Origin of the sequence: Citrobacter sp. wls757 (assembly GCF_005280935.1) — a bacterium.
Classification (GTDB): Bacteria; Pseudomonadota; Gammaproteobacteria; order Enterobacterales; family Enterobacteriaceae; genus Citrobacter; species Citrobacter portucalensis.
In genome coordinates, this window is record NZ_SZWU01000044.1 from 1 (window position 1) to 44,702 (window position 44,702).

Below are 44,702 nucleotides of genomic sequence, written 5' to 3' on the forward strand. Positions count from 1 at the left end.
GGCGGTTTTTGTTAGCTTATTTTTTGCTGCTGTCTGCAGCTTTATCTGCCGGTGCAGCATCTGGCTGCGCGTCAGCTTTCGGTGCCGGTTTGATGTCTAACAGTTCAACATCAAAGACCAGCGTAGAGTTGGCCGGAATACCCGGGACGCCCGTTTTGCCGTAAGCCAGATCCGGTGGGATAACCAGCTGGATTTTGCCGCCTTTCTTGATGTTTTTCAGGCCTTCAGTCCAGCCAGGGATGACACCGTCAAGACGGAAAGACAGCGGCTCACCACGGGTGTAGGAGTTATCAAACTCTTTACCATCGATCAGCGTACCTTTGTAGTTAACTACCACGGTATCGCTGTCTTTCGGTGCAGCGCCAGTACCTTCTTTCTCTACTTTGTAGACCAGGCCAGTAGAAGAGGTTTTAACGCCTTTCTCTTTAGCAAATTTCTCGCGGTAAACTTTACCTTTGGCTTCGTTGTCAGCCGCGTCTTTTTCCATTTTCGCCTGAGCGGAGCTCTTCACGCGCGCTTCAAACGCCTGCAGAGTTTGTTCGATTTCCTGGTCAGACAGTTTGCTCTTGTCTGCAAATGCATCCTGAACACCAGCGATCAGCTGATCTTTATCCAGTTTGATGCCCAGTTTTTCCTGCTCTTTCAGAGAGTTTTCCATATAACGACCCAGGGACGCGCCCAGCGCGTAAGCGGCTTTTTGGTCGTCATTCTTGAATGCTGCTTTGCTGTCAGCAGTAGCGGCTGGTTTCGCAGCATCAGCAGCGAAGGTGATCGGGGCATGCAGAGCAACAGCCATTGTGGTCGCCAGCAGCGTTACTTTAAACAGTGATTTCATCCATATCTCCAGGGCCGGGGCATCTCACCCCAGGGTTAGCTAACATAAAAATGTACTATAAAGCGTTGCAGAACAAATCAACATACAGGCACGCCCTATTATCACCACTTTTCAGACTCTTTTTGTTTAAATTAGTTTCGTTACCGAAGATTGAGTGCTGTGCAAACAGGCAAAGTTAAGTAGAATTCGCCGCAGTCCGCGATCTGCCGGAGAAAAAAGAAAGAGGTGAATCATGCAGGATACAACAATGGAAACTCGCCTGGCTGAACTGGAAAGTCGCCTGGCATTTCAGGAGATCACCATTGAAGAGCTCAACGTGACGGTGACCGTGCATGAACTGGAAATGGCCAAACTGCGCGACCATCTGCGTCTGCTGACGGAAAAGCTCAAAGCAACGCAGCCGTCCCACATTGCGTCGCAGTCTGAAGAGACCCCGCCGCCACATTATTGAGACGTAAAAAAAGCGGGGATATCCCCGCTTTTTTGTGCCGGATGACGACGTAAACGTCTTATCCGGCCTACGGTAGGCCTGATAAGCGTAGCGCCATCAGGCAATCATACCGATCAGTGGCAACCGCAGCCGCCGCCGTTACCTTTACCGCCACCGCCGCAGCAGCCTTCGCCGCCGTGCTCGTGACCATGGTCGTGACCGTGGCCGTGACCACCGCAGCAACCGTCATGACCGTGGTCATGATCGTGGTCGTGACCGTGCGCACCGTGAACGTGGCCGTGAGCCAGTTCTTCTTCGGTCGCTTCGCGGATAGCAACAACTTCTACGTTGAATTTCAGATTCTGGCCAGCCAGCATGTGGTTACCGTCAACCACAACGTGGTCGTCTTCCACTTCGGTAATTTCTACCGGTACTGGACCCTGGTCAGTTTCAGCCAGGAAACGCATGCCAACCTGCAGTTCGTCAACGCCCATGAAGACGTCTTTAGGAACGCGCTGCACCAGGTTTTCGTCGTACTGACCGTATGCGTCGTTTGCGCCAACAGCAACATCAAATTTGTCGCCAACCTCATGACCGTCCAGCGCTGTTTCCAGGCCAGAAATCAGGGAACCGTGACCATGCAGGTAGTCCAGCGGTGCACTCACCGGAGACTCATCAACCAACACACCGTCTTCTGTACGTACCTGATAGGCCAGGCTGACCACCAGGTCCTTTGCTACTTTCATGATATCTCCTGAGCATGGAAAGAATAGTGGCGCAGATTGTAGCGGAATTCTGCACCCGTGTACCCTCTAGCTTAAAAAAAGCTGCGCCATATCGCTAGTCCGGATGAAAAATCCCGATCACTTGCTCTTCTTTGCGAACGTGCTCGCGCGCCTCTTTATCGGCTTCCCGCATCTGATGACCGCACTTAACACACTCAACAATATCGATATTATTTTCGCGCCACATCGCCAGCGTATCCTGCGACTGGCAGGACGGACATTTTGCACCTGCGATAAAACGTTTACGAATTGCCATGGTTATCCTCTACTCAAATTCATCCCAGCCATCCAGCTGACGTCGCTCTTGCTGCATCTCTCGTTGGAAAATTTCCTCCAGCTCGCGCCGGGCTTCCCTGGCTCGAGAGATTTGTACCGTATCTGTATGCATGGGGATCAGTTCCCGCAGCATGCGCATATCCAGCCGCCGAAAATGCAGCTGAGCACGCTGAGCCTGGTGCGGATGCATTCCCAGTGTAACCAGCGTTTTACGCCCCAACTCCAGCGCACTGGAGAACGTTTCGCGGGAAAACTGCGTCACACCAGCCTGTAATAACTCATGCGCCTCTACACGTCCGCGCGCTCGCGCAAGAATATGCAAATGCGGAAAATACTGTTGGCACAGTTCCACCAGTTTCATAGTGTCTTCAGGCTCATTACAGGTAATAACAATAGACTGAGCCGCCTCTGCCCCTGCGGAGCGCAACAGTTCCACCTGCGTGGCATCACCGTAATAAACCTTATAGCCATATTTACGCATCAGATTCACCGCGCTGATATCCCGCTCCAGAACGGTAATGCGCATTTTATTGGCCATCAACAGGCGACCAATAACCTGACCAAAACGCCCAAACCCCACCACAATCACCTGCGGTTTATCATCTTCCACCCAGGGTTTTTCATCTTCCTCATCCGTGCAGTTAAACTGGCGGGAGAGCCATTTATCAATCAGCTTCATCACCAGCGGCGTGGTCATCATCGACAGTGTGACGGTCACCAGCAGCAACGCCATTTGGTCGCCCTGAAACAGCCGTTGCGAGGATGCCGTTGAAAACAGCACGAAAGCGAATTCACCACCCTGACTTAAAACCCCGGCAAATTGCATCCGTTCAGAGCTTCTCATGCCGTTAAGACGCGCCAGCACATATAGCACCAGCATTTTTACGACCACCAGCACGATCACGCTCGCTGCCACCCACAGAATATGGGTGTAGAGCACGCCGAGGTTGAGCGACATGCCAACGGAGATAAAAAACAGCCCGAGCAACAGGCCTTTAAACGGATCGATTGCCGTTTCCAGCTCATGTCGGTATTCGCTTTCCGCCAGCAGCACGCCCGCGATAAACGTTCCCAGCGCCATTGACAGCCCCAGCGCATCCATAAATAAAGCAGAACCCAGCACCAACAGGAGCGTGGCAGCGGTGAACACTTCCCGCACGCCAGAATCCGCAATAAAGCGGAAAACCGGACGCAGCAAATAGCGACCGCCAATCAGCATGCCGGCAAAGGCCAGCACCTTCATTCCCACTTTGATCCAGTCAAAATGTTCGTCAGCAGAACCCGCCAGCAGCGGAACCAGTGCCAGCGCGGGGATCACCGCCAGATCCTGAAACAGCAGTACCGAAAAACCCAGTTGTCCGGATTCACTGCGGTTCATGCCTTTTTCGCGCATCAACTGTAGCGCCATAGCGGTCGATGACATCGCCAGACCAATGCCGCCAACCACTGCCGCCTGCCAGGAGAACGCAGTGAGCATCAATAATCCGGCCAGCACCACCGCGCTCAGCATCACCTGCGCGGCACCGACGCCAAAAATTGAACGCCGCAGTTGCCACAGTTTGGCGGGATTAAGTTCCAGCCCAATGATGAACATCAGAAAGACTACGCCCAGCTCGGAAAAATGCAGGATTTCATCCACATCGCTGATAAATCCTAATCCCCACGGGCCGATAGCAATACCCGCCAGCAAGTAACCCAGCACCGGACCGATACCCAGCTTTGAGGCCAGGGGAACTGCGGCCACCGCCGCGAAGAGGAACAACACTCCCGCAGTCAATAAATCAGAACCTTCCATCAGCGGCCTCCCACAGGGATCGGATTCGCCAGCCAGTCACCATACGCTTTCGCATGGCTGTCCAGCTCCTTCTTCGTTTGCCGTCTGGCCCAGTAAACAATAATTGGGCTCATCCAGTGCATGCGGCACATACCGGCCGTTAGCTCGAAAGGGCGCAGCACATCGCTCATTGGATAACGGTTTAGCGCGTCATAGCGGTAGGCACTTTCCGGTTCTCCGGTAGTGATAACGCTACGCCAGTACTTTCCCGCCAGTTGATTCCCTCCGGGACCGCTGGCAAATCCGCGGCTCAGTACGCGGTCAAGCCATTCCTTTAACAGCGCCGGACAGCTATAGGTATAGAGTGGGTGCTGAAAAACAATCACATCATGCTCACGCAGCAGCGCCTGTTCATGCGGAATATCGATAAAAAAATCAGGATAGTGCGCATAAAGGTCGTGCACGGTAACATTGCTGAGCTGCATGGCCGGTTTAAGCAGAACACGGTTCGCGACCGAGTCCTGAGATTCCGGATGGGCATACAGCAGCAAGACTTTCGCTGGCTGGAACATCATCCCCCTCCCGGTTTTGTCTTTTGTCTATTTTCGACGTTTTGGGCTACCATTGCGCCTCGGTGCGGCAAACGGCCCGCACATTACATTATCATAATGATAAATTAACATAGTCTGAACATACGGCGCCTTATGATTGTTTTCTCATCGTTACAAATTCGTCGCGGCGTGCGCGTCTTGCTGGACAATGCCACGGCCACCATTAATCCAGGGCAGAAGGTTGGCCTGGTGGGTAAAAATGGCTGCGGTAAATCTACCCTGCTGGCATTGCTGAAAAATGAACTCAGCGCCGACGCTGGAGGATTTACCTATCCGGGAAACTGGCAGCTCGCGTGGGTGAATCAGGAAACGCCTGCGTTGCCACAGCCCGCGCTGGAGTACGTCATTGACGGCGACCGCGAGTATCGTCAACTGGAAGCGCAGTTGAACGACGCCAACGAACGTAACGATGGACATGCCATTGCCACCGTCCATGGCAAGCTGGATGCCATCGACGCCTGGACCGTGCGCTCACGCGCCGCCAGCCTGCTGCATGGCCTCGGCTTCTCCAACGAACAGCTTGAGCGCCCGGTCAGCGACTTCTCCGGTGGCTGGCGTATGCGTCTCAACCTGGCCCAGGCGCTGATTTGCCGTTCAGACCTACTGCTGCTCGATGAACCCACCAACCACCTCGATCTCGACGCGGTGATCTGGCTGGAAAGATGGCTGAAAAGCTATCAGGGCACGCTGATTTTGATCTCCCACGATCGCGACTTTCTCGATCCGGTGGTGGATAAAATTATTCATATCGAACAGCAAACCATGTTCGAGTACACCGGCAACTACAGCGCGTTTGAAATCCAGCGTGCGACCCGCCTCGCACAGCAACAGGCAATGTACGAAAGCCAGCAGGAGCGCGTGGCGCATCTGCAAAGCTATATCGATCGTTTCCGCGCTAAAGCAACGAAAGCGAAGCAGGCACAGAGCCGTATCAAAATGCTGGAACGCATGGAGCTGATTGCCCCAGCGCACGTGGACAACCCGTTCCACTTCAGCTTCCGTGAGCCGGAAAGCCTGCCAAACCCGCTGCTGAAGATGGAAAAGGTTAGCGCTGGCTACGGCGATCGCGTCATTCTCGATTCGATCAAACTGAATCTGGTGCCGGGTTCCCGCATCGGCCTGCTCGGTCGCAACGGCGCGGGTAAATCGACGCTGATTAAGCTGCTGGCCGGCGAACTGGCCCCAATCAGCGGTGAGATTGGCCTGGCGAAAGGCATCAAACTGGGCTACTTCGCGCAGCACCAGCTGGAGTTTTTACGCGCCGATGAATCACCCATTCAGCATCTGGCACGCATGGCGCCGCAGGAACTGGAGCAGAAACTGCGTGACTACCTGGGTGGATTCGGCTTCCAGGGCGATAAAGTCAGCGAAGAGACACGCCGCTTCTCCGGTGGCGAAAAAGCGCGTCTGGTACTGGCGTTGATCGTCTGGCAGCGCCCTAACCTGCTGCTGCTCGATGAACCAACCAACCACCTGGACTTGGATATGCGTCAGGCGCTGACCGAGGCGCTAATCGATTTTGAAGGCGCGCTGGTTGTCGTCTCGCACGACCGTCACCTGATCCGCTCCACCACCGACGACCTCTATCTGGTACACGACAAGAAAGTCGAGCCGTTTGATGGCGATCTGGAGGATTATCAGCAGTGGCTGAGCGATGTCCAGAAACAGGAAAACCAGGGCGACGAACCGGCGAAAGAGAGCGTTAACAGCGCCCAGGCGCGTAAAGACCAGAAGCGCCGCGAAGCGGAACTGCGCTCCCTGACGCAGCCGCTGCGTAAAGAGATTACCCGTCTGGAAAAAGAGATGGAGAAACTGCACGCACAACTGGCGCAGGCGGAAGAAAAACTCGGAGACAGCGAACTGTACGACCAAAGTCGCAAAGCCGAACTTACCGCCTGTTTGCAGCAGCAGGCCAGTGCGAAATCCGGGCTGGAAGAGTGTGAAATGGCCTGGCTGGAGGCTCAGGAACAGCTTGAGCAGATGTTGGCCGAGTAGTCATCATTGCCGGATCCGACGCCAACACGTCTCATCCGGCATTTTTGTTGAATTATCCCTGTGTCGCCAGACGCTGGCGGATTTCTTCGAAATGCTCGCGGTTAAACAGCTTGCCGTTGAGAAAACGAGTTTTCAGCTCCCCTTCCTGCTCTTGCTCCCAGGTCTGTTCGTCATGCAGACGCAGTTCCCCTTGCTCATCACGTGTGACGCGAAGCAGACCACGGGCTGAACGTTTCAGACCATTATCAGTTTTCGGTTCTTTAAAAACCGTCCGGCCTTTGCCGTCGACTTCTCCCCACGTCGCTTTCATCGCAAAACCAAAGGTGTCACGTGTGTTGTATTGATAAGTAAAAGAACCAACGCCAAACACGACGTTTGAACTGGAAAATCCTTTCGCTTCCAGACGACGCAGGATCTCATTCGCTCGCTCAAGGGTGATGGAGTCGCCATAAATCAGTCCGACATGCGGGTCGAGCACCTTGTAACCTTTGGCGTTAATCGTGCCGCCAAAAATCTCCCACAGCACTTCCACGGACCCTTTCTCCTGAGCGGTACGATCGCTGCGGGTATCCTCATCTGCACCAGTACCACACAGGATCTCAACCGGGTTGCCGCTATCCGGACGGAATACCACCCGACCTTCACGCGCCAGAATGATGTTCTTCAGTTCGCGGGTATATTCCGTCAGCACCTGCCAGTAGTCCCAGGTATCAGAGACTATCGATACAAATCCTTGCGGGTAGAGATCGGCAATCAGGCGGCGGAAGGTTTCAATCTCATGCTCGCGCTCGCCCATACACATCACGCTGTGTTCGGTAGCCGGAATGCTGGCGCCGATAAAATAGGGCTCGCCGTCGGTGTAGTAATCGCGGACGTACAGCAGAGATGGAATACTGTCGGTCCCTTTAAAGCTCAACAAATGCCCACTGCCCGCCTGCATGGTGTCCTGTAATCCGGACATACCGCGAAAGGAAAAGTCATGGCACTGGAAGTCAAGGTGCGTCAGGTCGCTACAGGTTTGCTCTGCCCAGCGAGCGCAGATTTTGCGGTAGTGGTGAGCTATCGTGGCATTTGTTGACGCCTTCCACAGCTCCGCCGACAGCACGGTCTCCAGGTAATTCACCAGCCAGAAAAACTCGGGTTGGGTGTTGATGATAGTTAAAACCGGTACCGCCATCGGGACTTTGCTGCCTTCATCCAGCGCCTTGATGTGCAACGGCAGATAGCCCAACTGATGCAGTGCACGAATATGGTCCACCGCCACCGCATCTTTGCCCAGATAGCTGTCCATGACCTGTTTGTATTCGCTGACCACCTCGTCTTCCGGGCGGGCAAAGAACGCCTCATTAAACAGGTCGACTAAAAACCACTGCATAAAACCCTGCAGGCCGAAGAATACCAGTTTGCCATCCGCCAACGGCGAGGAGAAAAAGCGATCGCTGCGCGGGGTAAAGTTGGAATACACGCGATGGGTACCCTGCGGATACTGTACGCGATGAGAAACTTTGTAGCCGTCGATAGCCAGAATCGGGTTCATTTTCATAATCAGTCTCTCCCTCAGGCGCGGTAAATCGCGTCAATATCGATAAGCTCAAGCTGCGGATGTACCAACGCTGGGGCAGCTAAAGAGGTGGTGGTGTAGATAGCGTCAATACCGTTTGCAAACAGGTGATCAACGCCCTTAGAAAAGATACCGTGGGTGACATACAGGCTGACACTGCGGGCGCCAGCATCACGTAATACTTGTGCAGAGCCTATAAACGTACCGCCTGCATCACACAGATCGTCAACAATCAGCAGATCCCTACCCCTGACATCTCCGGCCAATAACGCAAATCCCGTCAGGCTGCCGCTTGCCACATCACGTTTTTTACTCAGGATGGCGTACTGCTCCACACCGGCGGCTCTGGCTACAGCATCAATCTTCTTCAGCGATCCTGCATCGGGAGCAACCAGCATCAGCGCGTGTTGCTGAAACAGCCGCGATAATGACGCGCTTTGCATCAGGCAGACCTCCTGGGGGATCGCCACAAAGTTGTCGATTGCAGCCGCCGCCGCATCGCTGTGCGGGTCGAGCACGTTGACCTTGTCAAATTTCAACGTATTGAGCTGACTAGCGAAGACTTTCAGCGCAAAGCTGTCACCCGATACCATATGTCTGTCCTGACGCGCCCACGGCAGCCAGGGGAGTTCGAGATGGCTGACCAGTACATCGGTCTGATGACGTACCGCCTCAACCAGTTGCGCCAGCAGCATAAAATCGTTCATATCGCGCATAGCCGTGGCACGGATGCGCATCAGGCGAGCAAAGGTTGGCAACGCATCGGTGACTTTTAACCAGACAGCACCATCAGGAAAAACACCGCTGGCAACGGCATAGGTCTGGTCGTCCAAAGTTAGTGTCAATTTTATGTTCATCGCGCTCACCTCTTAATTGTGTCCCTTCGACACAATTAATAATGTCCCTGTGACACATATTAAGCAAGCATAAAATGAATTATTTTTAAGCCGTGAGCTAATCCACTGATAAGCAATGAGAAAAAACGAACCTTGCCCCCCGGTGTCGGGCTGGTACACTTGTCAGCGTTACAAATCATCGTGAGTACCTTATGACCACCGAAGCCGACTACCTGAATCAGTACGACGCCAGCCGCTTCCCTTCACCTCTGGTGACGGTAGATAGCGTGTTATTTACCCTGCATCAGCAGGCGCTGTGCGTATTACTGGTCGAGCGGGCAAACCAGCCGCAAAAAGGGCGTTGGGGATTACCCGGCGGCTTTATTGATATCGAAAACGATGATTCAACCCGCGCCACCGCGCTGCGCAAACTCACCGAAAAAACAGGCGTTTCGCCTTCGTGGCTGGAACAACTGGATACCTTTTCCGGCCCTGATCGTGACCCGCGCGGCTGGAGCCTGACGGTCACCTGGTTTGCACTAATCGCCTGGGTAGACTGCGCGCCCCATATCGCCAGCGTCAGCAATGCCCGTTGGGTGCCGGTTGATGAACTGAAAAACTATTCACTCGCGTTTGATCACGAGAAAATCATTACCGCGGCGCTACACCGCTTACGGCAAAAAACGATGTACTCGCTCCTGCCCGTATACTGCTTGCCGGAAACATTTACCCATGGGCAACTGCTCGAAGCCACTGAGGTGATCCTCGGCCAGTCGATCCAGCGTAAAAGTCTGATTCGTCGCTTTGAAGCGTCAGGAATGTTTGAAGATACCGGAGAAAGCGTGGCGACAGGGACGCGTAAAGCCCGCCTGTGGCGACGTAAACCCAACGTCGATTTTCATCTTTTCTCGCGTAACCTGCTGACTGACTAGCGACAAAATCACATATTGGCTAACCCGCACGCGCTGTGCGCGGTATAGTTATTCTTTCCGATTATTAATTGCTCCGGTGTTATGGTTGAAATCACGTCCACAGAAATGACCCCACCTACCGACGATTCGCGAGAATTCCGCCCGATGCGCGGTATCAGTAACCGCCATCTGCAGACGATGCTGCCGCGTTTAATTCGCCGCAAGGTGAAGTTCGACGCCCACTGGCAGCGTCTGGAATTGCCCGACGGTGATTTCGTCGATCTGGCGTGGAGTGAAGATCCGCAACAGGCGAAACACAAACCGCGCCTGGTGGTTTTTCACGGTCTGGAAGGCAGTCTGAACAGCCCCTACGCACATGGCCTGATTGAAGCAGCACAAAAGCGCGGCTGGCTGGGTGTGGTAATGCATTTTCGCGGTTGCAGCGGCGAACCCAATCGTCTGAACCGTATTTATCACTCCGGTGAAACAGAAGATGGCACCTGGTTTTTACACTGGCTGGAGCGTGAGTTCGGTCGCGTACCGACCGCGGCGGTAGGTTATTCACTCGGTGGAAATATGCTGGCTTGCCTGCTGGCAAAAGAAGGCAACGATATTCCGATAGATGCGGCGGTTATCGTTTCTGCGCCTTTCGTGCTGGAAGCCTGTAGTTACCATATGGACAAGGGCTTCTCCCGGGTCTACCAGCGCTACCTGCTCAATCTGTTGAAAGCCAATGCCTCACGTAAGCTTGAAGCTTATCCAAGTTCGCTGCCGGTGAGTCTGGCCCAGTTGAAATCTTTGCGCCGCATTCGCGATTTTGACGATCTAATCACCGCCAAAATTCACGGTTTCGCCGATGCTATAGACTATTATCGCCAGTGCAGCGCCATGCCGTTGCTCAATCGGATCGCCAAACCAACGCTGATTATCCATGCGAAAGACGATCCGTTTATGGATCATCATGTGATTCCGAAACCGGAAAATCTGCCCTCACAGGTGGAGTACCAGCTTACTGAACACGGCGGCCACGTCGGATTTATAGGTGGCACGGTGCGCCGTCCTGAGATGTGGCTGGAATCAAGAATCCCGGACTGGCTGACAACGTATCTGGAGGCATCATCATGATTATCCCATGGCAAGATATCTCCCCGGACGCGCTGGACAATTTGCTTGAAAGCTTTGTCTTGCGCGAAGGCACCGATTATGGTGAACATGAACGCTCGCTCGAACAAAAAGTCGCCGACGTCAAACGCCAACTACAATCAGGTGAGGCCGTGCTGGTGTGGTCTGAACTGCATGAAACGGTCAACATTATGCCGAGGAAGCAGATTCACGAGTAATCCGTAGCCGCCGGCCGACTTTACTATAATTACAACCATTTCATGGAGTTGTTATGTCTGCCAAACATCCGGTGATTGCGGTAACAGGATCCAGCGGCGCGGGGACCACTACCACCAGCCTCGCGTTTCGTAAAATTTTCGCGCAGTTAAATCTGCGCGCCGCCGAGGTGGAAGGTGACAGTTTTCATCGCTATACCCGTCCGGAAATGGACATGGCGATTCGCAAAGCGCGCGATGCCGGACGGCATATCAGCTATTTTGGCCCCGAAGCTAATGACTTCGGCTTGCTGGAACAAACCTTCATCGAATACGGTCTGACGGGCAAAGGCCAGTCGCGAAAATATCTGCACACTTACGATGAGGCCGTACCATGGAACCAGGTTCCGGGGACATTCACGCCCTGGCAGCCGCTGCCTGAACCGACGGATGTACTGTTCTACGAAGGGCTGCACGGCGGTGTCGTCACCCCACAGCAAAACGTGGCCCGGCATGTCGATCTGCTGGTTGGCGTGGTGCCGATCGTAAACCTGGAATGGATCCAGAAGCTGACCCGCGATACCAGCGAGCGTGGACATTCGCGTGAAGCGGTGATGGACTCGGTGGTACGTTCAATGGACGATTACATCAATTACATCACACCGCAGTTTTCCCGGACGCATATTAACTTCCAGCGCGTACCGACCGTCGATACCTCCAACCCCTTTGCCGCTAAGAGCATTCCATCACTGGATGAAAGCTTTGTCGTGATTCATTTTCGTAACCTGGAAGGGATCGATTATCCCTGGTTACTGGCCATGCTGCAGGGCTCATTCATTTCCCATATCAATACGTTAGTCGTACCTGGCGGCAAGATGGGTCTGGCGATGGAATTGATTATGCTGCCACTGGTACAGCGACTGATGGAAGGTAAGAAGATCGAGTGATGTGGTCTTTTGCCGGATGGCGGTTGATGCCTTATCCGGCCTACGCGTTTATATCCTGTAGGCCTGATAAGTGTAACGCCATCAGGCATGGCATCACGCAGCAGCAACCACTTCATAGGAATGGGTAATGTTCACCGCCTTTTCCAGCATCAACGCCACGGAGCAGTATTTTTCCGCGGAAAGATCGACGGCGCGGGAGACAGACGCATCTTTGAGATCGTTACCCGTTACGATGAAATGCAGGTTGATGTGGGTAAACAGGCGCGGCGCTTCATCACGACGCTCTGAAGTCAGCTTCACTTCGCAGTTGGTCACATCCTGACGACCCTTTTGCAGGATCGATACCACATCAATTGCGCTACAACCGCCAGCAGCCATTAATACCATTTCCATCGGGCTCGGCGCTTTATCACCGGAGTTACCGTCCATCAAAATTTGGTGGCCAGAGGCGGACTCACCGAGGAAGGTTAACCCCTCAACCCACTTTACACGCGCTTGCATATTTCGTAACTCCAATGTTTCAATTTTCCTGACAGATTACGCGCACATAACAATTCTCGCAACGGAAGGCGACCTGCGTCATGCTGAAGCGAGACACCAGGAGACACACGGCGAAAGCTATGCTAAAACAGACGGGATGCTACAGTAATACATTGACGTACTGCATGTATGCAGAGGACATCACATTACAGGCTGCAGTATATTTTTGACAGCCCCTTTCCCAGGTAGCGGGAAGCATATTTTTGCAAACCCAGAGGCAGCGTCGTTTTCTGGCTCTGGAGACAGCTTATAACAGAGGATAACCGCGCATGGTGCTTGGCAAACCGCAAACAGACCCGACTCTCGAATGGTTCTTGTCTCATTGCCATATTCATAAGTACCCATCGAAGAGCACGCTGATTCACCAGGGTGAAAAAGCGGAAACGTTGTATTACATCGTTAAAGGCTCCGTGGCAGTGCTGATCAAAGATGAAGAAGGGAAAGAAATGATCCTTTCTTATCTGAATCAGGGCGATTTTATTGGTGAATTAGGCCTCTTCGAAGAAGGTCAGGAACGTAGCGCCTGGGTACGTGCCAAAACCGCATGTGAAGTCGCTGAAATTTCCTACAAAAAATTTCGCCAATTAATCCAGGTCAACCCGGATATTCTGATGCGCCTGTCTTCTCAGATGGCTCGTCGTCTGCAGGTCACGTCTGAAAAAGTGGGCAACCTTGCCTTCCTCGACGTAACCGGTCGTATCGCGCAGACTCTGCTGAATCTGGCGAAACAGCCTGATGCGATGACCCACCCGGACGGCATGCAGATTAAAATCACCCGTCAGGAAATCGGCCAGATCGTTGGCTGCTCCCGTGAGACCGTCGGTCGTATTCTGAAGATGCTGGAAGATCAGAACCTGATCTCCGCACACGGTAAGACCATCGTCGTCTACGGCACGCGTTAACCCCATCGAAGTGGCGCGTTACCCAGTAATGCGCCACTTTTGTTTACTCCGATGTGGCGAAGACTGATATACCACCCAGAGATCAACTACGCACTACGACAAACGCTGGTGCTATGTTTACCTGTGGCTGTTGGTCTGATCATCGGTCAGCTTCATTTGGGGCTTCTCTTTTCCCTCGTCCCTGCCTGCTGCAACATTGCCGGTCTTGATACCCCGCACAAGCGCTTTTTCAAACGCTTAGTCATTGGTGCATCGCTGTTTGCCGGGTGCAGCTTGATCATGCAGCTACTGCTTGCGCAAACTATACCGCTACCATTGATCCTCACCGGCCTGACGCTCATTCTTGGCGTAACCGCCGAGCTAAGCCCCTTGCATGCGCGATTACTGCCAGCCTCGCTTATCGCGGCGATTTTCACGCTCAGCCTGGCCGGGAATATGCCCGTCTGGGAGCCGCTGCTGATCTACGCGCTGGGCACGTTATGGTACGGCCTGTTCAACTGGTTCTGGTTCTGGATGTGGCGCGAGCAACCGCTCCGCGAATCGCTCAGCTTGCTGTACCGTGAATTAGCCGATTACTGTGAAGCCAAGTACAGCATGCTGACCCAGCATGCCGACCCAGAAAAAGCGCTGCCTCCCCTGCTGGTTCGCCAACAAAAGGCGGTGGATCTGATTACCCAGTGCTATCAGCAAATGCATATGCTGTCGGCACACCACAACAACGAATACAAACGCCTGCTGCGTGCCTTTCAGGAGGCGCTGGATTTACAGGAGCATATTTCCGTTAGCCTCCACCAGCCAGAAGAAGTGCAAAAACTGGTTGAGCGTAGCCACGCGGAGCAGGTAATTCGCTGGAACGCGCGAACCGTCGCCGAACGCCTTCGGGTACTGGCCGATGATATTTTGTATCACCGCTTGCCGACCCGTTTCTCGATGGAAAAGCAGATTGGCACGCTGGAGAAAATCGCCAGGCAGCATCCGGACAATCCGGTGGGGCAATTTTGCTACTGGCACTTCAGCCGTATTGCCCGCGTGCTACGGACCCAGCGTCCGCTGTATGCCCGTGACTTAATGGCTGACAAGCAGCGTCGATTGCCGCTGATCCCTGCCCTGAAAAACTACCTGTCGTTGAAATCCCCAGCGCTGCGCAATGCCGGACGCATCAGCGTTATGTTGAGTATCGCCAGCCTGATGGGCAGCGCCTTACACCTGCCAAAGCCTTACTGGATTTTGATGACAGTCCTGTTTGTTACGCAAAATGGCTACGGGGCGACCCGGGTGCGCATCTTACACCGTTCCGTAGGTACGCTCGTTGGACTGGTTATTGCCGGCGTCACGTTGCACTTTCATATTCCCGAAGGTTTCACGCTGGCGGCCATGCTGCTGATCACCCTGGTGAGCTATCTGATCATCCGTAAAAACTACGGCTGGGCTACCGTCGGTTTTACGGTAACGGCGGTATACACCCTGCAACTGCTGACGCTAAACGGGGAAGAGTTTATCGTGCCGCGGTTTGTCGATACGGTCATTGGCTGCTTAATCGCCTTTGGCGGCACGCTCTGGCTGTGGCCACAGTGGCAGAGCGGTCTGCTGCGTAAAAACGCCCACGATGCGTTAGAAGCCGACCAGGAGGCCATTCGTCTGATCCTCAGCAACGATCCACAGGCCACGCCGCTGGCGTATCAACGCATGCGCGTCAACCAGACGCAAAACACGCTGTTCAACTCGCTGAACCAGGCAATGCAGGAGCCGGGATTTAACTCGCACTACCTTGCAGACATGAAACTGTGGGTTACGCACAGCCAGTTCATCGTTGAACACATCAACGCGATGACGACGCTGGCAAGGGAACATACGATGCTGACGCCGGATTTGGCACAGCGGTATCTGGAGTCCTGTGAAATTGCACTCCAGCGCTGTCAACAGCGGCTGGAATATGATGGGCCGGGAAGCTCGGGAGATGTGAATATACTCGAAGCGCCAGAGATGCTGTCCCATGGTCCGTTAAGCACCCTTGAGCAGCATCTGCAGCGGGTTCTTGGGCATCTGAACACCATGCATACCATTTCGTCGGTAGCATGGCGTCAGCGACCGCACCACGGGATCTGGCTGAGCCGCCGACTACGGGACATGAAAGGTTAAGAGATTTGCCGGATGCGCTACGCTTATCCGGCCAACGAATCACACCTTACCCTGTAAGCCGGATAAGGCGCTCGCGCCGCTATCCGGCAATCAGCCCACCACCTTCGCTACCGCCTGCGCGAAGCGCTGCATCCCTTCATCGATATCCGCCTGCTCTACTACCAGCGACGGCGCGAAACGCATTACGTCCGGCCCGGCGTTCAGCACCATCACCCCTTCGTGCGCGGCGGCATAGAGGAAATCGCGCGCCCGGCCTTTAAACTGCGGCTTCAGCTCAGCGCCAATCAGCAGCCCCATCCCGCGAATATCGCTGAAAATGTCGAACTGTTGATCAATCTTGTGCAAATGCTGGACAAACGCCTGACGCCGGGCCTGAATGCCTCCCAGCACGTCCGGCGTGTTGATGATATCAAACGCTGCCCCCGCTACCGCGCAGGCCAGCGGGTTACCGCCGTAGGTGGAGCCGTGCGAACCCACGTGGAACGCGGAGGCAATCTCCTGAGTGGTCAACACCGCGCTTACCGGGAAGCCGCCACCGAGCGCCTTCGCGCTGGTGAGGATATCCGGCGTCACGCCGTAGTGCATATAGGCAAACAAATCGCCGGTACGCCCCATCCCGCTCTGCACTTCATCAAATACCAACAGCGCCTGGTGCTGGTCACAAAGTTCACGCAAACCTTGCAGGAATTCCGGCGTTGCCGCAGTGACGCCGCCCTCTCCCTGAATAGGCTCAACGACCACCGCGCAGGTGTGATCGTCCATCACCGCTTTGACCGCATGCAGATCGTTAAACGGGACATGGATGATATCCGCCGGTTTTGGCCCAAAGCCGTCGGAGTATTTCGGCTGCCCACCAACGGACACGGTAAACAGCGAACGGCCGTGAAACGCATTATGGAAGGCAATGATTTTGGTTTTGAACGGACTATGACGCACGCAGGCATAATGGCGCGCCAGCTTAAAGGCGGTTTCGTTGGCTTCAGTACCGGAGTTCATGAACAGCACGCGCTCGGCAAAGGTCGCATCAATGATTTTACGGCCTAAGCGCAACGCCGGTTCGTTGGTAAATACGTTGCTGGTATGCCACAGGGTTTCGCCCTGGGTTTTTAACGCCTCAACCAATGCCGGATGGCAATGCCCTAACGCGGTCACTGCAATGCCGCCCGCAAAATCAACATACTCTTTGCCCTGTTGATCCCACACTCGACTCCCTTTTCCTTTTACCGGGATAAACTCAGCCGGTGCATAAATCGGCAGAATCACTTCATCGAATGTCGCGCGCGTAATTGCAGTTTGTTCAGTTGCCATGTCATTACCACCCTGTTAAGCAGAAACGCCAGTGAAATTACAATCACAAAATATGAATAAAAAATCACTGAATAGCAACTACAAATCAGCGATTGAGAAAATTAGCCAGCAGCTGATGCCCCTGTTCGCTGAGAATACTCTCCGGGTGAAACTGTACCCCTTCCATATCCCACTCGCGGTGACGAATGCCCATAATCTCCTGCGTTTCACTCCAGGCCGTCACCTCAAAGCACTCGGGAAGCGTCTCAGGGGCAACCACCAGAGAGTGGTAGCGCGTCACCGTTAATGGGTTAGCGAGTCCCTGAAAAACACCCTGCCCGGTATGGGTAATCGGCGAGGTTTTACCGTGCATCACTTTAGCCGCCCGAACCACGCTCGCGCCAAAGGCCTGCGCCATCGCCTGGTGGCCAAGACAAACACCCAACAAGGGAAGCTTACCGGCGAAATGACGAATAACGTCCAGTGAGATACCGGCGTCATCCGGCGTGCATGGTCCAGGGGAAATCACGATTTTTTGCGGGTTCAGCGCGTCGATTTGCGCCAGCGTCAGCTCGTCGTTGCGCCGGACAAGGACATCAGCGCCCAGTTCGCAGAAGTATTGGTACAGGTTCCAGGTAAAAGAATCATAGTTATCAATAAGCAGGATCATGGCGGCTCCGGTACATAAGAACCGCGCTATTCTACTCAGTTTCCGGGGCTTCGCTTACCACTTTACGAAATATCGCCCGCAGTGCAGACAGGTCACCCATCGCCCCGCTCTGATTAGCCTGATTCCACTCCTCAACCGGAATGCCATCCCAGCTCAGCATATACCCGGCATGAATCGCTAACTGTTCGAAGAAAATACGCTGCGCCAGGCCACTGCCAATGCGAAACGGATGCAGCACATTGATTTCGCAATAATAGTGCGCAAGACGATCGACAAACTTGTCTTCCGGTAATCCCACCAGCCAGGACTCATCTTCCAGGTCCTGCATCAGCGCATTGCCCTCTTTCTCGATATAGGCGAAGTGGCAAAAGCGAGTATCGCCCTGGTAAATATCGACTTCACGCAGGTGTCCCGCCCAGTCAAAAATATCCCGATACAGCTGGCGATGAATGGCGCACAGGTGCGGTAAGCCCCGTTTAAGCGGCCCCAATTCGATAGTCGCCGCACGCAGCGCTGTCAGTTCATAAGCCGCCTGCGCTAAACGCTGCGCCTGATGAATCCCCAGACGGTTACGCATGACATTCAGGCCCGGATATAAATACGGGTCGCGACCATCACCGAATTTATCGCTCATAGTGCCTCCTCAGCTCTTCAAGACGCGCCAGGGCGTCTTCAGCACTCAGAGTAACCCGTGGAATATCTACGCCTTCCAGCCGTCGGCTGGCCTGGAAATTGGCGTTTCGCCGTTGTTCCCACAGCCTGGACTTTTGTTTATCGGTGAGTTTTTTCACGTGACCTCCCTGAATGAGCCGACACTTGCCACAAGTATAAGCAGCAATTTCGGGTTACGCAGAGAGAGGGGTGAACGCGGGCAAGAACTACCCGCGCAAGATACGATTACGGCAGGACTTTAGCAGAAAGGATAACAATCGGTTTTGACGGGACATTCTGGTATGGACCGACATCATGGGTCTGTACCTGAGAGATCTTATCCGCGACATCCATACCTTTCACAACTTTACCGAAAACAGCGTAGCCAAAGTCGCGCTGGCCGTGATCGAGGAAAGCATTATCTGCAATGTTGATAAAGAACTGGCTGGTCGCGCTGTCTTTATCCGCTGTACGCGCCATAGCAATCGTGCCGCGAGTGTTACGCAGTCCGTTATCGGCTTCATTCTTGATTGGCGGGTTAGGTTTCTTCTGCTGCATCTGCTCGGTAAAACCGCCGCCCTGCACCATGAAGCCTGGGATCACACGGTGGAACGTGGTGTTGTTATAGAAACCACTGTTGACATAATCGACAAAGTTTTGCACTGAAACCGGGGCTTTCTGACTGTTCAGCTCCAGCTCAATGTTACCAGCAGAGGTTGTCAGCAGAACATGTGGATCACCTTTTGCTGCCAGTGCTGCGGGGGAGAGAGCAGAAAGAGCGAGAACAGCTGCAACAGCCGCCAGAGTCGATTTGAGCATGAGAATTCCTTAACAAGAGCAGAAATGAAGCAAGTGAATTGATTCTAAAGAGCCTTCAAGGACAAGGCCATCCCTTTACTTAATTTTACGTACCTGAAACAAATGTAACCTCATGGCTGCAAGTATCAATGTGATCAAGATCACATAGAAAAATGTAACGCACCAAGTTATTACCGATAAATATTTAAATGCGTCACTAAAGCACCTAAAATCTGCCCGCTCACGGCGCAGTCAATGCGCCTTACACTTCTATACAGGCCAGTCATGACTAACAGCAATCGCATCAAGCTCACATGGATTAGCTTTCTCTCCTACGCCCTGACAGGTGCGTTGGTAATTGTCACCGGGATGGTGATGGGAAACATAGCAGATTACTTCCATTTGCCCGTTTCCAGCATGAGTAACACCTTCACCTTCCTGAATGCCGGCATTCTGATCTCTATCTTTCTGAATGCATGGTTAATGGAAATCGTGCCACTGAAAACCCAGTTGCGCTTCGGCTTTATCCTGATGGTACTGGCCGTTGCCGGACTGATGTTCAGCCATAGCCTGGCCTTGTTCTCCGCCGCCATGTTTGTTTTGGGCCTGGTGAGCGGTATTACCATGTCGATTGGTACGTTCCTGGTAACTCAAATGTACGAAGGTCGCCAGCGCGGTTCCCGCCTGCTGTTTACTGACTCCTTCTTCAGCATGGCCGGCATGATTTTCCCGATGGTTGCCGCGTTCCTGTTAGCACGCAGCATCGAATGGTATTGGGTCTATGCCTGCATCGGCCTCGTATACGTCGCCATTTTCCTGCTGACCTTCGGTTGTGAATTCCCGGCACTGGGTAAACACGCTCAGCAGTCAGACGCGCCGGTAGTAAAAGAAAAATGGGGGATTGGCGTGCTGTTTCTGGCGATCGCTGCACTGTGCTACATCCTCGGTCAGTTGGGTTTTATCTCCTGGGTCCCGGAGTACGCCAAAAGTCTGGGCATGAGCCTGAACGATGCGGGTAAACTGGTCAGCGACTTCTGGATGTCTTACATGGTTGGCATGTGGGCATTTAGCGTTATTCTGCGTTTCTTCGATTTGCAGCGCATCCTGACCGTACTGGCGGGTCTGGCTACCGTCCTGATGTATCTGTTTATCACCGGTACGCCAGAGCATATGCCGTGGTTTATTATGACGCTGGGCTTCTTCTCCAGTGCGATTTATACCACCATCATTACCCTTGGCTCCCAGCAGACGAAGGTCGCCTCACCCAAACTGGTTAACTTCGTTCTGACCTGCGGTACCATCGGCACCATGCTCACTTTCGTCGTCACCGGCCCTATCGTGGCACACAGCGGCCCGCAGGCGGCATTGCAAACAGCTAACGGCTTGTATGCGGTTGTATTCGTGATGTGCTTTATTCTTGGGTTTGTCACGCGCCATCGCCAGCATAACGCCCCAGCAACGCATTAACCTCACTGCCGGATGGTATCCACATCATCCGGCACATTCTCACCCTCCTCTTCTTTCACTGGTCATGTAGGCCAATTCTTACAAAAACCCCTTAATTTGTACGCTATTTATACAAACACGAAAACCCAAATAATTCCGTCACTTATAAAAATGCTGACAAATCAGTTATATACCTCTTAAGGAGTATATAAGGACGAATTTGATTTGCATCAATAAGCGCGGTTGCTGAATCGTTAAGGTAGGCAGTAATAGAAAAGAAATCGAGGCAAAAATGAGCAAAGTCAGACTCGCTATTATCGGTAATGGTATGGTCGGCCATCGCTTTATTGAGGATCTTCTTGATAAATCCGACGCTGCCAATTTTGATATTACCGTCTTCTGTGAAGAACCCCGCAAAGCGTACGACCGCGTACACCTGTCTTCCTACTTCTCCCACCACACCGCCGAAGAGCTTTCTCTGGTGCGTGAAGGATTCTACGAGAAGCACGGCGTTAAGGTGTTAGTGGGCGAACGCGCAATTACCATTAACCGCCAGGAGAAGGTGATCCACTCCAGCGCAGGTCGTACGGTTTACTACGATAAGCTGATCATGGCGACGGGCTCTTACCCGTGGATCCCACCGATTAAAGGTTCGGAAACCCAGGACTGCTTCGTTTACCGCACCATCGAAGACCTCAACGCCATTGAGTCTTGCGCGCGCCGCAGCAAACGCGGTGCCGTGGTCGGCGGTGGCCTGCTGGGCCTGGAAGCCGCCGGTGCGCTGAAAAGCCTCGGCGTTGAAACCCACGTGATTGAATTCGCCCCAATGCTGATGGCTGAACAGCTGGATCATATGGGTGGCGAGCAGTTACGTCGCAAAATTGAAAGCATGGGCGTGCGTGTGCACACCAGCAAAAACACCAAAGAAATCGTTCAGGAAGGCACCGAAGCGCGCAAAACCATGCGTTTTGCCGACGGTAGCGAACTGGAAGTCGATTTCATCGTCTTCTCTACCGGTATTCGTCCACGCGACAAACTGGCCACCCAGTGCGGTCTGGACGTCGCGCCACGCGGCGGGATCGTCATTAACGACACTTGCCAGACATCTGACCCGGACATCTATGCCATCGGCGAATGCGCCAGCTGGAACAACCGCGTGTATGGTCTGGTCGCTCCAGGCTATAAAATGGCGCAGGTTGCCGTTGACCATATTCTCGAAACTGAAAACGCCTTTGAAGGCGCAGACCTGAGCGCCAAGCTGAAGCTGCTCGGCGTTGACGTCGGCGGTATTGGCGACGCGCATGCGCGCACGCCGGGCGCACGTAGCTACGTCTATCTCGACGAAAGCAAAGAAGTCTACAAACGCCTGATCGTTAGCGAAGATAACAAAACCCTGCTCGGCGCGGTTCTGGTAGGCGACACCAGCGATTACGGCAATCTGCTGCAACTGGTGCTGAACGCCATCGAACTGCCGGAAAACCCGGATTCACTGATTCTGCCAGCGCACGCGGGCAGCGGTAAGCCGTCTATCGGTGTCGATAAACTGCCGGACAGCGCGCAGATTTGCTCCTGCTTCGATGTCACCAAAGGCATGCTGGTTGCCGCTATCAACAAGGGTTGCCATACCGTTGCGGCGCTGAAAGCGGAAACCAAAGCCGGTACCGGCTGCGGCGGGTGTATCCCGCTGGTAACGCAGGTCCTGAACGCCGAACTGGCGAAACAGGGTATCGAAGTTAACAACAACCTGTGTGAACACTTCCCGTACTCACGTCAGGAACTGTTCCATCTCATCCGCGTAGAAGGCATCAAAACCTTCGAAGAGCTGCTGGCAAAACACGGGAAAGGTTACGGCTGCGAAGTGTGTAAACCTACCGTAGGTTCCCTGCTGGCTTCCTGCTGGAATGAGTACATCCTCAAACCGCAGCACACGCCGTTGCAGGACACCAACGACAACTTCCTGGCGAACATCCAGAAAGACGGTACTTATTCCGTGATCCCGCGCTCTGCGGGTGGCGAAATTACCCCTGAAGGCCTGGTAGCTGTGGGCCGTATCGCGCGTGAATTTAACCTGTACACCAAAATTACCGGTTCTCAGCGTATCGGCCTGTTCGGCGCGCAGAAAGATGACCTGCCGGAAATCTGGCGTCAGCTGATTGAAGCCGGTTTTGAAACCGGTCACGCGTATGCCAAAGCGCTGCGTATGGCAAAAACCTGCGTAGGCAGCACCTGGTGCCGTTACGGCGTCGGCGATAGCGTGGGCTTCGGCGTGGAGCTGGAAAATCGCTACAAAGGCATTCGTACCCCGCACAAAATGAAATTCGGCGTCTCCGGCTGTACCCGTGAATGTGCGGAAGCTCAGGGTAAAGACGTGGGTATCATCGCCACTGAGAAAGGCTGGAACCTGTACGTTTGCGGTAACGGCGGGATGAAACCTCGTCATGCAGACCTGCTGGCAGCGGATATCGATCGCGAAACGCTGCTCAAGTACCTTGACCGTTTCATGATGTTCTACATCCGTACTGCCGACAAACTGACCCGTACCGCACCGTGGTTAGACAATCTGGAAGGCGGTATCGAGTATCTGAAGTCCGTCATCATCGACGACAAGTTGGGCCTGAACCAGCATCTTGAAGAAGAGATGGCCCGTCTGCGTGAAGCTGTGGTGTGTGAGTGGACAGAAACCGTTAACACCCCATCCGCGCAGGTTCGCTTCAAACACTTTATCAACAGCGAAAAACGCGATCCGAATGTCCAGGTTGTGCCTGAACGTGAACAACATCGTCCGGCCACGCCTTATGAGCGTATCCCGGTGACTCTGGTGGAGGAAAACGCATGAGCCAGTGGAAAAACATCTGCAAAATCGATGACATTCTGCCTGCAACAGGCGTCTGCGCCCTGTTAGGTAACGAGCAGGTTGCGATTTTCCGCCCGTATCACAGCGACCAGGTGTTTGCGATCAGCAACATCGACCCGTTCTTTGAGTCCAGCGTGCTTTCTCGTGGGCTGATTGCTGAACATCAGGGCGAATTGTGGGTTGCCAGCCCGCTGAAAAAACAGCGTTTTCGCTTAAGCGACGGTCTGTGCATGGAAGACGAACAGTTCTCCGTGAAACATTACGAAGCGCGAGTGAAAGACGGCACGGTGCAACTGCGCGGTTAATTAATTTTGGGAGGCGCAACGCCTCCCCTTTTTTGACGTATTTGTAGGTCTTTTAATGGTAGGCCTGATAAGCGTAGCGCCATCAGGCAATTGCACAGGCACATTGCCGGATGGCGGCATAAATGCCTTGTCCGGCCTACGGTTACGATTTCTTTTTATTGTTTGTACTTCAAGGATAATCAACACATGTTCACAGACACTATTAATAAGTGTGCGGCTAACGCTGCGCGCATCGCACGCCTGTCGGCTAATAACCCGCTTGGATTCTGGATCAGTTCGGCAATGGCGGGAGCCTATGTGGGTCTCGGCATCATTCTTATTTTCACCCTCGGTAATCTGCTCGACCCGTCCGTTCGTCCGCTGGTGATGGGTGCAACCTTTGGTATCGCCTTAACGCTGGTCATTATTGCCGGTTCGGAACTGTTTACCGGTCACACCATGTTTCTGACACTCGGCGTCAAAGCAGGCACCATCAGCCACGGTCAGATGTGGGCTATCCTGCCAAAAACCTGGCTGGGTAACCTGGTCGGTTCCGTGTTTGTCGCCCTGCTTTACAGCTGGGGTGGCGGTAGCCTACTGCCGGTCGATACCAGCATCGTCCATTCGGTTGCTCTGGCAAAAACGACCGCACCTGCGATGGTTTTGTTCTTTAAAGGCGCACTGTGTAACTGGTTGGTTTGTCTGGCAATCTGGATGGCAATCCGTACCGAAGGCGCGGCAAAATTCCTCGCTATCTGGTGGTGTCTGCTGGCGTTTATCGCTTCCGGCTACGAGCACTCCGTTGCCAACATGACGCTGTTTGCCCTCTCCTGGTTCGGCCACCACAGCGAAGCCTATACCCTGTCAGGAATTGGTCATAACCTGCTGTGGGTGACACTCGGTAATACTTTGTCCGGTGTCGTATTCATGGGATTGGGTTATTGGTATGCTACGCCAAAATCGGAGCGTCCGGCTCCGGCAAAAATCAATCAGCCAGAGGCTGCTGCCAATAATTAAGGGGTAATGTCGTGGATCATTTGCCTATATTTTGTCAACTACGTGACCGCGACTGCTTGATCGTCGGCGGTGGTGATGTCGCAGAACGCAAAGCGCGGTTACTGCTGGAAGCGGGCGCCCGTTTAACGGTTAATGCGCTGGCGTTTATTCCGCAGTTCAAAGTATGGGCAGATGAAAACATGCTGACGCTGGTTGAGGGGCCGTTCGATGAGTCCCTGCTCGACACCTGCTGGTTGGCTATTGCCGCCACCGATGATGATGCCGTCAACCAAAGCGTCAGCACCGCCGCAGAATCACGTCGTATCTTCTGCAACGTGGTCGATGCGCCAAAAGCAGCCAGTTTTATCATGCCCTCCATTATCGACCGCTCACCGCTGATGGTGGCGGTCTCCTCCGGCGGGACATCGCCAGTGCTTGCCCGTCTGCTGCGTGAAAGGCTTGAATCCGTACTGCCTCAGCATCTGGGCCAGGTCGCGCAGTATGCCGGCAAGTTGCGCTCCCGAGTGAAGCAACAGTTTGCCAGCATGGGTGAACGTCGCCGCTTCTGGGAAAAATTGTTCGTGAATGACCGCCTGGCGCAGTCGTTGGCGAACAATGACCTGAAAGCCGTCGAGGAAACCACTGAGCAAATGCTCAGCGAACCGCTGGATCACCGTGGTGAAGTGGTGCTGGTTGGCGCCGGTCCTGGCGATGCCGGCCTGCTGACGCTGAAAGGGCTACAGCAGATCCAGCAAGCGGATGTCGTGGTCTATGACCGTCTGGTTTCCGACGACATCATGAACCTTGTACGCCGCGATGCAGACCGAGTGTTCGTCGGTAAACGTGCAGGCTATCACTGCGTACCGCAGGAAGAGATCAACCAGATCCTGCTGCGTGAAGCACAACAGGGCAAGCGCGTGGTTCGACTGAAAGGTGGCGACCCGTTCATCTTTGGCCGCGGTGGCGAAGAGCTGGAAACGCTGTGCCATGCCGGTATCCCATTCTCTGTAGTGCCGGGTATTACCGCAGCCTCCGGTTGTTCTGCCTATTCCGGCATTCCACTGACCCATCGTGATTACGCTCAGAGCGTGCGTCTGGTTACCGGACACCTGAAAACCGGCGGTGAGCTGGACTGGGAAAACCTGGCAGCAGAGAAACAAACGCTGGTGTTCTACATGGGGCTGAACCAGGCGGCCACGATTCAGGAAAAATTGATCGAATTTGGCATGCAGCCCGATATGCCCGTCGCCCTGGTAGAAAACGGTACCTCCGTGAAACAGCGTGTCGTCAATGGCGAGCTGACTCAGCTAGGAGAGTTGGCGCAACAGGTTGAAAGCCCAGCGTTAATTATTGTTGGTCGTGTGGTAGGCCTTCGCGATAAGCTGAACTGGTTCTCAAACCATTAATTGAATGCAAATAAATGCCCTGACTCTCAGGGCATTTATTTTCTCGTTTATTATTCATGATTTATTCTCAAACCTGAATTAAGAAAGACTAAACTCATTCACCAACAAAATGAATCTGCGCTCTAATTTATAAAAAACACGTAAAATACCCTATTTATATCCGTACAACCCATAAATCTAATTCACATCCTAAATAATACATGACCATTGAGTAATTTGACGAAGCACGGTCATTCAGTGGCAAAATAATAAATTACCTCGAAATAAATTTATGCCTTTAATGGCATATTTTGTGCGTATTTATTTAAGGATGTCGATTATGCAAAGGAAAAAACTCATTGCTGTGGGTATTGCTCTTGCGTTGCAAACTTACTATCTCCCGGCGATAGCCGCAGATAGTAGCGACGATGACAATGATTGCCCTACTGATATATCCGTATTATCAAAAGCCGAACGTAACAAACTCTCCGCACGCTGCCTGGCAGATTATACAGAACAAGACAATCACTGGGGATGGGTCGCAGGTGGTGTCGCTGCGCTAACAGCTGGTGTAGCGATAGGTATCGATAACAATGGCGGCGGCCATTCCCACCATAATGATACTCCGGCAACCCCATCAGATAATGGCGATGTAACGCCCACACCTCCTGACGACGATAGCGGTGATGTAACGCCCACGCCTCCCGACGACGATGGCGGTGATGTAACACCTACACCACCTGATGATACCTCTGTTATTACCTTCAGTAACGGCGTCACCATCGATAAAGGCCTGAACACACTGACATTTGACGGCATCAAGCTGGATAGCGGCACGGACCTCGGCGGCGCCGTATGGAATTACGTCGAACAGGACGATCGGTGGCAGATCGCGTTACAAGACGGTAAAACGCTGCTGGTTTCCGACTGGAAAGTGACCGACGAGAATGCCGCCGTCATTGAAGGTACGGTGCAAGGAAGTGACCTGTACTGGAAATATGACAGCCAGGGATACCTGATCGTTGCCGATCATCAAACCACCGTTGCAACGGGCGACGACGAGTCACACGTTGCCGATCGCGGGGTTGATACCCGTGGTGAAGGTAAAACCGGCGTCATCATCTCCGGCGATCGGACAAACAACGCGTTAAGCGGTGATTCCTCCGTCAGCGATGGTGCGGTCGGCATCGTCATTACCGGTGACAACACCACCAATACAATTTCAGGACAAAGCACCGTCGACGGCGCAACCGGCGCACTGATTTCAGGTAACGGCACCACCACCCGCATTTCCGGTGGCATTGACGTCACAGGTGGCGGCACCGGCATGGTGATCGATGGCAACGAAACCACGGTGGCGAATACCGGCACCTCTAACATCAGCGGTCAAGGTTCAACCGGCTCCATCGTCAATGGCGACAACTCGCACGTTATCAACGATGGTGAACTCTATGTGGCCGACGGCGCTACCGGGGCAAAGATTACCGGTGATGATGTCCTCATCGACAACAAAGGCGATACCACCGCCAGCGGCGCAGGTTCTACCGGGCTATATATTGACGGCGACAACGCAACCATTAACAGCGAAGGGAAGCAGGATATTTCCGACGGCGCAACGGGCATCCTGATTAACGGCAACAGCGCCACCTTCGATAATATCGGCACCACCGATGTCAGCGGCGCAGGCTCTATCGGTATCAGCATCACCGGCGACAAAACGCGCATTACTAACGATGGTGAGCTAAACGTTACCGACGGCGCGACCGGAGCTAAAATGACCGGTGACGGTGCGGTGATTGATAACACCGGCGACTCAACGGTCTCCGGCGCGGGGTCAACCGGGCTGTACATCGCGGGAAATAAGGCGCTGGTTATTGGCGAAGGAGATCAAACCATTGCGCAGGGTGCAACGGGTACCGTCATTGCGGGCGATAATTCCCGAATCGCGAATACGGGTGATATCACCGTGGATGGCGTGGGCTCTATCGCTGCAGTCATTGATGGAAATGATAATAGCCTGACTCAGGCAGGTGACATGCTGGTCACCAACGGCGCGACGGGTATCGTCACTGACGGGGCGGGTAACGAAATCAAAAACACCGGCAACGCGACCGTGCGCGATGCAAACTCCGTGGGTTTTGTGATCGATGGTGAAAGAAATATCTTTAATAATAAAGGAAATATCGACGTCAGCCTGAATGGTACTGGCGCAAAAATGAGTGGCGACTCGTCACAGGCGACGCTGGATGGCGATATTAACGTTATTTCCGCGCAGGACCTCGATGGCGTATTCCGTGGCGCGACGGGCGTAAACGTGGGCGGCGACAGTAACACCGTAGATATCACAGGCAATGTGAATATGAGCGCTGAGTACGAACAGGATTCTCTGATCGCCAGCGATACCCCGCTAACCGGTGTCGCCGTTAGCGGTAACAACAATAATGTCACGCTCGATGGTGGGCTTAATATTGATGTGAACGATCAATCCGTCGTCAGCGGGCAGTATCTGGACGTTATCGGTTTAAACGTGACGGGTGATGGAAACAATGTGGCGATTGCTGGCGGTATTAATATTACTCAAAGCGAAAGTAACGATGGCGATAAGGTAGTTGTTCATGGCATCGACATCAGCGGCAACAGTGAGGTCACGCTAAGTGGGCACTCTACGGTGGATACGACCACGATTTTCGGGGGCCATGTCGTCCTGGCGCAGATCAATAATGGCGGTTCACTGATTTTAGATGACAACTCGGTTATTGATATTACTGCAAAATATATAAGCTCGAAATATTATACCCAAAATGCCCTGTTAATGGCCTCCGGGGAAAGCTCATCGATTGAAAATAAAGGGAATATCACCAGCCAGGGCGTCTATTCCATCATGCGTGCCAGCAACGGCGCAAAGATCGGCAACAGCGGCGATATTCTTGTTTATACAACAGGCAATAACGGCAGCGATGATCGCACCGGTATTGTTCAGGCCAGCGGTAACGGTTCTGTTGTTCATAACCAGTCGGGCGGCGACATCACCATTATATCTGACCAGACGCCGCAGAGTAGTGGTGGCTATGCCATATATCCCCTGATGTGGTACACCCACACCTTTTACGCAATGGCGTCCTCTGGATATGGCAGCGTGACCAACGACAAAGATGCCACCATCCATTTACAGGGCGCAGGCGTGTATGGCGTCGCCGCCAGTAGAGGAACGGCGTTAAACGAGGGCGAGATTTATCTGGATGGCTTTGTCCCGACGCTGGATGACGAAAACAATATTACCAGCACAGGCTACTGGCATCCGTCATCGCTCTATCTCACCAGTTCGGGGATGGTCGCAGGCTCAACCGATAGCGGCAATGGCGACGCCACAGCCACCAATACCGGCACCATTAACGTAAATAACGCCGGGTTCGGTATGATGGCGCTCAATGGCGGCACCGCCATTAACCAGGGCACCATTAATCTCACCGCCGATGAGGGCGTCACCAAAACCGATGATAACCAACTGATCGGCATGGCGGCGCTCAACGGCGGGGCCGTCATCAACGACACAACCGGTATTATTAATATCGACGCAGATTATGGTAAGCCTTTCCTGACTGACAGCAAAAGTACCGTGCTTAACTACGGTACGGTCTGCTATGACAGCAACTGCCAGGGCAGCGACGACTACAACCCAACCGACAGCAGCGTTGCAATCATTTATGACGATGATGACACCATTACCAGCGCGGGAACAAGCACTGCGCTTGATAATAAAGCTGTGATAATAGGAAACGTTGATAATTCGGGGGAAGTCAGCGGTGGGCCAATTGCCATCAAGGATAGCGGGACGCTGACCAACAGCGACGGCGGTGTTATAAATACCGATACTTCCGTTTCTGGCAAACTTATCAATGATGGCACCATAAACGGGACGTTGACGCAAAATGGCGGCGACATCGTGAACAATGGCACCATTGATAGCCGCAGTACGACCACCAATGGCACGCTAACCAATGGCACCGATGGCACGATGACTTCCGGCGCGAAAGTCACTGGTGCTAACAGTGCAATCATCAACGACGGTACGCTCTATCTTGGTTCTGCGGCTGATGCTAAAAATGCCTCAATGCTGGAAATTAACGATAACGCGCAATTCTTTAATACCGGCACGCTGATCCTTAATAACAACAAAAATGCCATTCACCTGAATGCAAACAACGGAACGCTGTACAACACCGGAACGATGGAGCTGACGGCAACCTCCAATAAAGGAGCCATTAACTATTGGGGCGCAGGTGCAGCATTCATCAATGACGGAACGGTGAATGCCAGCACCGCAGTACTCGCTTTTGCTGGTGGCGGCGCAGGAACGGCTGCAGATAAGCACGCTTTTTTCTGGAACCAGTCAAACGGCATAATCAACTACGATGCGGATAATGGCCGTGCAGTGGATTTCTCCGCCTATAACAATTACGTGGCAGTCAACGACGGCACCATGAATATCAGCGGTAATAACGCTTATGGCATGTATGGCGGCAAAAATGCACAACTGGTCAACAACGGCACAATTAATCTGGGCACAAAAGGTACCACAGACACTGGCTTGGTAGCGATGGCGCTGGATAAAAATGCGACCGCTGATGCAGTCATTGAGAATAACGGCACCATTAATATTTACGCCAATAATTCTTACGCATTCAGCGTTGCAGGTGCGGGTCATGTGGTCAATAACGGCACGGTCTTCATTGACGATGGCGTGACGGGCTCTGGCCTCATTAAGCAAGGTGACAGCGTTAACGTCGAGGGGACAAACGGCAATAATGGCAACAGCTCCGAGGTACATTATGCCGACTATACGTTGCCGGAAACGCCGGTAGAACCGGACAGCAGCACCGTCGCCAGCACCACGTCCAACGACCTGACCGGCTACGTGGTTGGTACCAATGCCGACGGCAGCAGCGGTAAGTTGATGGTCAGCAATGCCAGCATGAACGGCGTGGAGATTAACACCGGTTTTACCGCAGGTACTGCCGACACCACCGTCAGCTTTGACAACGTGGTCGAGGGCAGCAACCTGTCCGACGCAGGTGCCATTCAGTCCACCTCCGTGGTGTGGAATGCACAGGGCAGCACCGATGCCAGCGGCAACGTTGACGTCACCATGACCAAAAACGCCTATGCCGATGTGGCGACCGATAGTTCCGTCAGTGACGTGGCGCAGGCGCTCGACGCCGGTTACACCAACAACGAGCTGTACACCAGCCTCAACGTTGGCTCCACCGCTGAACTGAACAACGCCCTCAAGCAGGTGAGCGGCAGTCAGGCTATCACCGCGTTCCGTGAAGCCCGCGTGCTAAGCAACCGCTTTACCATGCTGGCCGATGCCGCGCCGCAAATTAAAGATGGCCTGGCGTTCAACGTCGTAGCGAAAGGCGACCCGCGCGCTGAGTTGGGCAACGATACCCAGTACGACATGCTGGCATTACGTCAGTCGTTGGATCTCACCGCCAGCCAGAATCTGACGCTGGAGTATGGTATCGCGCGCCTGGACGGTGACGGTTCGAAGACCGCGGGCGACAACGGCCTGACCGGCGGCTACAGCCAGTTCTTTGGTCTGAAGCACAGCATGGCGTTTAATGAAGGTCTGGCGTGGAAGAACAGCCTGCGTTATGACGTACACAACCTCGACAGCAGCCGTTCTGTCTCTTATGGCGACACCAATAAGGTGGCGGATTCCAACGCACGTCAGCAGTATCTTGAGTTCCGCAGCGAAGGGGCGAAAACCTTCACCATGCTCAACGATACGTTGAAAGTCACGCCGTACGCCGGGGTGAAATTCCGTCATACGCTGGAAGGCAGCTATAAAGAGCGTAGTGCGGGGGACTTTAACCTTTCGATGAACGCTGGCAGCGAAACCGCTGTGGATTCCATTGTCGGAATGAAGTTCGACTATACCGGTGAAAATGGCTGGAGCGCCAGCGCCACGCTGGAAGGCGGTCCGAACCTGAGCTACAGCAAGAGCCAGCGTACTGCGTCACTGCAAGGTGCCACAGGCCAGTCCTTTAGCGTAGACGACGACCAAAAAGGCGGAGGCGTCAACGGCCTGGCGACGGTCGGTGTGAAATACAGCGCCAAAGACGCCAGCCTGAATCTGGACGCTTACCAGTGGAAAGAGGACAACATCAGCGATAAAGGCTTTATGTTGAATTTCAGAAAAACATTTCGCTAATTAATTAAACCCGCAGCCTGGTATTATTTATTAATACCAGGCTTTTTTATTTAAATTCAATTCACTAATCGTATGTTTTATATATAAAGCGACATGTCCTTTTCTGGACTACTTAAAGTTTATGTTAGTTGATATCTTATCCGGCGAAAAATGGACTTCATCCATTTAGAAATAGATATCTAACAAGGATTTTGACATGTTTAAATTTGCAAAAATCACCATCGTTGCTGGTGTTCTGGCTACGCTGACCGCGTGTACTGGTCATATCGAAAACACAAAAAATAACTGCAGCTACGATTATTTCCTGCATCCAGCAATTTCGATTTCAAAAATTATTGGTGGCTGTGGCCCGGCTGCGAATCAGTAATAGAAGCGATTGCGCAGATACAAAAAAACCGGGAACTTCCCGGTTTTTTTAACAACACAGAGCGCATTACGGCTTGGCGACAAAACCAATCGCTTCGTAAACGGCTTTCAGCGTAACAGATGCGCGGGCGCTGGCTTTTTCCGCACCTTCTTTCATCACTTTCTGCAGGAAAGCTTCATCGTTACGGAAACGGTGATAGCGTTCCTGAAGCTCGGTCAGCATACCGGAAACGGCCTCTGCGACTTCACCTTTCAGATGACCATACATTTTGCCTTCGAAGTGCTGTTCCAGCTCCGGAATGCTCTTACCGGTGACAGCGGAGAGAATATCCAGCAGGTTGGAAACACCCGCTTTGTTCTGCACGTCGTAGCGTACAACCGGCGGCTCTTCAGAGTCGGTCATCGCACGTTTGATTTTCTTAACCACAGATTTCGGATCTTCCAGCAGACCGATCACGTTGTTGCGGTTGTCGTCCGACTTGGACATTTTCTTCGTCGGCTCCAGCAGCGACATCACGCGCGCGCCGGATTTAGGAATGAACGGCTCAGGCACTTTAAAGATGTCGCCATACAGGGCATTAAAGCGCTGGGCGATATCGCGGCTCAGTTCCAGATGCTGTTTCTGATCTTCGCCAACCGGTACCTGGTTGGTCTGATACAACAGGATGTCTGCCGCCATCAGTACCGGATAATCAAACAGACCAGCGTTGATGTTCTCCGCATAGCGCGCGGATTTGTCTTTGAACTGGGTCATACGGCTCAGCTCGCCGAAGTAGGTGTAGCAGTTCAGCGCCCAACCTAACTGTGCATGCTCCGGTACGTGAGACTGCACGAAAATGGTGCTTTTTTCAGGATCGATACCGCATGCCAGATACAGCGCCAGCGTATCGAGCGTTGCTTTACGCAGTTGCTGAGCATCCTGACGAACGGTGATGGCATGTTGGTCAACGATGCAGTAGATGCAATGGTAGTCATCCTGCATGCTCACCCACTGACGCAGCGCACCCATATAGTTGCCAATGGTCAATTCACCTGAGGGCTGTGCGCCACTAAAAACGATGGGCTTAGTCATTTTTTGATTCCTGATTTTCGCTATGCGGAAGCCCGAGAGCGGGCAGTAGTTCATTAATACGGTCGTAAATAACGTCGGGCTGGCTCAGCGCGATCGACTCGCCGTAGTTGTAGCCATAGGTCAGGCCAACGGACGGACAGCCAGCAGCTTTTGCCGCCTGAATATCATTGCGTGAATCCCCTACGAAGAGCATTTGCTCAGGCTTGATGCCAAGCTTACTTGCCACAAGCAGCAGCGGATCCGGATGCGGTTTTTTATTCTGCACGTCGTCACCACCGATGACCACGCTAAAGTACTTGGCGATATCTAATGCTTCGAGCAATGGCGCGACAAACGGGGTCGGTTTGTTGGTCACCAGACCCAGCGGCAATCCTTTCGCATGCAGCGCGCCCAGCGTGTCGGCAACATCAGGGAACAGGAATGTCCCCTCTTCTGCGACATCGCCGTAGTATCTGTCGAACAGCTTACGCAAAATACGTACCTGCTCCTCGGCGGGAATATCATCATCAACGGGCGGTTTACCCATCGTTTTACGTAATGTTGCGCGCTCCTGACGGGACCACGCCAGCGCGCGCTCCATCAGTACATCTGCACCGTTACCAATCCAGGTGATAACGCGTTCTTCTCCGGCAACCGGCAGTTCCAGCGCATACAGCGCCATGTCCACCGCTGCGGCTAATCCCGGCGCGCTGTCGACCAGCGTGCCGTCGAGGTCAAATGCAGCGCCCCGAATATCCTGAAACTTATCCATGACTTACCTTCGCCAGTTCATTGCGCATTTCATCAATGACTTTTTTGTAGTCTGGTTGGTCGAAAATGGCGGAGCCTGCAACAAACATATCTGCGCCTGCCGCGGCAATTTCACCAATGTTATTCACTTTGACGCCACCGTCCACTTCGAGGCGGATATCGTAGCCAGATTCATCAATACGACGACGCACTTCGCGCAGCTTATCCAGCGTTTGTGGGATGAAGGACTGTCCGCCAAAGCCTGGGTTAACGGACATCAGCAGGATCACATCGAGCTTATCCATGACGTAGTCCAGATAGCTCAGCGGTGTTGCCGGGTTGAACACCAGGCCCGCTTTACAGCCATGCTCTTTGATCAGCTGTAATGTGCGATCGACATGCTCGGAGGCTTCCGGATGAAAAGTAATGATGCTGGCGCCAGCGGCGGCGAAGTCCGGGACAATACGATCGACCGGTTTCACCATCAGGTGAACATCAATCGGGGCGGTGATGCCATATTTACGCAGCGATTTCAGTACCATCGGTCCGATGGTCAGGTTCGGTACGTAGTGATTGTCCATGACGTCGAAGTGCACGACATCGGCACCGGCAGTCAGCGCTCTCGCGGTGTCCTCACCCAGGCGGGCAAAATCAGCCGACAGAATTGAGGGGGCGATCAAATACTGTTTCATCCGCTTCTCCTTGAGATTTATTTCTTCGCAGGCGTTACGACTCCTGGTTTATACAGTGCCAGCAGTTCGTTCACCTTTTTACGCGTGCCGCCATTGCTGCTTATGCTGCGCCGCACTTTGACCTGAAAATGTTTCGCCGCTCGGTACCATTCACGGGTATCGGGCGTATCGTGGTTCGAAATTAACACCGGGATCTGCTTACTGACCAGCTTTTCTGCCATCTCGGCCAAATGCGCCTGCTCTTTCGGGCTAAAGCTGTTGGTGTGATACGCAGTGAAATTTGCCGTCGCCGAAAGCGGTGCATAAGGGGGGTCACAATAGACCACAGAGTTGCTATCCGCACGGTTCATGCACTCTTCATAGGAGAGGCAATGGAACTCCGCATTCTGCGCTTTCTCAGCAAAATGGTACAACTCGGCTTCCGGGAAGTAAGGTTTTTTATAACGCCCAAACGGGACGTTAAACTCGCCGCGCAGGTTATAACGGCACAATCCGTTGTAACCAAAGCGGTTCAGATACAAGAACAGTACTGCTCTGCGGAACGGATCCTCGCTGGCATTAAATTCTTCTCTGAACCGATAGTACACCTCAGCCTGATTGGTTTCAGGCATAAACAGCTCACGCGAAGCCTGCACATACTCATCGGTACGCGTCTTCACGATGTTATAGAGACTGATAAGGTCGCTGTTGATATCGGCAAGAATATAACGAGAAAAGTCGGTGTTGAGAAACACCGACCCGGCACCCACGAAAGGTTCAATCAGGCACTCACCCTGAGGTAAATGCCGTTTGATATCATCAAGCAGGGGGTATTTCCCCCCTGCCCATTTCAAAAAAGCGCGATTTTTTTTCATGCTGACTAACTAATTACACCTTCTCCGGCTGTGGAGAAAGCTCCGACAGCATCCTGCGCTTTAGTCTTTGTCCCGCAATTGGGCGAAACATCAAACCATTGCAGAACATATCCTATCTTACTTCAAATCGGCCTGAACCTGATGCAGCGGTTTTGCCCACGGGTTTTTCGCCTGAATATCAGCGGGTAACGTAGACACTGCACGTTTCGCGTCTTCTTTAGACGCATACACGCCTGTCACCAGAACATACCACGGTTGACCGTTACGCGTCGTCTGGTACACCACGTAGTTCTTCAGGTTTTCTTTCTTCGCCCAACCGTTCAGGTTGTCGTAGTTAGAAGAACTGCTGAGCTGCAGCGTGTAATGGCTGGACGGCGCAGATTTTAACGCTCCAACATTACCTGCGCTTTTCGCTCCGCCAGCAACAGGCGTTGTCGTTGTTGCTGTCGCCGTTGGCGCAGGCGTTGCGGTCTGCGTTGGCGTCGCAGTTGCTTTCGGCTCAGCGGTCGCTTTCGGCGTAGCGGTTACCACAGGTGCTTTAGTTGTGGTGGTCGGCGCGGTAGCAGTTACGGTTGGTTTTGCCTGAGCAACAGGTTTCGGCTCTGTCGGCGTCGCTTTCACCGTAGTTTGCGGTTTGCTCTTCGGCTCAATAACGGCCTGTTTACGTTCCTGGCGCGTAGCAGCAGGACGCTCAGTCGTTTCCGTTTTCGCCGTCTGGCGCGCAGCATTACCATTACGCATCGGCGCAACGGTCGCAGGTTCGGTCGGCAGCGTAGAGTTAACCACGGCGTTGTTAACCTGCTCCTGACCCTGCGGTTGTGTCAGAGCATTGTTCAAATCGCCCTGCACTTCAACACGCTGCTGGCCTTCGGTTGCCGCAGGTGCCTGACCTTGAGTCGGGGTAGAGGAAATCGGTGGCAGGGAAACATCCTGCTGGGTATTGCCAGCGGTCTGCTCAGTGCCCGTTGCAGAAGCCGTTGCGCTCGCCTGATCCGTTGCATTGCTGCCAGAAAGATCGATGCTCTTCTCACCAGATGCTGCCTGCTCATTGGAAGAAGATGAGGGGGCTTTCAGCGCAGAACCAATGCCGATAATCAGCAGCAGCAGTACCAGAACACCCACACCCATCATCATATATTGGCGGGAGGCAGGCTTGCTGGCGGCTTTCTTACGCTTGCGCGGACGACGTTCTACACGCTCTTCATCCACGGCATCGTCATCAGATTCATACTCTTCTTCAATGTCCTGCTCTTCTTCACGCTCTTTGCGTGCACGTGCAGGACGGCGATCGTCAGCATCCAGATCAACATCATCAAAATTGATTTGCGGCTCATTATCGCGTTCAGACGATTGACGAGAACGACCAGTACGACGATCGCTGGGATCGGGTTTCAGCTCGTCTTCTGGTTTGAATTCATCCATTTAACACCCCACTCAAAGGTTAATGCTTACGACTTTGCACATAACCTGAAGCTAAAAGACCTACGTTTCGCAACGTAAGCCTGACCTTTCTTGTTGTTACGCCTGCTGGCAATCAGCAATAGCGTTAAGAACCACCTCGTGCGACACTCCGCCGCGCACTTCACTCTTCCCTATCGCTCGCGGAAGCACCAAACGAATCTCTCCCGCTAACACTTTTTTATCTCGCAGCATGTGCGGCAGATAAGCCTCGGTGGACATTTCACGCGGCCCATTCACCGGTAAGCCTGCTCGCTGTAACAGCGTAATGATGCGCTGCGTATCAGCGGAGGTAAACTGACCCAAACGTTCTGACGTACGGGCAGCCATTACCATACCTGCTGCGACTGCTTCACCATGTAACCAATTGCCATAACCCATTTCAGCTTCGATCGCATGGCCAAACGTGTGTCCCAGATTCAGTAAAGCACGTAAGCCCATTTCACGCTCGTCTGCTGCGACAACTTCTGCTTTCAGCTCACAACAACGACGGATACAGTACGCCATTGCCGGACCATCCAGACGCAGTAACGCATCCAGATTGTCTTCCAGCCAGCTGAAAAATTCGCCGTCAAGAATGATGCCGTATTTGATCACTTCCGCCAGCCCCGATGCCAGCTCACGCGCAGGAAGCGTTTTCAGACAATCGAGATCCACCACCACGGAGGCCGGTTGGTAAAACGCGCCAATCATGTTTTTACCGAGGGGATGGTTTACGGCGGTTTTGCCGCCAACGGAGGAGTCGACCTGCGACAACAGAGTTGTCGGGACTTGAATAAAACGAACACCACGTTGATAGCTGGCTGCCGCAAAACCGGTCAGATCGCCAATCACGCCGCCGCCAAGGGCAACTAACGTGGTATCACGACCATGCGGTTTTTGCAGTAACGCGGTGAAAACCGTATCCAGAACCGTCAGGCTTTTATACTGCTCGCCATCGGGAAGGATAACGCTATCAACGTTAACACCCGCCTGTTCAAGTACGCCGCGAACCTTATCGAGATAAAGGGGAGCCAGGGTTTCGTTGGTCACCAACATAACCTGATCGCCCGATTTCAGCGGTAAGAATGAAGCTGGCTCATTGAACAAACCAGCCGCGATGGTGATAGGGTAACTACGTTCCCCGAGAGTGACTGTGATCCTCTCCATTACGCGACATCCACCTTAGTTACTTGTACCCGCAGACGAGTGTGTATTCAGCCAGAATTAGTTGCTTTCCAACATATGAATAATCTGGTTTGCTACGACTTTTGCGCTCTGATCGTCGGTGCGAATGGTCACGTCAGCAATCTCTTCGTACAGAGGATTGCGTTCGTCAGCCAACGCTTCCAGAACTTCACGAGGCGGTGATTCTACCTGCAGCAGCGGGCGTTTCTTGTCACGTTGAGTACGTGCAAGTTGTTTTTCAATTGTCGTTTCAAGATAGACCACGACGCCACGCGCGGAAAGACGGTTACGTGTTTCACGTGATTTTACAGAGCCACCGCCAGTTGCCAGCACAATACCCTGTTTTTCCGTCAACTCGTTGATGACTTTTTCTTCGCGATCACGGAAGCCGTCTTCACCTTCTACATCGAAGACCCAGCCCACATCAGCTCCGGTTCGTTTCTCAATCTCTTGATCAGAATCGTAAAATTCCATATTGAGTTGTTGAGCTAACTGGCGCCCAATAGTGCTTTTTCCGGCACCCATAGGCCCAACCAGAAAGATATTGCGTTTCTCTGCCATTTTTTCGGTACTACTAAGACTATTCGTTAATGGTAAACCCGCTTCGCAGACACCCAGCGCAGCAGGACATGAACTGAAACCTCATAAGATATTGCGAGAGTCAGACTGAAAATTATCTCAATACTCAAGCGGGTTTGGCAACTGAATAAATCACCAAACCTAACGCATTTCTGGTCGTGGCAGGCATGCTACCCTGCAAACATCAGACCTGGCGACGTATCGCGCAGTCAAATGACACCCAATAAGCCTATGGCACACCACCGGAAAGGCAAAGCGTATTCACTGCCGCATAAGTAAAGAAAAGTACCGACGCTCAAATCGGTACTCCTTGTATGCTAAATACACCCTCACGTCAAATCCCTGAAACGTGTTCAGTGCAAAAACAACGGCTTTTCATGCATAAGTTATTCCGTTGAAACCAGTCTGGGCGTAATAAAGACCACTAATTCGCGCCGTTCGTCTTCTTTACCATCATGGCGAAAAAGAGAGCCAAGCCAGGGAATGTCGCCTAATAGCGGCACGCTGTCGGCTGCGGATTTATTCTTATGTGAAAAAATCCCGCCAAGCGCAATCGTCTCGCCGCTTTTTACCTCGACCTGCGTTTCAATCTCCTGCTTGTCGATAGCCAGCACTTCGCCATCTGCCTGCTGTAGAACCTGTCCGGGAACATTCTGGCTGATATGCAGTTTCAGCCTGATTCTCCCTTTCTGCAACACCGTTGGTGTTACCTCCATCCCCAGTACCGCTTCCTTGAACTCGACGGATGTCGCACCGCTTTCACCGCTGGAGACCTGATAAGGGATCTCACTGCCCTGCTTAATACTGGCAGGTTGCAGGTGAGATGCCAGTAATCGTGGGCTGGCGATGATATCCAACTGCTGTTTTTGCTCCAGCGCAGACAACTCCAGTTCCAGTAAACGACCGTTAATGCGGCCAATATTAAATCCCACACGGGATGTGGCGGTGGCTACAGAAAGGTCGCTGGCGAGCGTCGTGACATTCCCAACCGCCCCCGATTGTTGTGCGTCAGCCAGCGACCACTTCACCCCCAGCTCGCGCAAACTTTTTTCATTTATGGTGACGATATGCGCCGCCAGTTCGACCTGGGCCACCGGCAAATCCATTTGCGATACCCACTTTTCCAGGGTGTTAAGCGTAACGCTATTATCACGCAGCAGTAAGCGGTTGGTCCGTTTATCCACCGTCATGCTTCCCTTGGCACTGAGCAGCTTTTCTCCTGCTTTTGCCAGCTCGGCAGCATCGGCATAGTGCAAAATAATGCTGCGCTGCTCCAGCGGCATACTGGCCTGAATCCGCGCCTGTTCATTGTCCTGGCGGGCCGCATTTTCACTCTGCCATTGAACAGAATGTACATGCAGGATGTTTCCCTCCTGGCGTAATACCAGTCCGGCACTTTTTACCACCGTCTGCAATGCCTGCTTCCAGGGGACATCCGTCAAATGCAGCGACAGCACACCGCTGACATCTGGCGAAACCACCAGGTTTTTCTGTTCCTGTTCAGCCAGCGCCTGCAATACCTGAGTAATCGGCACATCATCGACCACCAGCGTCACGTTTTGCGGTTTCGTCGCCAGCGCGCTCGTTATCCCGACCGCCAGCGCTATTACTATCCACGCTATCCATCGCTTCATTTACCGCTCCTTGTCGTTGCCACTGCCACCGCGGCGGTTCGCAGTTTTTTTCTGTGTCGAGGGTTATGTTCTGGGCCGTTATCTGCGTAATCGTCCAACCGTTTTTCAGGACGTCATTTGGCTTAACCCGCCGCCATTTTTTCTGGCTATCCTGAACGATGCCGATGGGTCGCGTGCCCTGGCTCACCATGCCCTGAAAACGCCATGTCGACAGCTCAGCAATTTGGCAACGGTCCTCCGGCGGCAGGAAGGGATTACGCATACCGGTGAGCATCAGTACGCTCATACATGCCAACAGCCAGCGTTCAACCGTCATTCAGGCGCTCCAGCTGTAGCGTTAGCAGCAGCTCCGTGTCTTCTGCGCTAAGCGAAAATCGGCTGACGTTCATCCCCTGATCCGCCAACTGGACAAACGTCTGCGGGATAGCATCCCAGGCCGATATCAGCGCCATCTCTCCGCCTTGCGCAGAGGGTTGCCAGTGGATAAGACGAGTAAGTGAAGTCTGAAACAGTAGTGGAGAGAACAGGGTCAGTTTCTCTTCCGGCTCTGCTGGTGATGCCGCTAACAGATAGACATCTCGCCATTGCATCTGAATAGCTGCCCGTTGCTGGACCAGCGTCTCGCGTTGCATCGTCCGCTCCCGCGCTACGGGATAAAGACATAACGTCACCAGTATGAGTAGCCCCAACATCCAGCCGCACCAGCAGATGAGTCGAAAGCGCGGCGACTGCGCTAACCAGACATCACAGAGCGTTATCATGCGCACCGCTCCGTGTCAGTCGATAGTGGAATTGCCAGCGTCCCTGCGCATCCTGCTGCGTTTCACCGGGGCTGCTCAACTGAAATAATGGCTGCTGGCGTAATTGCGTTTCCAGAGTCTTCAGCGCGGCAAAGTTCAGCGTGTTTCCCGTCAGTTCCAGCGTGCCCTGCTGCCAGGTCATTTTTGTTAACCACGCCTGCTCAGGCAGTAATTCCGCCAGCTCTTGCAAAACCGACTGCCAGCTTCGGGTCTGCTCACGCTGTTTGTTCCGTGCCTGCACCTGTTGCCATCGTTGCTGGCGCTGCTGCATACGCGGCTTTAGCGCCATTAAGGCCTCGACACGCGTCTTTTCGGCATCTGTCAGCAACAATTCAGCCCGATTTTCTACACTCAACACGCTGTAATAGCGCAACAACACGCCAATACTAAGCAGTAGCGAAGCGCTAAATAAGATGCCCCAGAAGCGCAGGCAAGCGTAACGCCGAGTCTGACGCCAGGGCAGAAGATTAATGGTCGCTATCATCAGTACGCGCCTCCCATAGCGAGTCCCAGCGCAATGGCGAAGTGATGGCTTTGCGTTGGAATGGGCGGCTGGCGTACAGACACGGCGCTCAAAGGGTCGAAGCCGCCAGGGGAGCATTGCGCAATGGCTGTCGTGGGCAGAGATAATGTCGTGGCAAGCTCATCGATACTGCCAATATCGCCCGTTGATTTACGTCCCCATGCCGAACGGGTCGCCCATAACCACTGAGGGTCATCACGCCATACCAGACACTGCTGATGTTCTGGCAAGAAGGGAATAAATCGCTGTAACGCGCTGGCATCCGGTGTAATCGCCGTAACCTGCACCTTCAGGGTTTGGATAAGCGTCAGAAGCGCTGAAATCTCTTTGCTTTGCGCAGCAGTGACGTTAAACGCCGGGCTCAACGTGTCTTCGCTATAATCAAAATGCAGCGCATCCGGCGCCATATCGAGTTCACGCGCCATCGAACCGGACAACCATGCGGTTTGCTCTGGCTCGCGTAACGTCATTGTCGGACGAGGAAACTTTTTTTGTAACGTCCTGTTGGCGGGAAAAGAGAGATGAATATGGTGTCGGCGAGGAAGCTCCCGGCTCCACGGCAGCAGCGCGGCGACCAGTTGTTCAGGCTCGCGAATGTGGCCATCGACGATAACCTGAGGCGTCAGCGGTATACGCCACCAGCGTTGCAGATACCAACCTGATGCTTCGCGAACGATAGCGACAGCCAGCACTTCATGTTGCTGAATATGCAGACCAATTTTCCAGATATTGAAAGCCATTGCTGATGATCTCCTTATCACCCGTCGCTTTAACGGGTATATCAATGCGTCTGGCTTGCCTTTATACTACCGCGCGTTTGTTTATAAACTGCCCAAATGCCACTAAATGGGAAATCTCCAGTGAAGTTCGTAAAGTATTTATTAATCCTTGCAGTATGTTGCATCCTGCTGGGAGCAGGCTCGATTTATGGCCTTTATCGCTATATCGAGCCGCAATTGCCTGACGTCGCGACGCTCAAAGATGTGCGTTTACAGATCCCGATGCAGGTTTACAGCGCTGACGGCGAGCTAATCGCGCAATATGGCGAGAAACGTCGAATCCCGGTCACGCTGGATCAGATGCCGCCGGTAATGGTTAAAGCCTTTATCGCCACAGAAGACAGCCGCTTTTATGAGCACCATGGGGTAGACCCGGTGGGGATCTTCCGTGCGGCCAGCGTCGCATTGTTCTCTGGTCACGCGTCGCAAGGGGCGAGTACCATTACCCAACAGTTGGCGAGAAACTTCTTCCTGAGCCCGGAACGTACGCTGATGCGTAAGATCAAAGAAGTGTTCCTGGCGATCCGCATTGAACAACTGCTGAGTAAAGATGAGATCCTCGAACTGTATCTAAACAAGATCTATCTGGGGTATCGCGCCTATGGCGTGGGTGCTGCCGCGCAGGTCTATTTCGGTAAGACGGTGGATCAACTCAGCTTAAGTGAAATTGCGGTGATTGCCGGTCTGCCAAAAGCGCCGTCAACCTTCAACCCGCTCTATTCGATGGACCGTGCAACCGCGCGACGTAACGTTGTACTGTCGCGTATGTTGAGCGAAAACTACATCACGCAAGCCCAGTACGATCAGGCGCGCGGCGAGGCCATTGACGCTAACTACCACGCGCCGGAAATCGCTTTCTCTGCACCGTATCTGTCTGAAATGGTGCGCCAGGAGATGTATAACCGTTATGGCGAGAAAGCCTATGAAGACGGGTATCGCATCACCACCACCATTACGCGCAAAGTACAGCAGGCAGCTCAGCAGGCAGTACGTAACAACGTGATGGATTACGACATGCGCCACGGCTACCGCGGCCCGTCGAACGTGCTATGGAAAGTGGGCGAAAGCAGTTGGGACAGCAAGAAAATTACCGATACGCTGAAAGCGCTGCCGACTTATGGCCCCCTGCTGCCGGCGGTTGTTACCAGCGCCAATCCACAGGAAGCCATTGCCGCGCTGGCGGATGGTACATCAGTGTCATTACGGATGGATGGTATGCGCTGGGCGCGTCCTTACCGTTCGGATACTCAACAAGGCCCAACGCCGCGTAAAGTGACTGACGTAGTACAGACTGGCCAGCAAATCTGGGTACGCCAGGTGGGAGATGCCTGGTGGCTGGCGCAAGTGCCGGACGTCAACTCCGCCCTGGTCTCCATCAATCCGCAAAACGGCGCGGTGCTGGCGCTGGTTGGTGGTTTTGACTTCAACCAGAGCAAGTTTAACCGTGCAACCCAGGCGTTACGCCAGGTGGGCTCCAACATCAAGCCATTCCTGTATACCGCCGCAATGGATAAAGGTCTGACGCTGGCGAGCATGCTCAACGACGTGCCAATCTCCCGCTGGGATGCCGGTGCTGGTTCCGACTGGCAGCCGAAGAACTCCCCGC

General features: G+C 53.3%; 41 protein-coding genes. 16 read left to right on the top strand and 25 right to left on the bottom strand.

The window, feature by feature from the left end; genetic code table 11:
• Positions 1-16 precede the first annotated feature (16 nt).
• Positions 17-835, bottom strand: a complete 819-nt coding sequence (gene fkpA, locus FDW94_RS11960) for an FKBP-type peptidyl-prolyl cis-trans isomerase (RefSeq protein WP_003827768.1) — start codon at positions 833-835, stop codon at positions 17-19.
• A gap of 232 nt (positions 836-1,067) precedes the next feature.
• Here fkpA and FDW94_RS11965 point away from each other — a divergent pair, with 232 nt between their 5' ends.
• Positions 1,068-1,286, top strand: coding sequence for a protein SlyX (locus FDW94_RS11965; RefSeq protein WP_137377638.1), 219 nt, complete (start codon positions 1,068-1,070; stop codon positions 1,284-1,286).
• Between the two features lie 113 nt (positions 1,287-1,399).
• Here the strand turns inward: FDW94_RS11965 and slyD are convergent, their stop codons facing one another.
• From slyD to kefG, 4 genes are all read right to left on the bottom strand, one after another.
• On the bottom strand, positions 1,400-2,011 hold the full coding sequence (slyD, locus tag FDW94_RS11970; RefSeq protein WP_008786294.1) for a peptidylprolyl isomerase: 612 nt from the start codon (positions 2,009-2,011) through the stop codon (positions 1,400-1,402).
• 94 nt (positions 2,012-2,105) lie between these two features.
• Entirely contained in the window at positions 2,106-2,306 is a 201-nt protein-coding gene (locus FDW94_RS11975) for a YheV family putative zinc ribbon protein (protein WP_003023632.1), read from the bottom strand.
• Between the two features lie 9 nt (positions 2,307-2,315).
• A complete protein-coding gene (gene kefB / locus FDW94_RS11980) occupies positions 2,316-4,121 on the bottom strand; it encodes a glutathione-regulated potassium-efflux system protein KefB (RefSeq protein ID WP_137377639.1) in 1,806 nt (601 codons plus the stop codon).
• Complete coding sequence (gene kefG, locus FDW94_RS11985; RefSeq protein ID WP_137377652.1) at positions 4,121-4,672, bottom strand: glutathione-regulated potassium-efflux system ancillary protein KefG; 552 nt, start codon at positions 4,670-4,672, stop codon at positions 4,121-4,123. The genes kefB and kefG overlap by 1 nt, the downstream gene beginning before the upstream one ends.
• Positions 4,673-4,804: 132 nt before the next feature.
• Here kefG and FDW94_RS11990 point away from each other — a divergent pair, with 132 nt between their 5' ends.
• Positions 4,805-6,706, top strand: a complete 1,902-nt coding sequence (locus FDW94_RS11990) for an ABC transporter ATP-binding protein (RefSeq protein WP_003827754.1) — start codon at positions 4,805-4,807, stop codon at positions 6,704-6,706.
• Positions 6,707-6,758: 52 nt separating this feature from the next.
• Here FDW94_RS11990 and FDW94_RS11995 read toward each other — a convergent pair whose 3' ends face one another.
• Positions 6,759-8,249 (bottom strand): nicotinate phosphoribosyltransferase, encoded by a 1,491-nt coding sequence (locus FDW94_RS11995; RefSeq protein WP_137377640.1) that lies wholly within the window; start codon positions 8,247-8,249, stop codon positions 6,759-6,761.
• A gap of 14 nt (positions 8,250-8,263) precedes the next feature.
• Positions 8,264-9,124, bottom strand: a complete 861-nt coding sequence (prs, locus tag FDW94_RS12000; protein ID WP_137377641.1) for a ribose-phosphate diphosphokinase — start codon at positions 9,122-9,124, stop codon at positions 8,264-8,266.
• A 191-nt stretch (positions 9,125-9,315) separates the two neighbouring features.
• Between prs and FDW94_RS12005 the strand changes: the two genes are divergently transcribed.
• The 4 genes from FDW94_RS12005 (at position 9,316) to FDW94_RS12020 (ending at position 12,277) form a co-directional block, all read left to right on the top strand.
• Entirely contained in the window at positions 9,316-10,035 is a 720-nt protein-coding gene (locus FDW94_RS12005; protein WP_008786298.1) for an NUDIX domain-containing protein, read from the top strand.
• 81 nt (positions 10,036-10,116) lie between these two features.
• The gene (locus FDW94_RS12010) at positions 10,117-11,139 is read left to right on the top strand and encodes a hydrolase (protein ID WP_137377642.1); all 1,023 of its coding nucleotides are present in this window, start codon (positions 10,117-10,119) and stop codon (positions 11,137-11,139) included.
• Entirely contained in the window at positions 11,136-11,354 is a 219-nt protein-coding gene (locus FDW94_RS12015; protein ID WP_137377643.1) for a YheU family protein, read from the top strand. Before FDW94_RS12010 ends, FDW94_RS12015 begins: the two co-directional genes overlap by 4 nt.
• A gap of 53 nt (positions 11,355-11,407) precedes the next feature.
• On the top strand, positions 11,408-12,277 hold the full coding sequence (locus FDW94_RS12020; RefSeq protein WP_137377644.1) for a phosphoribulokinase: 870 nt from the start codon (positions 11,408-11,410) through the stop codon (positions 12,275-12,277).
• 93 nt (positions 12,278-12,370) lie between these two features.
• Here FDW94_RS12020 and FDW94_RS12025 read toward each other — a convergent pair whose 3' ends face one another.
• Complete coding sequence (locus tag FDW94_RS12025) at positions 12,371-12,778, bottom strand: OsmC family protein (RefSeq protein WP_003827750.1); 408 nt, start codon at positions 12,776-12,778, stop codon at positions 12,371-12,373.
• 308 nt (positions 12,779-13,086) lie between these two features.
• On the opposite strand from FDW94_RS12025, the gene crp reads away from it, so the two are divergent.
• Both crp and FDW94_RS12035 read left to right on the top strand, forming a co-directional pair.
• Complete coding sequence (gene crp, locus FDW94_RS12030; protein WP_000242758.1) at positions 13,087-13,719, top strand: cAMP-activated global transcriptional regulator CRP; 633 nt, start codon at positions 13,087-13,089, stop codon at positions 13,717-13,719.
• A gap of 51 nt (positions 13,720-13,770) precedes the next feature.
• A complete protein-coding gene (locus FDW94_RS12035) occupies positions 13,771-15,858 on the top strand; it encodes a YccS/YhfK family putative transporter (protein WP_008786302.1) in 2,088 nt (695 codons plus the stop codon).
• Positions 15,859-15,948: 90 nt separating this feature from the next.
• Here FDW94_RS12035 and FDW94_RS12040 read toward each other — a convergent pair whose 3' ends face one another.
• From FDW94_RS12040 to ppiA, 5 genes are all read right to left on the bottom strand, one after another.
• Positions 15,949-17,166 carry an aspartate aminotransferase family protein gene (locus tag FDW94_RS12040; protein WP_008786303.1) on the bottom strand — a complete coding sequence of 406 codons (1,218 nt, stop codon included), beginning with the start codon at positions 17,164-17,166 and terminating at the stop codon, positions 15,949-15,951.
• Positions 17,167-17,251: 85 nt separating this feature from the next.
• Entirely contained in the window at positions 17,252-17,815 is a 564-nt protein-coding gene (pabA, locus tag FDW94_RS12045) for an aminodeoxychorismate synthase component 2 (protein WP_048236932.1), read from the bottom strand.
• A 31-nt stretch (positions 17,816-17,846) separates the two neighbouring features.
• Complete coding sequence (locus FDW94_RS12050; protein WP_005121664.1) at positions 17,847-18,449, bottom strand: putative adenosine monophosphate-protein transferase Fic; 603 nt, start codon at positions 18,447-18,449, stop codon at positions 17,847-17,849.
• On the bottom strand, positions 18,439-18,606 hold the full coding sequence (locus tag FDW94_RS12055) for a YhfG family protein (RefSeq protein WP_003827708.1): 168 nt from the start codon (positions 18,604-18,606) through the stop codon (positions 18,439-18,441). The genes FDW94_RS12050 and FDW94_RS12055 overlap by 11 nt, the downstream gene beginning before the upstream one ends.
• Positions 18,607-18,712: 106 nt before the next feature.
• Positions 18,713-19,285: a peptidylprolyl isomerase A gene (gene ppiA / locus FDW94_RS12060; RefSeq protein WP_003023595.1), complete on the bottom strand. Its 573-nt coding sequence runs from the start codon at positions 19,283-19,285 to the stop codon at positions 18,713-18,715.
• A 264-nt stretch (positions 19,286-19,549) separates the two neighbouring features.
• Between ppiA and tsgA the strand changes: the two genes are divergently transcribed.
• The 7 genes from tsgA (at position 19,550) to FDW94_RS12095 (ending at position 32,810) form a co-directional block, all read left to right on the top strand.
• Positions 19,550-20,731, top strand: a complete 1,182-nt coding sequence (tsgA, locus tag FDW94_RS12065) for an MFS transporter TsgA (RefSeq protein ID WP_137377645.1) — start codon at positions 19,550-19,552, stop codon at positions 20,729-20,731.
• Positions 20,732-21,002: 271 nt separating this feature from the next.
• A complete protein-coding gene (gene nirB / locus FDW94_RS12070; protein ID WP_008786307.1) occupies positions 21,003-23,546 on the top strand; it encodes an NADPH-nitrite reductase large subunit in 2,544 nt (847 codons plus the stop codon).
• Positions 23,543-23,869 carry a nitrite reductase small subunit NirD gene (gene nirD, locus FDW94_RS12075; RefSeq protein ID WP_003023590.1) on the top strand — a complete coding sequence of 109 codons (327 nt, stop codon included), beginning with the start codon at positions 23,543-23,545 and terminating at the stop codon, positions 23,867-23,869. The genes nirB and nirD overlap by 4 nt, the downstream gene beginning before the upstream one ends.
• Positions 23,870-24,055: 186 nt before the next feature.
• A complete protein-coding gene (nirC, locus tag FDW94_RS12080) occupies positions 24,056-24,865 on the top strand; it encodes a nitrite transporter NirC (RefSeq protein ID WP_008786308.1) in 810 nt (269 codons plus the stop codon).
• A gap of 11 nt (positions 24,866-24,876) precedes the next feature.
• Positions 24,877-26,250, top strand: coding sequence for a siroheme synthase CysG (cysG, locus tag FDW94_RS12085; protein ID WP_008786309.1), 1,374 nt, complete (start codon positions 24,877-24,879; stop codon positions 26,248-26,250).
• 319 nt (positions 26,251-26,569) lie between these two features.
• The gene (locus FDW94_RS12090) at positions 26,570-32,443 is read left to right on the top strand and encodes an autotransporter adhesin BigA (RefSeq protein WP_137377646.1); all 5,874 of its coding nucleotides are present in this window, start codon (positions 26,570-26,572) and stop codon (positions 32,441-32,443) included.
• Between the two features lie 196 nt (positions 32,444-32,639).
• Positions 32,640-32,810, top strand: coding sequence for a YhfL family protein (locus FDW94_RS12095; protein WP_048236937.1), 171 nt, complete (start codon positions 32,640-32,642; stop codon positions 32,808-32,810).
• Between the two features lie 66 nt (positions 32,811-32,876).
• On the opposite strand, the gene trpS is transcribed toward FDW94_RS12095, so the two are convergent.
• The 12 genes from trpS to FDW94_RS12155 all read right to left on the bottom strand — a co-directional run bounded on the left by trpS (position 32,877) and on the right by FDW94_RS12155 (position 43,057).
• On the bottom strand, positions 32,877-33,881 hold the full coding sequence (gene trpS, locus FDW94_RS12100) for a tryptophan--tRNA ligase (RefSeq protein WP_003827687.1): 1,005 nt from the start codon (positions 33,879-33,881) through the stop codon (positions 32,877-32,879).
• Complete coding sequence (gene gph, locus FDW94_RS12105; protein WP_003837920.1) at positions 33,874-34,632, bottom strand: phosphoglycolate phosphatase; 759 nt, start codon at positions 34,630-34,632, stop codon at positions 33,874-33,876. The genes trpS and gph overlap by 8 nt, the downstream gene beginning before the upstream one ends.
• The gene (gene rpe, locus FDW94_RS12110; RefSeq protein ID WP_003023561.1) at positions 34,625-35,302 is read right to left on the bottom strand and encodes a ribulose-phosphate 3-epimerase; all 678 of its coding nucleotides are present in this window, start codon (positions 35,300-35,302) and stop codon (positions 34,625-34,627) included. Before rpe ends, gph begins: the two co-directional genes overlap by 8 nt.
• 17 nt (positions 35,303-35,319) lie before the next feature.
• Positions 35,320-36,156, bottom strand: a complete 837-nt coding sequence (dam, locus tag FDW94_RS12115) for an adenine-specific DNA-methyltransferase (protein ID WP_003827684.1) — start codon at positions 36,154-36,156, stop codon at positions 35,320-35,322.
• 117 nt (positions 36,157-36,273) lie between these two features.
• Positions 36,274-37,578: a cell division protein DamX gene (damX, locus tag FDW94_RS12120; RefSeq protein WP_137377647.1), complete on the bottom strand. Its 1,305-nt coding sequence runs from the start codon at positions 37,576-37,578 to the stop codon at positions 36,274-36,276.
• Between the two features lie 96 nt (positions 37,579-37,674).
• The gene (gene aroB / locus FDW94_RS12125) at positions 37,675-38,763 is read right to left on the bottom strand and encodes a 3-dehydroquinate synthase (protein ID WP_003827681.1); all 1,089 of its coding nucleotides are present in this window, start codon (positions 38,761-38,763) and stop codon (positions 37,675-37,677) included.
• A gap of 57 nt (positions 38,764-38,820) precedes the next feature.
• A complete protein-coding gene (gene aroK, locus FDW94_RS12130; protein ID WP_003023552.1) occupies positions 38,821-39,342 on the bottom strand; it encodes a shikimate kinase AroK in 522 nt (173 codons plus the stop codon).
• A gap of 404 nt (positions 39,343-39,746) precedes the next feature.
• Positions 39,747-40,994, bottom strand: a complete 1,248-nt coding sequence (gene hofQ / locus FDW94_RS12135) for a DNA uptake porin HofQ (protein ID WP_137377648.1) — start codon at positions 40,992-40,994, stop codon at positions 39,747-39,749.
• Positions 40,897-41,310, bottom strand: a complete 414-nt coding sequence (locus FDW94_RS12140) for a HofP DNA utilization family protein (RefSeq protein ID WP_137377649.1) — start codon at positions 41,308-41,310, stop codon at positions 40,897-40,899. Before FDW94_RS12140 ends, hofQ begins: the two co-directional genes overlap by 98 nt.
• The gene (locus FDW94_RS12145; protein ID WP_032945211.1) at positions 41,300-41,755 is read right to left on the bottom strand and encodes a hypothetical protein; all 456 of its coding nucleotides are present in this window, start codon (positions 41,753-41,755) and stop codon (positions 41,300-41,302) included. Before FDW94_RS12145 ends, FDW94_RS12140 begins: the two co-directional genes overlap by 11 nt.
• Positions 41,739-42,278 (bottom strand): PilN domain-containing protein, encoded by a 540-nt coding sequence (locus FDW94_RS12150; RefSeq protein ID WP_137377650.1) that lies wholly within the window; start codon positions 42,276-42,278, stop codon positions 41,739-41,741. Before FDW94_RS12150 ends, FDW94_RS12145 begins: the two co-directional genes overlap by 17 nt.
• A complete protein-coding gene (locus FDW94_RS12155; RefSeq protein WP_137377651.1) occupies positions 42,278-43,057 on the bottom strand; it encodes a DNA utilization protein HofM in 780 nt (259 codons plus the stop codon). The genes FDW94_RS12150 and FDW94_RS12155 overlap by 1 nt, the downstream gene beginning before the upstream one ends.
• A gap of 120 nt (positions 43,058-43,177) precedes the next feature.
• Here FDW94_RS12155 and FDW94_RS12160 point away from each other — a divergent pair.
• Positions 43,178-44,702 (top strand): transglycosylase domain-containing protein (locus FDW94_RS12160; protein ID WP_170974241.1); only part of this gene is annotated, 1,525 nt, incomplete at its 3' end.

Bases quoted from the DNA above. Each gene is read 5' to 3' on its own strand.
- FDW94_RS11995 (WP_137377640.1), bottom strand. From the start codon at position 8,249: ATGAAAATGAACCCGATTCTGGCTATCGACGGCTACAAAGTTTCTCAT.
- nirB (WP_008786307.1), top strand. From the start codon at position 21,003: ATGAGCAAAGTCAGACTCGCTATTATCGGTAATGGTATGGTCGGCCAT.
- gph (WP_003837920.1), bottom strand. From the start codon at position 34,632: ATGGATAAGTTTCAGGATATTCGGGGCGCTGCATTTGACCTCGACGGC.
- aroB (WP_003827681.1), bottom strand. From the start codon at position 38,763: ATGGAGAGGATCACAGTCACTCTCGGGGAACGTAGTTACCCTATCACC.
- slyD (WP_008786294.1), bottom strand. From the start codon at position 2,011: ATGAAAGTAGCAAAGGACCTGGTGGTCAGCCTGGCCTATCAGGTACGT.
- trpS (WP_003827687.1), bottom strand. From the start codon at position 33,881: ATGACTAAGCCCATCGTTTTTAGTGGCGCACAGCCCTCAGGTGAATTG.
- aroK (WP_003023552.1), bottom strand. From the start codon at position 39,342: ATGGCAGAGAAACGCAATATCTTTCTGGTTGGGCCTATGGGTGCCGGA.
- FDW94_RS12095 (WP_048236937.1), top strand. From the start codon at position 32,640: ATGTTTAAATTTGCAAAAATCACCATCGTTGCTGGTGTTCTGGCTACG.
- FDW94_RS12035 (WP_008786302.1), top strand. From the start codon at position 13,771: ATGTGGCGAAGACTGATATACCACCCAGAGATCAACTACGCACTACGA.
- nirD (WP_003023590.1), top strand. From the start codon at position 23,543: ATGAGCCAGTGGAAAAACATCTGCAAAATCGATGACATTCTGCCTGCA.
- nirC (WP_008786308.1), top strand. From the start codon at position 24,056: ATGTTCACAGACACTATTAATAAGTGTGCGGCTAACGCTGCGCGCATC.
- rpe (WP_003023561.1), bottom strand. From the start codon at position 35,302: ATGAAACAGTATTTGATCGCCCCCTCAATTCTGTCGGCTGATTTTGCC.
- FDW94_RS11990 (WP_003827754.1), top strand. From the start codon at position 4,805: ATGATTGTTTTCTCATCGTTACAAATTCGTCGCGGCGTGCGCGTCTTG.
- FDW94_RS12025 (WP_003827750.1), bottom strand. From the start codon at position 12,778: ATGCAAGCGCGTGTAAAGTGGGTTGAGGGGTTAACCTTCCTCGGTGAG.
- ppiA (WP_003023595.1), bottom strand. From the start codon at position 19,285: ATGCTCAAATCGACTCTGGCGGCTGTTGCAGCTGTTCTCGCTCTTTCT.
- FDW94_RS12090 (WP_137377646.1), top strand. From the start codon at position 26,570: ATGCAAAGGAAAAAACTCATTGCTGTGGGTATTGCTCTTGCGTTGCAA.
- FDW94_RS12150 (WP_137377650.1), bottom strand. From the start codon at position 42,278: ATGATAGCGACCATTAATCTTCTGCCCTGGCGTCAGACTCGGCGTTAC.
- FDW94_RS11965 (WP_137377638.1), top strand. From the start codon at position 1,068: ATGCAGGATACAACAATGGAAACTCGCCTGGCTGAACTGGAAAGTCGC.
- FDW94_RS12015 (WP_137377643.1), top strand. From the start codon at position 11,136: ATGATTATCCCATGGCAAGATATCTCCCCGGACGCGCTGGACAATTTG.
- FDW94_RS12040 (WP_008786303.1), bottom strand. From the start codon at position 17,166: ATGGCAACTGAACAAACTGCAATTACGCGCGCGACATTCGATGAAGTG.
- FDW94_RS12020 (WP_137377644.1), top strand. From the start codon at position 11,408: ATGTCTGCCAAACATCCGGTGATTGCGGTAACAGGATCCAGCGGCGCG.
- FDW94_RS12005 (WP_008786298.1), top strand. From the start codon at position 9,316: ATGACCACCGAAGCCGACTACCTGAATCAGTACGACGCCAGCCGCTTC.
- kefG (WP_137377652.1), bottom strand. From the start codon at position 4,672: ATGTTCCAGCCAGCGAAAGTCTTGCTGCTGTATGCCCATCCGGAATCT.
- FDW94_RS12010 (WP_137377642.1), top strand. From the start codon at position 10,117: ATGGTTGAAATCACGTCCACAGAAATGACCCCACCTACCGACGATTCG.
- FDW94_RS11975 (WP_003023632.1), bottom strand. From the start codon at position 2,306: ATGGCAATTCGTAAACGTTTTATCGCAGGTGCAAAATGTCCGTCCTGC.
- FDW94_RS12145 (WP_032945211.1), bottom strand. From the start codon at position 41,755: ATGATAACGCTCTGTGATGTCTGGTTAGCGCAGTCGCCGCGCTTTCGA.
- prs (WP_137377641.1), bottom strand. From the start codon at position 9,124: ATGAACATAAAATTGACACTAACTTTGGACGACCAGACCTATGCCGTT.
- hofQ (WP_137377648.1), bottom strand. From the start codon at position 40,994: ATGAAGCGATGGATAGCGTGGATAGTAATAGCGCTGGCGGTCGGGATA.
- FDW94_RS12155 (WP_137377651.1), bottom strand. From the start codon at position 43,057: ATGGCTTTCAATATCTGGAAAATTGGTCTGCATATTCAGCAACATGAA.
- FDW94_RS12140 (WP_137377649.1), bottom strand. From the start codon at position 41,310: ATGACGGTTGAACGCTGGCTGTTGGCATGTATGAGCGTACTGATGCTC.
- crp (WP_000242758.1), top strand. From the start codon at position 13,087: ATGGTGCTTGGCAAACCGCAAACAGACCCGACTCTCGAATGGTTCTTG.
- FDW94_RS12050 (WP_005121664.1), bottom strand. From the start codon at position 18,449: ATGAGCGATAAATTCGGTGATGGTCGCGACCCGTATTTATATCCGGGC.
- pabA (WP_048236932.1), bottom strand. From the start codon at position 17,815: ATGATCCTGCTTATTGATAACTATGATTCTTTTACCTGGAACCTGTAC.
- kefB (WP_137377639.1), bottom strand. From the start codon at position 4,121: ATGGAAGGTTCTGATTTATTGACTGCGGGAGTGTTGTTCCTCTTCGCG.
- tsgA (WP_137377645.1), top strand. From the start codon at position 19,550: ATGACTAACAGCAATCGCATCAAGCTCACATGGATTAGCTTTCTCTCC.
- fkpA (WP_003827768.1), bottom strand. From the start codon at position 835: ATGAAATCACTGTTTAAAGTAACGCTGCTGGCGACCACAATGGCTGTT.
- dam (WP_003827684.1), bottom strand. From the start codon at position 36,156: ATGAAAAAAAATCGCGCTTTTTTGAAATGGGCAGGGGGGAAATACCCC.
- damX (WP_137377647.1), bottom strand. From the start codon at position 37,578: ATGGATGAATTCAAACCAGAAGACGAGCTGAAACCCGATCCCAGCGAT.